Genomic DNA, 57,671 nt, shown 5'->3' on the forward strand with positions numbered 1-57,671 from the left:
GCCGCTTTCCCCTCGCAGCGGTGCTCGACGCCCTGCCGTGGAACAGCGACGGCCTGATCGCCGCCATCGCCCAGCAACACGGCAGCGGCGAAGTGTTGATGCTGGCCTGGATGAATCGCCAGGCCCTCAACGAAACGCTGGCCACCGGGCAGGTCTGCTACTGGTCACGCTCGCGCCGGCAGCTGTGGCGCAAGGGTGAAAACTCCGGCCATTGGCAACAGCTGGTGGAAGCACGCCTGGATTGTGACGGTGACGCGGTACTGCTGATCGTCGACCAGCAAGGCCCGGCCTGCCACACCGGCCGCCCCACCTGTTTCTATAACGCCATCGACGGCGCCTACGTTCACGTCATTACGGAGCCAGTTGCATGATCCGCAAGAACCCTTCCGGCGATCTGCCGGTGATTGCCGAATCGGCCTACATCGACAAGACCGCGATCATCTGCGGCAAGGTCAACATCGGCGAGAACGTGTTTGTCGGCCCCTACGCCGTGATCCGCGCCGACGAAGTCGACGCCAGCGGCGCCATGGACCCGATCACCATCGGCGCCAACTCCAATATCCAGGACGGCGTGGTCATTCACTCCAAATCCGGCGCGGCGGTGACGATAGGAGAATTTACATCCATCGCGCATCGCTCCATCGTCCACGGTCCCTGCACCGTCGGCGACCGCGTGTTTATCGGTTTCAACAGTGTGCTGTTCAATTGCGCCGTCGGCGATGGGTGCGTGGTGCGCCATAACTCGGTGGTCGACGGCCGGGATTTGCCCGTCGCCTTCTACGTGCCCTCCACCACACGTATCGGACCGAATACCGACTTGTCGCAATTCCCACCGGTGAGTGTCAGCGCCTCGGAGTTTTCCGAAGACGTGGCACGTACCAACGTCGACCTGGTGCGCGGTTACAAAGCCCTGCAAAACGAGTTCTAAGCCATGAGTCGCCTGCTGATCCGCAATGCCCGACTGGTGAACGAGGGCCAGGAATTCGACGCCGACGTGCTGGTCGCCAATGGCCGTATCGAAAAGATCGCCAGCAGTATCGAGGGGAACGCCGCGCCGGTGGCCATCGACGCCCAAGGCCAGTGGCTGCTGCCGGGCATGATTGACGATCAGGTGCATTTTCGTGATCCGGGCGCGCCGGACAAGGGCAGCTTCTACAGCGAGTCCCGCGCAGCCGTGGCCGGCGGCATCACCAGTGTCATGGATATGCCAAACACCAACCCGGCCACACTGAACCTGGAAGCCCTGGCCGAGAAAAAGCGCCGCGCGGCCCTGCACTCGGTGGCCAACTATGGCTTTCACTTCGGGGTCAGCAACGACAACCTCGACACCGTCGCCGCCCTCGACCCGCGTGAAGTGGCCGGGGTCAAAGTGTTCATGGGCGCCTCTACCGGCAACATGCTGGTGGACGATCCACGCATCCTGGAACGGCTGTTTGCCGAAGTGCCGACCATTCTGCTGGCCCACTGCGAACACACGCCGAGCATCCAAGCCAACGAACAACGCATGCGCGAGCGCTTTGGCGACAAGATCCCCGCCGTCGCCCACCCGCTGATCCGCGATGCCGAAGCCTGCTATCGCTCATCCTCCTTCGCCGTGGAATTGGCCAAGCGTCACGGTACACGCCTGCATGTGCTGCACCTGACCAGCGCTCGCGAGCTGGAATTGTTCGAAGACAAACCGCTGGCGCAAAAACGCATTACCGCTGAAGTCTGCGTGCATCACCTGCTGTTCGACGACCACGACTATCACCGCCTTGGCCACCAGATCAAATGCAACCCGGCGATCAAGACCCGCGCCGACCGCGACGCCCTGCGCGTGGCCTTGCTGAGTGATCGTCTGGATGTGATTGGCACTGACCATGCGCCGCATACCTGGGCGCAAAAACAATTGGAGTATCGTGAGGCGCCCTCGGGTTTGCCCTTGGTACAACACGCGCTGCCGGCGCTGTTGGAGTTGGTGGCCGATGGGCTGCTGCCCCTGACCACCCTGGTGGCCAAGACCAGCCACCGTGTCGCCGACCTGTTTGCCATCCCCGACCGGGGTTATCTACGCGAAGGGTATTGGGCCGACCTGGTGCTGATCAAAGCTGAGCCCGAGGGAAAGCCGGTCAGGGATGAACCGGTTCTTGCCCGCTGCGGCTGGACGCCGTTCGCCGAACGTCGCTTTCGCCACAGTGTGAGCACTACCCTGGTCTGCGGCCACCTGGCCTGGCACAACGGCCAGGTAGTCGACAGCTGCCAGGGTTTACCCCTGCATTTCCTAAGGTAGGAGCGAGCTTGCTCGCTCCTACACGTTAAGCGCGAGGCTTGACCGTACCGCAATCGGTGCCCAGCCATTGGGCGTGGGTGTTCAGGCTGCCCTTCTGCTGAACGCCGGTAGCATTGAAGGTGCCGTTGACGGCGGTGGTGAATTCCTTCTGGCTCTGGAAGGTAGCGACGCCGGTGCCCTGGGCTTTCGGACAGCTGAAACGGAATTTCCACTGGTTGCCGGTCTTGTCGGTCACTTCCTGTTTGCAGCCCGATTGCGGATCGGTCAGGGGGATCGAATCAGAGGCGACTTGTGCCGGGGTGAGGCACACCTGCACGCCTTTTCCGGCCATGGTGATGCCTTGTTTCTCCAGCATGGCGCGCTGTTCGGGGGTCATCTGTTGCTTGAGCTGACCGAGGATCAGCGACAGGTCCGGCAGGTCCTGGTTATCGACTTTCATGTTGCTGGTGGTCAATTCCCACAAGCCCGGCGCCAGCATCTGCGCCTGCGCTGCCACCGGCAACGACAAACCAACAACCATGGCCAAACCAAGCAGACGAGCATTCATCGGGTAACTCCTGGGCAATTGTGGGCGTTAGACGCCGCAAAAGTGCCAGTGTTGCACGGCAAATAAAATAGCGACATTCGCAGCCGTTCATGGTCTGTTAGGCATTGGATTGCCTGGAGTACTGTCGTCCATGGATTTCTTTGGCCCGCACCTGCTCGCCTACTTCATCGCCACGCTGCACTTTCTCGGGACTCTCGCCGCGATCCACGCGGTGCTGACCGTCAGGACCGCCCAAGGCTCTATCGCCTGGGCCCTGTCGCTGATGTTCATGCCCTATCTCACCCTGATCCCTTACCTGATTTTTGGCCGCAGCACCTTCGATGCGTATATCCAGGCGCGTCGCCAGGCCAACCAGGAAATGCACACCGCCATCACCGAGCTGAACTGGCGTCCCTGGGTCGAGGAAGCCCTCGCCGCACGCAACTCCAGCGCCTACGCCTCGTTGCGCGCCATGCCCAAACTGGGCCGCATGCCGTGCCTGGCGAACAATGAAGTGCACCTGCTGATCAATGGCGAGGCCACCTTCAGTGCGATCTTCGAGGCCATCCGCAACGCACAAACCGCCGTGCTGTTTCAGTTCTTCATCATTCATGACGATGAACTCGGCCGCCAGTTGCAGAGCCTGTTGAAGGAAAAGGTCGCTCAAGGCGTGGGCATCTACGTACTGTATGACCGCATCGGCAGCCATGCCCTGCCTTATCGCTACGTGCAATCGCTGCGCGACGCAGGGGTGCAGGTCAAGGCATTCGCCACCCGCAGCGGTTGGCTCAATCGTTTCCAGGTCAACTTCCGTAACCATCGCAAAATCGTGGTGGTGGACGGTATCACCGGGTTCGTCGGCGGGCACAACGTGGGCGATGAATACCTGGGCAAAAAACCACCGCTGGCGCCATGGCGCGATACCCATGTGCAGGTCACAGGCCCGGTGGTGGCATGTTTGCAGGAGTCGTTCGCCGAAGACTGGTTCTGGGCGGCACGGGAACTGCCGCCGCTGATCCTGCCGGACGCCTATCCCGAAGACGGCGTGCTCTGCCAACTGCTCGCCAGCGGCCCGGCCGATCCGTATGAAACCTGTTCGCTGTTTTTTGTCGAGGCCATCCACGCGGCAACCGAGCGCGTGTGGATCACCAGCCCGTATTTCATCCCCGACGAAGCGGTGTTCGCCGCCCTGCGCCTGGCGGTCCTGCGGGGAGTGGACGTGCGTCTGCTGCTGCCATCGCGGCCCGACCACCGCATCGTGTACGCCGCGTCCAGCCTGTATGCGATCGAGGCCGTGCGCGCCGGCGTACGGGTGTTCCGCTACACGCCGGGGTTTCTGCATCAAAAAGTGGTGTTGGTGGACAGCGAGATCAGCGCCATCGGCAGTGCAAACATGGACAACCGCTCGTTCCGGTTGAATTTCGAAGTGATGTTGCTGACGGTCGACGAAGCGTTCGCCAAGCAGGTGGAACTGATGCTGCTGGACGACTTCGCGCAGGCCCATGAAGTCAGCCAGGAAGAAAGCCGCGAGACCCGCCGCCTGCAACAAGTGGGGATGCGGGTGGCGCGCTTGATTTCACCAATCCTTTAACCAGATAACACAAAACAAAATGTGGGAGGGGGCTTGCCCCGATTGCAGAGTGTCAGTCGCAACATATATGACTGATACACCGCCATCGGGGGCAAGCCCCCTCCCACACTCGATCTCACGCGTATCCAGAAACGCATTCAGCGATAGATGTCTTCCCGCGTCCACGGCAGTTCATGGCTGCCATCCGCGTGAGGTTTGACCGCGAGGATCTGGTGCAGATTGATCCAGCCCCGGGCAAACGCATAGGCACACCCGGCCAGGTACAAACGCCAGATGCGCAACGCTTGCTCCGGCACCAGCTTCGCCGCCGCTTCCAGGTTGTCTTCCAGGCGTTCGCTCCAATGATCCAGGGTGCGCGCGTAATGCAGGCGCAGGCTTTCGACGTCGACCACTTCCAGCCCCACTTCACTGATTTCGGCGGTCATCATCGCCAGGTGCGGCAGCTCGCCGTTGGGGAATACATACCGCTCGATAAACTCCCCAGCGCCACGGCCCACAGGCCGGCCGTCGGTGTGCTTGGCGGTAATGCCATGGTTCATCACCAGGCCGCCTTCGCGCACGGCACCAAACAGGGTCTTGCAGTATTGCGCCAGGTTGGCGTGGCCGACGTGTTCGAACATGCCCACACTCACCACTTTGTCGAAACGACCATCCTGGGGCAGATCGCGGTAGTCGAGTAATTGCAGGTCGATCTGGTCTTCCAGTCCCTCGGCTTTCACCCGCTCCTTGGCCAACGCCAGCTGTTCCTTGCTCAGGGTGATACCAAACACTTTCACCCCGAATTCCCGCGCCGCGAAACGTGCCAGCCCGCCCCAGCCACAGCCTACGTCGAGCAAATACTCCCCAGGCTGCAAGCGCAACTTGCGGCACAGGTGGCGGAATTTGTCTTGCTGAGCCTGGTCGATGGATTCGCTGCCGGTTTCGAAATAACCGCAGGAGTACGCCATGTCCTGGTCCAGCCACAGCTGGTAGAACGCGTTGGACAGGTCGTAGTGGTAGGAAATGGCCGCCGCGTCGGTGGCCTTGTCGTGGATTGAGCGCACCGGCAGACTCCTGCCGTCGTCCTCGATCAGGGCATGACTCAGTTCGTCACACACCCGAATCACTTCGGAGATGGAGCCTTCCAGCTCCAGTTTGCCCTCGACAAAGGCTTCACCCAACGAGTCGAGCGTGGGATGGGTCAGTTGGGGCACGACCGTGGGGTCCTTCACCACGATGGTCACACTGGGCTCGGGGCCCAAGTTGAATTCATGGCCATCCCAGAGTCGAAGACGCAGCGGCAGCTGAAGATTCTGTAAGGCCGGTGGAAGTTGCGCGAGCATGAGTAGTCCCCCTTGTTTCAGACGTCTGGAATGAGGGTAGACCATCCCTAGAAAAGTAGGAGGCTATCGATTTGATAGCGCTTTTCTATGGGGCTCGGCGTTGGAGCAAACCGTCCTGGATCCACTGTTTCAGCCATGTAACCGCTTGCAGTGGTGCACCCTCTCCATAAGTGACTGCCAGTTGCGCACACAGTTCTGCGAAGGTCCAACCGGTCGTCACCATGCCTGCCAACCCAAAGGCCTCGGCGGGCTCCAGGCTGCGGTAATGGCACACATTCTGATGGCGCCATATGAGGCAGATCTGTGCGAGGTCCAAGGTGTGGCTGTCGGGAAAATCCGCGCCATCCTTGCTCGCACGCCAGATGGCCACGGTGTTGAAGTGGCACAGTCGCTGCTGTACGGACGGTGTCAGGAAGACCTGCAAACCTGGCCAATCCTCGGGTGGCAGCACCGCCATATCATCCTGGGTCAGCGGCTCACCCTGCGGCGCATCGAACGCCAGGGTGAAGGCCCACTCCAACTGGGCCAGTTCAGCCAGCGGCGCACTTTGCTCGGCCACCAGGTGCTCGTGGATAAACGCCGGCAACCGCTCGCCCAACCAACGCAGGCTGTAGTGGGCGGAGGGATAACGACGCACGTAAGCCTGCGTCAGCAGCGCAAACTCCTCATCTCCCAGCCAATACAGGATGGCGCTGAAATCGTGACGCAACGCCTCCTGCAGCCGTGCCAGATAAGCGTTGTGGTAGATCGCCAGGCCGGTGTCTACATCCAGCGTCGGCCCGCCCAATAAAGTGGCGGCAAAACCACTGTTGGCATCCGGCGTCTGCGCTAACACGTGTTGTTCAAAGGCCAATTGCCAGTCGGTCAGGCGCATAACGACCTCCGGGCCAAGGCTGCGGCGCCCAACTCCCGGGCCTTTTGCAGCTCGGTGAGCAGCTCTTCGAACGGCGGGAAATGGTCATCGCGCTCCAACAGCGTCGAGACCGGCCCCAAGTGCTCCAGGGTTTGTTGATACAGCGCCCACACCGGATCGCATACCGGGTGGTCGTGGGTATCGACCACGTAGTCGCCGTAATCCATATGCCCCGCCAGATGCAGCTGGCGGATGCTGTCGGGCGGCAGGTTGCGGATAAAGGTCCAGGCATCGAAGCCATGGTTGCGCGCACTGACGTACACATTGTTAACGTCCAGCAGCAACTGGCAGCCCGACAAGTGGGCCAGGGCATTGAGGAATTCCCATTCGGTGAATTCATCCGCCTTGGAGCGCACATAGCTGGAGACGTTTTCCAGCACCAGCGGGCGCTGCAACACATCCTGCACTTGGCGAACGCGAGCAGCCACGTGGTAGAGGCTTTCTTCGGTGTAAGGCAGGGGCAGCAGGTCATGCAACTGGTGCGCGCTGCCGCGGCTCCAACACAGGTGATCGGAAATCCACGCCGGCTGGATGCGTTCAGCGAGCTGCTTGATGTGTTTCAGGTAGTCCATATCGACGGGGTGGGGCCCGCCGATGGACAGGGACACACCGTGCATCACCAAGGGGTAACGCTCGGCTATCGCGTCCAGGTAGTACAAGGCTTTACCGCCCTGCACCAGATAGTTCTCGGAGATCACTTCGAACCAATCCACGGCCGGCGATTGTTCAAGGATCTGCTGGTAATACTCACTGCGTAAACCCAGGCCGTAACCCAGACTTGGAAGGGACGCGGACATGACTCACTCCTGGGCAAAGTGTCCGCAGCGGTGGGGGCTGCCGCTGCGGTTGCACTCGTTTGCCGGTTATTCGCCGACTTTGCCGCCCGCTGCGTCACAGGCGGCCTTGGTCATGGCCTTGAAGCCGTGGCCCTTGCAGACCGCCTGGCCTTTGCAGGCGTTTTCAGCGGTTTTGCAGTCGTTCATGCCTTTGCAGGAAGTCACACCGTAGCAATGCACTTGCGCATCTGCGGCCTGTACCTGGGTCGCAACACCAGCAAACAGAGTGGCAGCAGCCATCGCCAGGGCAGCACCAGCAGCAGCGGATTTAATCTTCATTCTCGTATTCCTCATGATCGGTAGTGGCATCGGTCTGAACGGATTGCTCAGTCTCGACACAGCACTAGAGTGAGGCCCCTTATCGGCGTTACAGCCGTGTGCAAATATTTCTGAAAATTAATCCTCAAGCTTCGACAGCGGCTCCTGAAACCGCAGCAAACGCCCGGCATTGCCCAATACCAGCAAGGTGCTCAGGTTATGCAGCACCGCCGCAATCATCGCCCCCGCAGCGCCCAACCAGCCAAAGGCGGCAAACACCACGATGGCCAAGGTCCAGCCCAGGCCGATGACTACGTTGACCTGCAACGTACGCCGGCACTGGCGACTCAAGCGCACACAGGTACCCAAGCGCCGCAGGTCGCTGCCGATCAACACCACATCCGCCGACGCCAGGGCGATGTCCGCCCCGCCCGCCCCCATGGCCACGCCGACCACCCCGGCCTTGAGCGCCAGGGAATCGTTGATCCCATCACCGACCACCATGGGCCGGAAGCCGCTGCCGATTTCCCCCAGCACGCGGTTGAGTTTGTCTTCCGGTAAAGCCTGGGCCTCAACATCACTGATGCCCACGTCCAGCGCCAGGCTGTCGGCCACGCTTTGACGGTCGCCGGTGAGCAGCAGTTGGCGACCCAGGCCCAGGTCACGCAGTTCTTGCAGGGCCTGGCGCGCCTCCGGCTTGACGCTGTCGGCCAACAGCAGCCAGGCGAGGAATTGCCCGTTCAGCGCAAGCCCGGCAATCGGGCCGTCATGGTTCGGCACGGCGGTGGTGACAATACCCAATTGCTCGAACAACTCGGGACGGCCCAGCGCCGCTTCGCCCTGCTCGGTCTGTGCCACGACGCCCAGGCCCTGGCGCTCGCGAATATCCGTGAGTGCCAGCATTTGCGCCTGAGTCGCCAACCCCGCCAACGCACGGCTGACCGGGTGGCTACTGGCCGAACCGAGGCTGGCCGCAAGGTTGAGCAGCGCCTGGCGGTCGGTCGACGAGGTCTCGATGGACTGCAAACGCAGGGTGCCGAAGGTCAGGGTGCCGGTCTTGTCGACCACCAGCGAGGTCAGGTCCGCCAACTCTTCGAGGAACGCCGAGCTGCGAATCAGGATCCCATGCCGTGCCGCCACGGCGATCCCGGCAATCGCCGTCGCCGGTGCTGACAGCACCAGGGCGCACGGGCACGCCGCCACCAGCACCGCGAGCATCGCCTGGGCGTCATGGGTCACAAACCAGGTCACTGCCGCCAGCAGCAACACCAGCACCATATAGCTGCCCGCGTAACGCTCCAGCAGCCGCGTGATCGGCGGCTTGGAACGTTCGGCGTTCTGCATCAGCGCGATGACTTTGCCCAGGGTCGACTCATTGCCGGTACGCGTCACTTGCAGGCGCAACAGGCCATCGAGGTTGATCGCCCCGCCAAACACCTGCACACCCACACTGGCTTCCAACGGCACCGACTCGCCGGTGATCGGCGCCGTGTCCAGGCTTGCCTGGCCCGACAGCACCACACCATCGGCGGGCACCCGATCACCGGCACGCACCTCGACGACATCGCCGGTGCTCAGCGTGCCGTTATCCACTTCGATGATGCTGCCGTCGGCCTGCACCCGCCGCGCATGGCTGCGGGTCAGTTTACCCAGGGCATGGATCGCCTCTTGGGAGCCGATCACGCTGCGCTCTTCCAATACGTGGCCGAAGATCATGATGATCGGCAGCAACGCGGCGGTCAGCAGATCGCCGGTAGCCCAGGCGCCGAGCATCGCCAGGGCAATCAGTTGATCGGTAATGCCATGCAGGCTGGGAAAACGCAGGCTGTACCAGGCCGAACGCATCACCGGCACTGCCACCAGCAACGAGGCCACACCGAGCAGCAACTGGCTCACGCCCGTCTGGTCCGGCGCCAGCCACCGCCATACCAGGCCCAGCATCAGCAAGCCCAGGGCGAGCATCGCCAAGGTCAGTTGCCGGGCAGCGCTGCGCTGTTCGGCGGAGGTCAGCATGGGTGCGCTCATTGTTCGGCTCCCTGGATGATCAAGCGGGAGTCGTCTTTAGGATCGACCGTGGTCACAGAACCGGCCTGGCCGAGAATCTTCGGCATACGCTCGCGGTATAGGCGCAACAGCAAGCCCGGGTCCTTGACCTGGGCCAGGCTGGCGACCGTGGCGGTTTGCGCCTGGGCACTGGCCAGGCGTTCGCTGGCCTGGGCGTGGGCGACTTGCACCAGGCGGTCGGCCTGCTGGTTGGCGGTCTGGGTGAGTTTTTCCGCTTCGGTCCGGGCGTTTGCCACGGCTTTGTCGGCTTGTTGACTGGCGGTGAGTACGGCGTTGAATGCGTTCACCGCCGGGCCCGGCAGGCTCGATTGCACATCGACCCGCGTCACCTCGATGCCCAACCCCAGACCGGTGGCGGCCAACTCGGCCAGGCGTTTGTTGATGCCTTGCACCAAGTCACCCCGCAGCCGTTCGCGACGCTCGGCGGCGCCGTTGTCGGTGCCGATCAATTCGGGGCGCGCCACCAGGATCGTGTCCAGATCGCGCGCCGCCGTCAGGGCCACGGCGCTGCGGGTCACCAGGCGATCCAGGGCAGGCAGCACATGCGCGCCCTGCAACACAAAGGCGTAGGGCTCGGTGACCTTGTAGAACACCCGCACATCCAGCTGCACCACTCCGGCATCGCCGGTCAGCAAATAGCCGGAGCCGGCCAGGGCATCGCTCAAGGGCGTGGCGAAACTGGCCACACGGTCCGCCTGCACCGCCGCGTCGGAACGCAACAGGTTCTCCACCCGACGCTCGATCACCCGGTCGGCCGCCGGCAACAACACCACCTGCTCGAACGGCTGCGGCCAGGCCAGCAGCAGCCCGGCATTCTGGATGCGGTCGAGGGCGCCGAAGTGCAGCACCACCGCGCGGTTCTGCGGGTCGATCTGCCGCACGTTGGAAAACGCCCACGCCAACGCCGCCAACACGGTCACCGCGTACAACGCCAGGAACGTCAGGCGCCCGGCCTGGATCCAGGGGCTGTCCGGGCTGTCACGCTCGGTCATGGCTGAACGTCCTTGGGTCCGTCCACCAACGCGCGAAAGGGCGCGGCGTCGGTGCGCAGGATGATTTTGGTGCCGGGGGTCACGACCGTGCCCAAGGTATCCAGGGAGCGCAGCAAGTTATACAGCTGCGGATTGCCGGCGTAGGCACGCCCATAAATCTGCGCGGCTTCGACCCGCGACTGGGCTTCGATGTCGGCGGCTTTCACCGTGGCATCGGCCTGCACGATGCGCGCATCACGCTCAGCCGCGGAGCGAATCTGCGCGGCCTCACGTTTGCCCACGGCCGTGCGTTCGGTGGCGATGGTTTCACGCTCGGCGCGCATGCGGTCGACGGTGGCGGTCAGCGTGACCGACGGCAACGTCAGGCGCTCGATCCCCACCTGCGCCACCCGCACGCCATAGGTGGTGAGCAATTGTTGATCAATCTGCTGGCGCAGCTGCGCCTCGAAATCGGCGATGCGCACCTGGCTGGCGTCGGTGTTGATCAAGCTGGACAAATCAAAGCTGGCCGCCGTGGTTTCCAGCGCCGAGCCGACGAAGGTGCGAATCTGCCGCGCCGCCTCATCCGGCTGGTTCTGCACGGCGCGCATAAAGCGCTGCACATTGTCGGCATCGCCCTGTACCTGCCACGCCACATAGGCCTGCACGATAATCCGCAGGCCATCGCGCGTGCCCACATCCTGCAAGCCGCTGGAGGTGGTGCGCAGGCGCAAGTCCACCGGGATTGCCGCTTCGAACGGCGCCGGCCAGCGCCAGCCCAGGCCCGGTTCCAACAACACCCGCGACGGGTTGCCGAAGCGCGTGATCACCGTGGCTTCGCCGGAGCGCACCTGCACCAGGCTCGCCGCCGCCACCGCAAACAGCACCAGCAACACCGCCCAGGCCATGCGCCGCCAAGGGAAAGGACCCGCCGCCTGTTCATCACCGTGATGATGGTGATGGTGGCCGTGGTGGTGACCATGATCGTGAGAATGAGCGCTCAACAGACAGACTCCTTATTGAACGGTTTTACGCGGCAGCGAAGGGTCGGCCGGCAAAGTAAAAGAACGCAGATCAATCGTCGGTGCACCCTCGGCGCCCAGGCGGTGATCCAGAATAAGCAGCTTGGCGTGGGCCAGGCCCAGGCTGAGTTGGCCCAGGTACTGTTCCAGCACAAAGGCCCGGCCGGCCGCAGCGTAGGCCTTTTGTTCGGCGCTGAATCGCAGGTTGGCCGCTTGGGCACCGGCATTCACTTCGCGGGCAGTGGCCAAGGCCTGGTCGCGGGCGGTACTGGCTTGCAGCAAGGCCTGGTTGGTGTGTTCGCTGGCGGCGCCGCGCTCGCGGGCGATCAGGGCCTGGGCGCCGATCTGCGCGGCTTGCACACCGTGGTAGGCGTTGGCGGCGCCGGCTGGTGGGTGGATGGCCTCCACGACGGTGGCGAGGATTTCCACGCCGCTGTCGAGTTTCTGCAAGTCCGCCTGTACGGCGCGGCCGATTTCGTCGGCCAGGCGAGTGCGTTGTTCGCCGAGCAATTCGTCGAGGGTACGCGAGGCAAAATCGTGCACCAGGATGCGGCTGGCGGTGCTGCGGATCAGGGTCGGCACATCCGCACTGTTATAGGTGGCGGCGAGTGCGGCCTGGTCGGTAAGGCCGATGCGGTAAACGAAGCGCACATCCATGTTGACGATCTGGAAGCTCTGTTTATCGCCGCTGCTGCTGGCGATCACCTGGGATTTGTCATTCACATGGCTGGCGTCCCACAACCGATTGGCAATCAGCGGGGCCGGGCCTTCGGCAGGCGCCAACTCCGGTGCGGCAACGTCGCTGACGCTGGTGGCCAACTCGTGCACTACGCCGTTCTCGATGTTTAACACACGGCCCAAGGGCCACGGCAAGCCGGCATGCAGGCCAGGGCCGAACACCTCGATGGGTTTGCCAAAGCGCTCATAAATCCCACGGCCTTGCAGGGGCACTTCATGCACGCCGGTCAGCGCCCAGCCGACCGCCAACACCACCAGCAACACCGGCAAAAACGCCCGGCGCATGTAGGTAAACGCCCAGATCTGGCGCAGGTCGATGCCGAAGCGGTTGTGTAATTCGTGCTGTAGCGCCAGCAGTGGTTGTGGCGGCCAGCGCAGCAACCCGGCGATGAAGCTCTGCGCCATCAGGCGTGGTTCCAGGCGCGGCTGGCGCGGGCTGAACAGCGACAGCACGCCTCTTAATAGAAACTCCAGCGCCACTAAGGCCGGCAACAGCCCGACCAGCACCGCCAAGCGCAACGGCCAGACCGACTCGGCCCCGGCAAACAGCAGGCAAATCGCACTGACCACCAGGCAGGTAATCGCCACCCGGCTCAACTGCGCCAGTTGCGCGGCTTCCGGCCACTGGGCCGTGGTTTCCTGAGCCAGGCGCCGTTCGAACACCAGCAAGCCAAACGCCAGCGCCAACGCCAATGCAGCCCCCACACTGGCCGCTTGGCCGGCAGGCGCCGAGGGCAGAGTCAGGTTCCAGAATTCGATGATGCTGACCAGCGCCAGCAGCGACCAGCCGCCCAGCCACAATACGGGGGCGCCGATCTGCCGGGCAAAGCGCCCCACAAGGCGTGCGTAGCGGCCCGTTTCCTCCACCGTTAATTCTGCCGCCGGCTCCTCCAGCGCCTGGGCGCGCCAATCGGCTACCCACCACGCCGACTGCAGCCCGGCCACCAGCACCAGCAGGGCCGATGCACAGTTGATCAACACCACCGGCCAGATCGACAAAGGTGCAAACAGCGCGACAAACAACGCCAACACCCAACCGACAACGGCCAGCACCGTCAGGCTGATACCGGCTTGCCGCAGTCGACGGGCATGGAACAGCCCCTGCTGAAAACGCGGCAGGCCTTCAACCGAAGCGCCGTCCGCTTCTAGATCCACTTGCATCCCAACACGCCCGCTCGTACACAATTCGTTACGATATAACACGTGGCGTGAAATTTTTGTTCGTTAAACAGCGTTTTGAACATGGCAAAAATCTCTTGTGGGAGGGGGCTTGCTCCCGATAGCAGTCTACCTGTTGATGCATATGCTGGCTGATCCACCGCCATCGGGGGCAAGCCCCCTCCCACATTTGCCCCTCAGTGCTTTCCAGATCGTGACTAACCCCCCATAAACACGAGCCATCACTGGTGCACGCCATGAATAATCGGCACACTCCAAACAGTTTTTCGCGGGCTCTCGGACAAGGAAGCGTCACCCCCCATGATTTCGATCTATCAGCTCAAACCGCGTTTTCAGAACCTGCTGCGCCCACTCGTGCAGCGCCTCTATGACAATGGCACCACGGCCAACCAGATCACCGTGCTGGCCGGGGTCATTTCCCTGCTGGTCGGCCTGTTGATCGCCAGCTTCGCCCAACACCTGTGGCTGTTTGCACTGATCCCGCTGTGGATGATCCTGCGCATGGCCCTCAACGCCATCGACGGCATGCTCGCCCGGGAATTCGGCCAGCAGTCGCGCCTGGGCGCCTATCTCAATGAACTGTGCGACGTGATTGCCGACAGTGCGCTGATCCTGCCCTTCGCGCTGATCCCCGGCGTGAGCCTGGTGCCGGTGCTGCTGGTGGCGCTGCTGGCGGTGTTCAGTGAGTACGCTGGCGTGCTGGGGCCGATGGTCGGCGCGTCACGGCGCTATGACGGGCCGATGGGCAAGAGTGACCGCGCGTTCGTGCTCGGCGTGCTGGCCACCGGTGTGGCGCTGGGTTGGCTCGGCGCCGGCTGGGTCGACAGGGTGATGTGGCTGGTCGCCGCCCTGCTCGCCTACACCCTGGTCAACCGGGTGCGCCAGGGCCTGAAAGAAGAACAACACATCCCCCCTTCTGCATAAGGATTTTGCAATGCGCGAACAGCAAGAGCACACCTTCAGTACCCATGACGGCGTCGAGCTTTTCTACCGTCATTGGCCGGCGAGCGCGCCTGCGGACGGCGAGCCGCGCAAGGCGATCCTGCTGTTCCACCGTGGACACGAGCATTCAGGGCGTATTGCCCATCTGGTCGATGAGCTGAACCTGCCGCAATTCGACTTCTTCGCCTGGGACGCCCGGGGCCATGGCCAATCGCCCGGCACACGCGGCGACAGCCCGAGCTTCGCCACCAGCGCCCGCGACGTGCAGACTTTCCGCGACCATATCGGTGCCACCTACGGCATCGAGGAAGAAGATTGCGCAGTGATCGCCCAAAGCGTCGGCGCAGTGATCGCAGCCACCTGGGTGCATGACTACGCGCCGAAAATCCGCGCCCTGGTGCTCGCGTCCCCAGCGTTCAAGGTCAAGCTCTACGTGCCCTTCGCCCGGCCAGGCCTGGCGCTCATGCGCAAATTTCGCGGCAACTTTTTCGTCAACAGTTACGTCAAGGCCAAGTTCCTCAGCCATGACCCGGAGCGCGTGGCGTCCTACGACAGCGACCCGCTGATCACCAAGGCCATCTCGGTGAACGTACTGCTGGGCCTGTACGAAGCCGCCGACCGGGTTGTCGCCGATGCCCAGGCAATCCAGGTGCCGACTCAATTGCTGATCTCGGGCTCCGACTTTGTGGTGCACCGCAAACCCCAGCAGCAATTTTTCGACCGCCTTGGCAGCCTGAAAAAAGAACTGCACATCCTCCCCGGTTTTTTCCACGACACCCTCGGTGAACGTGACCGCGCGGTGGCCGTGAGCAGCGCCAGGCGTTTTATCCTGCAGAACTTCGCGCACCCGCTGGACCGTGCGTCCCTGCTGGATGCCGACAAACTGGGCGCGACCTGCGCTGAATCCGAATCCCTCGCAGCGCCCTTGCCGCGCAATTCCCTGCGCGACCTGTACTGGCGCCTGACCCGCGCCAGCATGGGCCTGGGCAAGAATCTGTCGGACGGCGTAAAGCTGGGCTTCGACACCGGCTTCGACTCCGGCAGCACACTGGACTACGTGTACCGCAACACGCCCACCGGCAAGGGCGGGCTGGGACGCATGATCGACACCAACTACCTCAACTCCATCGGCTGGCGGGGTATTCGCCAGCGCAAGCTGAACGTCGAGGAACTGCTACGCCTGGCCATGGCCAAGCTGCGCGCGGAGGATCGCGAAGTGCGCATCGTCGACATCGCCGCCGGCCACGGCCGCTACATTCTTGAAGCCTTGCAGGGCGTGTCGCCGCTGCCGGAATCGATCCTGCTGCGCGACTACAGCGACATCAACGTGCGCGACGGTGGCGCGCTGATTCGTGAGAAGGGCCTGGGTGACATCGCGCAGTTCGTCAAAGGCGATGCGTTTGACCGCTTGGACCTGGCGGCACTGCAACCCAAACCGACGCTGGCAGTAGTGTCCGGGCTGTATGAATTGTTTGCCGATAATGCCATGGTCGGTGGTTCGTTGGCCGGCCTGGCCGAAGCGGTGGAGCCCGGTGGTTACCTGGTCTACACCGGCCAGCCATGGCACCCGCAGTTGGAGCTGATCGCCCGCGCACTGACCAGCCATCGCCAGGGCCAGGCCTGGGTGATGCGCCGTCGCAGCCAGGCGGAAATGGATCAACTGGTAGATGCGGCAGGCTTTCGCAAGATCACCCAGCGTGTGGATGAGTGGGGCATCTTTACCGTGTCCCTGGCCCAGAAGATCTGACCATGCGCGAACCCGGTTTATTGAAACCAGCAGTCCTGTGGCTGCTGCTGTTGGCGCCGCTGTTTTTTGGCACTTACGGCTTCGCCACGTGGGTCACCAGCCAGCGCAGCGATGTCGGCACCCTGGTGTTCGGCTGGGAAACCCACATGCCGTTCTGGGCCTGGACCATCGTGCCCTATTGGTCCATTGACCTGCTCTACGGTTTCTCCCTGCTGCTGCCCAACAGCCGCCAGGAGCTGAAACAACACGCGCTGCGTCTGCTCAGCGCGCAGGTCATCGCCGTCAGTTGCTTCCTGATCTGGCCGCTGCGCTTCACCTTCGAGCGGCCGGAACTGGATGGCGTATTCGGCTGGCTGTTTGCCGTGCTGGCGGGTTTCGACAAACCGTTCAACCAAGCGCCCTCGCTGCATATCGCGCTGCTGGTGATCCTGTGGGTCATGTATCAGCGCCACACCCAAGGAATGTGGCGCTGGCTGGTGCATGGCTGGTTCGCCTTGATCGGTATTTCGGTGCTCACCACTTATCAACATCACTTTATCGACTTACCCACAGGCGCCCTCGCCGGCTGGATATGCGTGTGGCTGTGGCCGGTGGAACATCCAAGCCCACTGCTGAATGCACGGCTTACCCGAGATTCGAAGCGCTGGCGCTTGGGTCTGCGCTATGGCCTGGGGGCGCTGGCATTGGTGATGCTCGCGGTTTCCCTGGGCGGCGCTTGGTTATGGCTGCTCTGGCCGGCGGTGTCCCTGGGCTTGATCAAGGCGAATTACCTGGTGCTCGGCGCGTCGGGCTTTCAGAAACGCAGCGATGGCCGGCTCACACCCGCGGCCCGTTGGCTGTATGCCCCCTATCTGGCCGGGGCGTGGATAAATTCGCGCCTGTGGACACGCAAACATCCACAGCCCGACCTGATTGTGGATAACGTTTGGCTTGGGCGGATTCCCAGCGCGAAAGAGCAGGATTCATTCAGCGCCATTGTCGACCTCTGTGCCGAATTGCCGATTCATCCACAGGGCCGCGCGTATCAAAGCATCCCTGTACTGGACCTGATCGCCCCGACACCCGCCGAATGCCAGCAAGCCGCTGAGGCCATCGAGCGCCTGCGTTCAAGCGGCCCGGTGCTGGTGTGCTGCGCTCTTGGCTACTCACGCAGCGCCACTGCGGTCGCCGCCTGGCTGTTGCACAGCGGGCGCGCCGCCACGGTGGAACAGGCGCTGACTATTATTCGTACAGCGCGGGCCCATGTGGTCCTGCATCCTGCTCATCGTCAAGCGTTGGAGGGTTTGCCCCATGCCCGCTGATATGGAACTCCAGGTGGTCGCCAGCCTGCTGCGCCGTGGCCGTTCACTGGATCAGTTATCCACAGGCCTGACCGTGGCCGGTGTGTTATTTGGCCTGGCACAGTTGCTGATGGCGAGTGTTTCAACCCTCTGCCTGCTGCTCAGCCTGTGGATGATTATCCTGGGGCTGCTGCAAAAGTACTGGGCGCTGCGCGTGGCCTTCGATGCCGACCTGTTCGCCCTGCTGGCCCGCGATACCGAACGCACCCCGGACCTCGACCAGGCCCTGCAAGCCCTCGGCCTGCAATCGCCCAAGCGTGCCGGCCGACCGTGGACCGAGCGCCGTCGCGGCGCCCTCAAATTACTGCGCAAACAAGCCTGGCTGCTGGGCGCGCAAGCGCTGCTGACCCTCGCCGTGATCCTCGCCAGCCCCTGGCTGCCTTTCGCCGGATAAGGAATCCCCATGTTCGAACCCGTGGTCGCCACGCTCATTACCTCCATGGCCCGCACCGTCACCGGCGCCCGCAGCCTGTGGCTGGGTTGCGCGCCGGTGCCGGTGCAACGTATCTATTTCGCCAACCACAGCAGCCACGGCGACTTCGTGCTGCTGTGGGCCTCGCTGCCGCAGAACCTGCGCAAATTCACGCGCCCGGTGGCCGGCAGCGATTACTGGAATAAAAGCGCCCTGCGTCGCTACATCATCAACCGCGTATTCAATGGCGTGCTGATCGACCGCGAGCGCAAAGACCCTGTGGATAACCCCTTGCAGCCTATGCTGGCCGCGCTGGAGGGTGGCGACTCGCTGATCATCTTTCCCGAAGGCACACGCAACCTGGAGGACGGCTTGCTGCCGTTCAAAAGCGGCATCTACCATCTGGCCAAAAGTTACCCACAGGCCGAATTGATCCCGGTGTGGATCGCCAACCTCAACCGGGTCATGCCCAAGGGCCGCGTGCTGCCGCTGCCTTTGCTGTGCACCACCAGCTTTGGCGCCCCATTGCAATTGGAAGAAGGCGAAGACAAAGCCGCGTTCCTTGCCCGAACCCGCGATGCCCTGCTCGCCCTCGCCCCGGAGCACTCCTGAGATGGATAGCCAAACCCTGATGTTGTTCGGCGGGATCGGCGCGATCCTGGTGCTCGCCTCGCTGATCGGCCTGATCCTCAAATTGCGCACCCGTGGCACCCCAAATGCCGTGATCGAGAACCTCAACGCCCGCATCAACGCCTGGTGGGTGATGGTGGTGGTCATCGGCATCGCCTTCTGGCTCGGTACCGGCGCGGTGATCCTGCTGTTCTACGCGGTGTCGTTCTACGCCCTGCGCGAATTCCTCACCCTCACGCCCACCCGGCGCAGCGACTACCCGGCCCTGGTGGCCGCGTTCTACCTGGCGTTGCCGCTGCAATACCTGCTGATCTACTCGGACTGGTACGGGTTGTTCTCGATCTTTATCCCGGTGTATGTGTTCCTGCTGCTGCCGATCCTCGCCTCCCTCGGCGGCGACAGCACGCACTTCCTGGAACGCGCCTCCAAAGTGCAATGGGGGCTGATGATCGCGGTGTTCTGCGTGTCCTTCGTGCCCGCCCTGCTGACCCTCGACATCCCCGGCTATGAAGGCCGCAACCTGCTGCTGATCGCCTACCTGGTGATCGTGGTGCAACTCTCGGACGTGCTGCAGTACGTGTGCGGCAAGCTGTTCGGCAAACGCAAGATCGCGCCCAACCTGTCGCCGTCGAAAACCGTGGAAGGTTTTGTCGGCGGGATTTTGCTGTCATCCCTGATCGGTGCGGCGCTGTGGTGGACCACGCCGTTCAACCCGTGGCAATCGTTCCTGATCGCCTTGCTGATCAACCTGCTCGGCTTCGCCGGCGGCATCGTCATGTCGGCAATCAAGCGCGACCGGGGGGTGAAGGATTGGGGGCATATGATCGAAGGCCACGGCGGGATGCTGGATCGCCTGGATTCGGTGTGCTTCGCCGCGCCCATCTTCTTCCACCTCGTACGTTACTGGTGGACCTGACCCAAACCGCTCTAAAGCCCATTGAAGATCAAACTGTGGGAGGGGGCTTGCCCCCGATGGCGGTGTGTCTGTCGCTGAAAGTTTCGACTGATCCACCGTCATCGGGGGCAAGCCCCCTCCCACATTGGTTTTCCGGTGTTTTCGAGGTTTAAGCAAAGCCTGAAAGCGCTGCTCTTACCTCTCGCTTCTCTTTATTTCGCAGGACATTTCCGAGAGAATCCCAGCCGCTTGTGCCCTGCCTTTTCGGTGGCATGTACATTGGTTAATTGGAGTTCTTGCAATGACCAAAGTAAAACCCAACGCGCCCCATCGCTTTTTCATCCCCCACCCCGAAATCAGCTTCGAAGACGCACTGGTCTACGCCTCAGACCTGCTCCACTGTGCCGAACAGTTGCGCGACTCGCCCAAAGCCGCCGGACACCTCATGGAAATGGCCAACGTGATGGTAGACCGCTCATTGGAATGCATGGGGCCCCGCTGACTCGGTAAACATCCCCGCCGTGCGGCGTATCGGCGTCATCTTTTGTATCAAAGACGCGTGTAAGATACGCCGCACTTAGCCAGGGATGCTCACCATGTTCGATTCGCTCAAAGCCATCAGCCGCCGTGTTGTCGGTGTGTTTCTGACTGTGGTGGCGGCCGTTTTCGGCCAATGGCATCCGCCGCTATGGCTGCGCGCTATTGGCCGTGGCCTGGCGAACCTGGGCGATAAAGCCCGCGCTTATCCGCGCCAGACGGGTGCCGGGGTGCTCGGGCTCGTATTGCTCGCGGCGGCTGGCTTCTACGGCTGGCACTGGTATTCCAATCTGCCGCAGCCGCATACCGCGAGCTACTCGCTGCACAAACCCAACCTGACCGACTACACCCAGCAAACCCCGGTTGTGGATAACTTGCAGGTGCGTTTCGGCGAATCCGTGGCTCCACTGGCGGCCATCGGCAAACCGGTGACCGAAGGCATTACCCTCAAGCCCGAGGTTGCAGGCACCTGGCGCTGGGCGGATGACCGTAGCCTGTTGTTCGTGCCGGAAAAAGACTGGCCCATCGACGCCCATTACACCCTGGACCTGGCAAAGAAAAACCTGCTGGCCGACGGCGTATTGCTCGACCAATACAGCGCGCAATTTTCCACCCAACCGTTCCGCGCCACCCTGGCGCAAAACGAGCTGTATCAGGACCCATCCAACCCAACGCTGAAACAGCTGGTGGCGACCTTCCATTTTTCCCACCCGGTCGATGAAGACAGCCTGCGCAAGCGCGTCTCGGTAAGCCTCGGCAAAGGCCTGGCCTACCGCGACGCGCAGATGCCCAACCGTCCGGAAATCAGCTTCGACGAGAAAAAACTCAACGTCTACGTACGCTCCGCCGCCCTGGCCACGCCGCTGGAAAGCACGCCGGTCAGCGCCAAGTTGGATGAAGGTATCAAGGCCCGCGACGGCGGCAACGCCAGCACCGCGCCGCTGGTGGCCGAAGTCACCGTGCCCGGTCGCTATCGCCTGACCTTTACCGGCGCCGAAGTGAGCTTTGTGGATAACGCACGCGGCGAGCCTGAGCCGGTGCTGATGTTCAGCAGTTCCAGCGCCGTGGCCGATGACACCATTGCCGGTAAGGTCCAGGCCTGGCTGCTGCCGGAAAAAGCCGAGGACGACACCCGCCCTTACAGCAGCAACGAGATCGACGACGCGCTGCTGGCCCGTAGCACCAAGGTCAACCTGACCCACGTGCCCAGCGTCGAACCGCTGAACACCCTGCACGCTTTCAAATTCAAGGCCCCGGCCGGCCGTGCGCTGTATGTGCGCGTGCCCGCCAACCTGGAAGCCATCGGCGGCTACCTGGCGAAAAACCCTACGGCTTCGCTGATCAGCATGCCGGCTTATCCGCGCACCCTGCAGTTCCTGTCCGACGGCGCGTTGCTCAGCCTCAATGGCGAAAAACGCCTGGGCTTCATGGCCCGGGGTGTGCCTGGTGCCCATGTGGAAATCGCACGCTTGCTGCCCAACCAATTGCAGCACCTGGTGGACCAGAGCAGCGGCAGCTTTGCCCGGCCCAATTTCGGCAACGAGTACTTCGACCGCATGGTTGAACGCCAGTCCCTGGATATTGCGCTGTCGTCCTCGGACCCGGCGAAAACTGTCTATGACAACGTCGACCTGAGCCACTACCTCACCGCCAACGGCGGCCGTCGCGGCATTTTCGTCCTCAAGCTCAGCCCTCAGGATGAGCCGGCCGAACGCACGTTCGACTATTCGCGCAGCACCACCTCTGACCTGCGCTTTATCGTGGTCACCGACCTCGGCATCATCGCCAAGCGCTCCAGCGATGGCAGCCATGACGTGTATGTGCAGTCCATCGGCAACGGTTCGCCGGTGTCCGACGCCCAGGTCGACATCATTGGCCGCAACGGTCTGCCGGTGAGCAGCGGCCACACCGACGGCGAAGGCCACGTGCATTTCGCCAAGCTGGATGAACTGCGCCGTGAGAAAACGCCGCTGATGTATGTGGTCACTCGCGGCAATGACCAATCGTTCCTGCCGATCGCCCGTCAGTCGCAGCAGCTGGATTTGTCGCGCTTCGACGTAGGCGGTTTGGAAGAAGACGGCGCGATTGATCGCCTCAGTGCCTACCTGTTCACCGACCGTGGCCTTTACCGCCCTGGCGAAACCGCGCACCTGGGCATGATCGTGCGCAGCGGCAATTGGAAAGGTGCCCTGCAAGGCCTGCCTGTGGAGTTGCAGATCACCGATCCACGCGGCCTTGAAGTGATTCGCCAGCCGCTGAAGCTGTCCGCCAGCGGTTTTGAAACCTTTGATTTCCCCAGCAGCGAAGTCGCCCCCGCCGGGGATTACACCGCGACCTTGCAGTTGATTGGCCAAAAACAGACCCGCACCGACCTGGGCAGTGTCAGCTTCAAGGTCCGCGATTTCGAACCGGACCGCATGAAGGTCAGCCTGAGCTTGCATGACACCCCGGTGCAGGGCTGGATTCCACCGGAGCAGGTGGTGGCCAAGGTCACCGCGATGCACCTGTTCGGCGCGCCGGCGGCCGGCCGTCGCGTCACCGCGAAGATGTCCCTGAGCCCGACGCTCGCAGCATTCGAGCGTTACCCCGACTACCGTTTCCGCCTCAACGACTCCCTGGAAGAGGCCAGCACCGAAGACCTGGCCGAAACCACCGTCGACGACAACGGCCAGGCTGTACTCGACCTCAACCTGCAACGCTTCGCCAACAGCACCTATCGCTTGCAAGTGATGACTCAGGTGTTCGAGGCCGAAGGGGGTCGTAACGTGGCGGCGCAAAGCGCGTTGCTGGTGTCGTCCGCACCCTACCTTGTGGGTGTGAAAAGTCAGGACTCGCTGTCGTACGTCGCCAAGGACGCCCCACGCCAGGTGCAATGGCTGGCCGTCGCGCCAGACCTCACTCCGCTGGCGGTGGATGGCCTGACCAGCGAAGTGGTCGAACACCGCTACGTGTCGGTACTGGTGAAACAGTCCAACGGCACCTACAAGTACGAGTCGCGCATCAAGAACATCAGCCAGCCGGCCTCACCGCTGGTGATGACCAAGGACGGCGCCAGGCAGACGCTGAACACCGCTACCCCAGGCGATTTCACCCTGCAAGTGAAAGACGCCAACGGCAACCTGCTCAACCAGATCGACTACAGCGTGGCCGGACGCGGGAATACCTCGCGCTCCCTGGAACGCAACGCCGAGCTGCAACTGCGCCTGGATAAACGCAGCTACGCCACCGGCGATGAGATCGCGATCAGCATCCGCGCGCCTTACACCGGTGCGGGTTTGATCACCATTGAGCGGGACAAGGTCTACACCCAGCAGTGGTTCAAGGCCGACAGTACCAACAGCGTGCAACATATCCGCGTGCCTGCGGGGCTTGAAGGCAATGCCTACGTCAACGTGCAGTTTGTGCGCGACATCGGCTCGTCCGAGGTTTATATGAGCCCGCTGTCCTACGGTGTGGTGCCGTTCAGCATCAACCTGGATGCACGGCGCATGGCGTTGAAGGTCGAGGGCCCGGCGAAAATAGAGCCGGGGCAAACCCTCGACATCAAGGTCAACGCCGACCGCCCAGGCCGCGCGGTGGTGTATGCAGTGGACGAAGGCATCTTGCAGGTAGCGCGCTACCAGACGCCCGACCCGCTGGGTTTCTTCTTCCAGAAGCGGGCGCTGGAAGTCGGCACCAGTCAGATCCTGGACCTGATCCTGCCGGAATTCAGCCGCCTGCTCAGTGGGGCGGCGCCCGGTGGCGATACGGAAGGCGCCCTGGCCAACCACCTCAACCCGTTCAAGCGTAAACATCAGCCGCCAGTGGCCTGGTGGTCCGGGCTGGTGGACTTGCCCGCCGGTGAAACCGTGCTGCATTACCAAGTGCCGGACAGCTTCAACGGCAAGCTGCACCTGTTCGCGGTGGCAGTGGACGCCGACAGCGTGGGCGTCAGCGAGGCCAACACCGAGGTCCGTGGCCCGATCGTCATCACGCCGAACGTGCCGGCCTTTGTGGCGCCAGGTGATGTGTTCAACGTGAGTGCCGGGGTGTTCAGCAACCTCGAGGCTGCGGCGGACGTGAAGTTTGAAGTGCAGACCAGCGACGGCCTGGTGGTGCAGGGCAACAAAGCCAGCACCTTGTCCCTGCAACCGCGCAAGGAGGGCACCGCCGAGTTCAAGATCAAGGTCGGCGAAACCCTCGGTTCGGCGGATTTGCGCTTTGTCGCAGTGTTGCCAGATGGCAAGCGGATCCAGGTGGCGGAAACCACTTCGATTCGCCCTCTGAGCGAGCATCGCGTGGTCCTGAGCCTGGGTCGTTTCGACAGCGCCAGCAAAGAGCTCAAGCCCACCCGTGAACTGTTCAGCCAACTGCGCGACGTGCAACTGGGTGTGGCGGCCTCGCCGCTGGTGTGGGCCAACGGCCTCAAGCATTACCTGGATGACTACGGCTATGCCTGCACCGAGCAACTGGTGTCCAAGGCCATGCCGGCGTTGATCTGGGGAGGCACTGCACCCGAAGCCGAACAAGCCTTCAGCGCAGCGGTACGCATGCTGCGTCAGCGCCAGAACCAGGCCGGTGGTTTCGGTTTGTGGGCCGCCAATCCGGATGTGGCGCCCTACGCCAGCCTGTATGCCACCGATTTCCTGATCGAAGCCAAGGAACTCGGGCTGCCGGTGCCGGAAGACCTGCTGGTGCGCGCCAATAGTTATCTGACGGACCTGGCCAACGGCCCGAGCGAAGGCCTGTCGGAATTGCGCAACCGCGCCTACGCCAGTTACCTGTTGAGTCGCCAGGGGATTCTGGTGAGCGGCGCCTTGAGCGATATACGCGAACGCTACGAAAGCTACTTCAAGGACAGCTGGCAGAACGACCTGGGCGCCGCCTACCTGGCGGCCAGCTACAAACTGCTCAAACAGGATCGCCAGGCCGACGCCTTGTTCCGCAAGATCCCTTGGCGTTCGCTTGTGGATAAGTGGGACAGCGATGGCCTGTATTACGACCCGCTGGTCCACGATGCCGAGCACCTGCATCTGCTCGCTCGTCATTTCCCCGAGTTGCTGGACGATGTGCCTACCGCCCTGCTGGATAAACTCGGCAAGCGCCTCAACGAACAGCGCTACAACTCACTGTCGGCGGCGCTGTTGCTGCGTGCCTTGGACAACTACGGCCTGCGCGCGCAAAGCGATATGACCCTCAAGGCCACCGCCTGGCTGGGCGACAAGCAGCAACAACTGCTGGAAATGGCCGGCCAGCCGCCGCGTGCGGCGGTACCGGGCGCCACGCAAAAACTGCTGATGGAAAAATCCGACGGCCCGGCGGCGTTCTACATGCTCAGCGAAGCCGGTTTCGATAAGGGTGCCAAGCTCAAGCCGATCAACAACGGGCTGGAGATCATCCACGAATACCTCGACCTCAAAGGCGAGCCGGTGAGCACAGTGGCGGTGGGCGATGAGTTCCTGGTGCGCTTGCGTCTGCGTGCCACCGACCGTGACCAGGTGCAGCAAGTGGCCGTGGTCGACCTGCTGCCCGGTGGCGTCGAGCCTGTGTATAACTTGCCACCGGAGCCGGAAACCGCCAGCACCGAGGAAAGTGAAGGCGAAGCGTCCGATTACGTAGAAGAAAGCGAACAAGAAGCCGATGCCTGGCAAGCGCCGATCGGCGAAACCGAGCTGAGCAACTGGCAGCCGGACTACGTGGATGTGCGTGATGATCGGGTGGTGTTGTACGGCACGGCACTGCGCGACGTAGGCACCTTCGTCTATCGTGTGCGCGCCACCAACGCCGGCACGTTCAACACGCCACCGGCCTACGCCGAAGGCATGTACGAAACCACCCTGCAAGGGCGCGGCAAAGTAGGCCAGCTTGAAATTACCAAGCCTTAAACGCCTGGCGCCGCTGCTGGCAGCGGCGCTATTGCTGGCGGGGTTGCGGCTGTGGCCCCATGCCCCGCTGGAACAGGCTGTGACATCGTCACGGGTGGTGTTGGCCGATGACGGTTCGCTGCTGCGCATGACCCTGGCGGATGACGGCCAATACCGTTTATGGCTGCCGCTGGAGCGCATCTCGCCGTCACTGGTCGAGGCCTTGCTGCTCAAGGAAGACCGCAATTTCTACTGGCACCCGGGGATCAATCCCCCGGCGTTGCTGCGCGCGGCCCTGGCCACCTACAGCGGCGGCCAGCGTCAGGGCGGCTCGACCTTGAGCATGCAATTGGCGCGGCGCCTGTGGGATCTCAACACCCGCCAGGTGCCCGGCAAGTTGCAACAGATGGCGTTGGCGCTGTGGCTGGAGACGCGCTACAGCAAGCACGAGATCCTTGAGGCGTACCTGAACCTGGCGCCCATGGGCGGCAATATCGAAGGCGCCGAAGCGGCCAGTCGCATCTACTTTGGCAAGGCGGCGGCGCAGTTGTCGTTGTCCGAAGCCTTGGCGCTGGCGGTGATCCCCCAGCAGCCGGGGCGGCGTGCACGCTTCGGACCGTCACTGCAAAACGCGCGGCTGCGCTTGATGAATGACTGGCGTGAAACTTATCCACAAGACCCGCGTAACGACAGTTTGCTCGACCTGCCCCTGGAAGCCCGCAACCGCCAGCAGATCCCGTTTCTGGCGCCGCATCTGAGCGAGCAGCTATTGGCATCCCAGCCAGGCAACGAACTCAACAGCACCCTCAACCTGCCCTTGCAGCAACTGCTCGAACGCCTGATCAGCGGCTTTATCGCCGAGCGGCGCAGCACCGGGGTGGAAAATGCCACGGCCATCCTGATCGACAGCCGCGACCAAAGCGTCAAGGCGCTGGTGGGCTCGGCGGACTACTTATCCACAGGCATCCACGGCCAGGTCAACGGCGTATTGTCACGCCGTTCGCCGGGGTCGACCCTCAAGCCGTTTCTCTACGGGCTGGCACTGGATCAAGGGGTGATCCACCCCATGAGCATCCTCAAGGACTTGCCCAGTAACTTCGGCTACTTCCAGCCGGAAAATTTCGACGGCAGTTTTGTCGGGCCTCTGACCGCACGGGATGCGTTGATCCGTAGCCGGAATATCCCGGCGGTGTGGCTGGCCAGCCAGGTGAAGTCGCCGTCGTTGTATGGGTTGTTGCAACGCGCGGGGGTCAAGGGCCTGCGCGGTGAAAGCCATTACGGCCTGGCCCTGGCCCTCGGTGGCGGCGAGATGACACCCGAGGAGCTGGCGCGACTGTATGTGATGCTGGCGGGCGACGGCCATCTGCGGCCGTTGCGCTATTTACAGGAGCAGCCCCAGGCCACCGGCCCGCAGCTCCTCACTCCGCAGGCCGCCTTCATGGTGCGCGATATGCTGCGCCGCAATCCGCGCCCGGATGGCCTGCCCGCGCGGCACTGGCGCACCGCCTGGAAAACCGGCACGTCCTGGGGTTTCCATGATGCGTGGAGCGCGGGCCTGGTCGGCCCCTACGTGCTAGTGGTGTGGGTGGGCAACTTCGATGGTCGCCCCAACCCGGCGTTTATCGGGGCCAAGACCGCTGCACCGCTGTTCTTCCGCATCGCCGACGCCCTGCCCCTGGCCTTGCCCAACGTCGTGATCAAGGCCGACAAACCACCCGCCGGCCTGGTGCGCATCGACGTCTGCGCCGCCTCGGGCGAATTGCCCAACCGCTGGTGCCCACAAACCCGCAAGACCTGGTACATCCCCGGTGTCTCACCGATTCGCGTGTCCAACCTGCACCGTCCGGTACTGATCGACACCCGCACCGGCAAGGCCGCGTGCCCGCCGTTCGAGGCGCAATACACCCGCGAGGAAGTCTTCGAATTCTGGCCCAGCGACATACAACGCCTGTACCGCGCCGCCGGCCTGCCCCGCCGCACGCCCCCCAACGTGATGAAAAACTGCCAGCCCAACCGCATCAGCGACCAGAGCGAAGCCCCGCAGATCCGCTCGCCGCTGACTCAAGTGAGTTATCAGTTGCGCCTGTCCCAACCCCAGGAAAGCATCCCGCTGAACGCGAATGCGGCCAGCGATGCGGCGACGCTGTACTGGTTTTCTGATCAAACCTTGATCGGCCAGGGCCCGCCGCAAGCCACATTGAACTGGCGGCCGGGCAAGTCGGGGGAGTATCGGTTGCGGGTCAGCGATGATCAGGGGCGTAGTGCGAGCCGGGGGTTGAGGGTGGAGTTTTTACCGTGATAAGCCGCCTCTGACCCCTGGCTCAGTAAAAGCGCCGATGAAGATCAGGGAATATCATCTGCGCGAACCATACGGGTAGGCCGGGAAAAATCGAGCGTGACTTGGCAGATGGCACTTCAACCACGCCCAAATCAATTAACTTTTTAAGCTGATCACTTGCTACGCGATCATGCAGCCCAGAAAAGATTTTGAAGTCCGCTCGGGCAATCTCACCTTGAGTTAGCAGGATATGGATGGCCTTGGCCATTTCCGGCTTCACTCCAGCCCCAATGAATCGCTCCTCAAGCCCAATCACTCTCTCAAGCCGCTGACGCAGACTTACCAGGCCCATCGCTTGTTCTACATACTCCATCTGATCAATGCAGACTTGCAGCATGAACTCTACAAATTCGAACAACCCACCTTGAGTCAGCTGACCACGACCGTCCAGATCCCCGCGACGCGGCTGATCCGCTGCACGCAAGCGTCCATAGTACTCATCCTGTTTTCGTGCCAGCCCCCGAGAAAGTGACCACAGTGGGGACGCTAGCCCAAGGCGCATCAACTGCAAGTGCGTAATCATGCGCACGACTCGGCCATTGCCATCTTCAAATGGGTGAATAAACGCAAGACGATGGTGATAAGCAAGAGCGCTGAGAATTCGCGACGTCAGATCAGGTTGCCCCCCATATACCTGTTGAAGGCGGGTGAGCATGGGGGCGACGGATTCCCAGGCAGGCGCTGCATGATCACCCACCAAGACATTGCGTTGTGCACTATCACGCAATTGACCCGGCACCATTAAGCGCCCATCACTCAGTCGCAAGTCGTCGTCGCTGGCACCTGTAAAAAGGCGGCGATGAATGACAGAAATGAATTCAGGGGCAAAGAACACGCTCCAAGGCGCGTCAAATGATTTCGGCCGACGTACTGTTCGCTCCAGTAACGTCTGAACGCCGATGTGACTTTCGGCCAGCTCACGCAGTTCTTTGGAGTCACGCCTGGGTACTCGTGTAGATAACGTAGCAGGCTCGGTGAATTGGCCTTCAATCAGGTTGCTGTAGTAACTATTGGTGATCCGCATCAGGCCGCCGATGCGAATAGCGGTGTTTTCGGGGAGCAAACCCGTGAGTTTTCCGGCACGAAACGATAGCGTCTCTGCCGTACGTAAAATCGACGCAGGAAAACCTGGCGATGGCCAGACAGGTTCCAACCAGTGATTCCCGGACATGAACTTCTGCGTCATTTTCCTCACCATTTTTCCGATTTTTTTTCGAATCTGTTTTCCTTTAAGGTCCAATAGTAACGGGATAAATCCAAGATTTTATACAACTATCTGCTGAACATTTTTCTGATTTTTTTTCTGATTCTTTTTGACCTATACAACCAGCTCCACGTAGTTCGACTCCCCGCCTTCCGTCGCCCCCGACAACCAACCCCACACGAAACTCAGCGTGGTACGCCCGGCAGCATCGACACCGATGATGCCCCGCGACCAGCCGGCCAGCAGCTCACCTTCCAGTGTCAGGCACTGATACAGCAGCTCGATAGAGTCTGGGCCTGTGACGCGGCCGACTTGCGTACCCAGGCGGATGCGACCGCCTTGGTAGGTACTGGAAATGGCATCTCCCTCAACAAGGTAATGAAACACAGTGCCCGCGCCGGAGAGCCCGTGGGTGTTGGTGGCGACGGTGAATCGGCGGTTGTGCAAACGCTCGTGGATTTGCGAGGGGGTGTTCATCGAAGGCGCGTCCTTTCGCGGGTACCTGGAGACCCGGGCGGTGGGTACCAACAACATAGTTTGACACACCCCCTCGCATAAATCGGGGTCTGTAGGATGATTCGGGCTAAAGACAACAGCAACATAGATTGACCCAGATGGGCTGCGCTTGAAATACAGGGACCGATTGCTCACAACATAGTTTGACACGAAGAGCTAGAAGTAAGCAGTCATGAAGGGAGAGCCCATAAGCTGCTGTCTTCAGCACAAGCTCAGTGCGATGTCTAAATCTGTGCGCACCCTACGGCTGTAGGGGGTGACTAAATCTTTTAAGATTGAGATAGTAGAAGGCCAAATAGTTTTGAGGCTAGTGCTATCTGGCTTTATTCATTGTACTGGTTAAAATCGCTAACTCCACACGATTGGTGGTATTGGTCTTTCTCATGATTGATGATATGTGGTCCCTTACAGTGTGATCGCTGATGCTTAATTCTCGACCAATTTCCTTGTTCGATAACCCCTGAACTAGAAAATCCAATACCGCGGACTCTCGATTGGTAATTTTCAATACGCTTCTCCCTGCGCTAAGTCATCGATGATACTAAATTATTTGCACAGCGCAGAAAGCAATCTTCGATAGCTGTCTAGGCGCTATGCGTCTACGGATAGCTTACGAATGAGGCGGCAGGAAATTTACCCCGGTAACTAATTTTTTCGGCGTGACGCCAATCACTGTTCAGTCGGGCCTACGGCCGTCTGAGAGGAAGTGTATTTCTCCGGGTTGAACCTGAAAAAACTACCAAGGATGAGTTGTGGCACCAGAAACTCCGTTGTTCCGGCTTGAAGCTTTGACTTCTAGGCAAAGTAACTGGCTGGGGGAAGTCGTGCTCGTCAGGCCGTTTTCATTCGCGGTGCTGACGCTAATTGCCGGGGGGTTCGCGGCCATGGTAGTGACTTTTTTTCTCTGGGGAAGTTACACAAAGCGGATTACCGTCCCAGGTCAATTGGTGCCCTTCTCAGGGCAACTGAAAATACACGCACCTCAGTACGGCTTAGTACTCGAAAGATTTGTCGATGAAGGCCAGCCGGTCAAGCTGGGAGCGCCATTGTTCCGAATTTCCAGCGAGCGCTACGCAGGAGATTCGCAACCCGTTCAAGCAGACGTAAACGATCAACTGACCATACGGCAACGCTCCTTAGGCGACGAGTTGGCGAAGACACGGCAACTTCAAACTGAAGAGCGGCAAAGCTTACAAAGCAAGCTGGAAAGCTTAAGACGGCAGTTGCGGACCCTGGCACAGCAGACGGAGAGTCAGGAGAAGCTTGTAAAGCTGGCGACCAATGCTGCTGATCGTTATCAAGGATTGATGGATAAGGGCTACATCTCAATGGATCAGCTTCAACAGCGACAGTCCGAATTGTTAGGCCAGCATCAGACCCTTCAGGGGCTGGTTCGCGAAACTACAGCGCTTAACCAGCAGTTGGTGGAAACTCAACATGAGTTTGCAGGGCTTTCGGCACTGCATCAAAACCAGCTCGCCAGCATTGAGCGCTCACTGTCTGGCATACAGCAGGAATTGATTGAAAGCGAAGCCAAGCGTGCTTTGGTCATAACGGCTCCCCAGGACGGCGTGGCCACTGCGATTCTCGTTGAGCCGGGCCAGACGGTTGATAGCTCGCGCGTCTTGATGAGTATCGTACCCGCAAACTCTCACCTGCAAGCCGAGTTGTATGCGCCGAGTAAATCCATCGGCTTCATTCATGCCGGCGACCCGGTAAAAGTGCGTTACCAGGCGTATCCGTACCAAAAGTTCGGCCAACACGGTGGCAGTGTTATCTCTATCTCCAAGGCAACATTGTCGGCTAATGAGCTGGCAACGATGACGGGCAGTGTGCCAGGGCTGGGATTGGAGGGTGAGCAGATCTACCGCATTCGCGTTGATGTCGAATCGCAATCCGTCATGGCTTACGGCAAAGCGCGGCCGCTGCAAACCGGCATGTTGGTTGAGGCAGACATTCTGCAGGAAACCCGCCATCTCTATGAGTGGGTGCTTGAACCGCTTTACAGCCTGACCGGCAAATTTTAGGAGAGACTGCATGAACTATCTCGATGCAATCTCCCTACGAGTGGGCCGACGTCTACCCCTAATCCTGCAAACCGAAGCGACGGAGTGTGGCCTGGCCTGCCTGGCGATGATAACGGGGTTCCATGGCCGTCATGCATCGCTGATGGACCTGCGCCGTCAATTCAATGTCTCGCTCAAAGGAAGCACGCTCAAGCAACTGATCCAGACCGCCGATCAACTGAATCTCGGTACTAGGGCTGTCAGGTTGGAACTTGAGGATCTGAGCAAGCTCAAGTTGCCTTGTGTTTTGCATTGGAACTTTAACCACTTTGTTGTCCTCAAGGCCTTAGAGAACCATCGTCTTGTTGTGCATGACCCTGCTTGTGGCATCCGTCATCTGAGCATGACCGAGGCCAGTAAATCTTTTACGGGTGTAGCACTCGAGGTCTGGCCGAGCGGCGAATTTGAAAAACAGGAGCCCAAGCCTCAGGTCAAATTGATGAGTATGTTGGGAAAAGTGAGCGGTCTCTACCGCTCCCTTGGGCAGGTGCTGATCTTGGCACTGGCGCTGGAGGTGTTCTCGCTGGTCAGTCCATTTTTACTGCAGTGGACGCTCGACAACGTGCTGGTCACCCAAGATCGCGACTTGCTGACAACCTTAATTATTGGTTTTGGTTTGCTGTTGCTGATGCAGCAAGTAGTGAGTGCAATACGGGCCTGGGTCATGATGCATATGAGCACGCTCTTGAGCGTGCAGTGGCGAGCCAATGTCTTTAGTCATTTGCTACGCCTACCGGTCCACTATTTTGAAAAGCGACATCTGGGGGATGTTGTCTCACGATTCGGTGCTGTCGACGTGATACAGGGGACACTGACTGCCGCGTTCTTTTCTGCTGTCCTGGATGGTTTGACTACCGTCGCTACCTTCATACTCATGTTTATCTACAGCCCGTTGCTGGCAGCTATTGCCGCGACGGCGATGGTCTTCTACGTGGTGGTTCGATGGGCGTGGTACTACCCCTTACGTCGGGCCAGTGAAGAACAGATTGTTCATGCCGCGCGGCAGGAAAGTCACTTCCTGGAAACTGTTCGCGGCATGCGGCCAATCAAGCTATTCCAACGCCAGAATGAACGGCGGCTTGCCTGGCTTGGCTTGTTGGTAGAACAGATCAACGCTGGTTTGAGAACACAGAAGTTGCAGCTGCTCTATACGCAACTGAACGGTTTGATATTCGGGTTGGAAAACCTACTTGCCATCTGGCTGGGTGCATCGATGGTAATGAATAACCAGTTTACTATCGGCGTTTTAATTGCGTTTATGGCGTACAAAGGTCAGTTTGTAAGTCGTGTTGCAAACCTAATTGATCATTTGTTTGAGCTATACATGTTACGCCTTCAAGGTGAGCGACTAGCTGACATTGTTATGCACCCACCGGAAGATAGCCGTGGCACACCAACGGGCACGGCTTGGCCTTCATGCTCGATGGACATTGAGCTCAAGGGCGTGAAGTATCGATATTCAGATCAAGAACCGTTTGTGCTTGATGGACTCGATCTTTATATCGCGCAAGGTGAGTCGGTTGCTATCACGGGCGTCTCTGGCAGTGGTAAGAGCACCCTTGTCAGTTTGCTTTTGGGTATAACTCAACCCACTGAAGGCCGGATCTACATGGCCGGAAGTGATCTACAGCAACTGGGGGCCGAGACGTACCGCAGCAAGATCGGGACAGTCTTGCAGGATGACTGCCTGTTCGCCGGTTCACTGTCAGACAACATCGTATTTTTTGAATCAAACCCTGACTTGAATTGGGCGATGGAGTGCGCACGCATGGCCTCCATTCATACCGACATTCTGGCTATGCCGATGGGTTACAACACGCTGGTGGGTGATATGGGGACGGTGTTGTCGGGTGGCCAGAAACAGCGAGTGCTGTTAGCTAGGGCGCTTTACAAAAAACCCGACATACTGATTCTGGACGAAGCTACCAGTCATCTGGATATGGCCTGCGAGCAACAGGTCAATGAGTCGGTACGAGCACTTGATGTGACCCGGATTATCATCGCTCATCGTGCTGAGACAATTGCGTCAGCAGATCGTGTGGTGATGCTGGAGCATGGGAGGATTGTGCCGGCTCCGTTTGCTCAGGCTCCATGCATTTATGGCATTGGCACGGTCAGTTCGTGACGAGGGCCGCGTGCGTCGCAACGCTAATCGCTTGTCTTTGTGCTCATCCTCAGTGCGCGCTGGCAGCAGGTCTGGATATCTTCGCGACCGAACGCTTGGCCTCGAGCACAGCAACCCAACATATCGACAGCGTTCCCGGCGCATGTAAGGCCAGCCCGATATCCGCGCGCTTAACGCTTGAGGACATGATAGAGCGGGTGCTCTGTCACGATCCTCAAGCACGCTTGAACTGGGCAAATGCCAAGGCCTTGGCAGCTAATGTCGGATTACGACAGTCGGCGTACCTTCCGAAACTCAATGCCAGTTCGGGTATCAACACGGGGCGCAATGATACGAATTATGATCAGCGAGAGGAATACTCCAGCCACGGTCATAAAAGCCAAGTCGATCATCGATTGGCGTTGAGCTGGGTGTTGTTTGATTTTGGACGGCGCGACGCAGCGTTGAGCAATGCTCGCCAGTTGTTGATTGCGACAAACGCTAATCAAGATGAGCAACTACAGCAAACCTTTCTACTGGCCGCACAGCTGTACTACGACACACTGGCCGCACAAAACAGTCAGGTTGCCGCCGCTCAAGTGGCAGTGTTGGCGGCCGAAAATCTCAAGGCTGCCAGTGCCAAATATGACGCTGGCGCAGCCGCGCTGTCGGACCGCCTTCAAGCTCAAGCGGCGTATTCGCAAGCAGCGCTCAATGAAGTCCGCAGCAATGGGACCTTAGTCAATGCAAAGGGCCTTATTGCCCTGCGGATGGGGCTGGCGCCGCAAACACCGTTGGAGTTAGTAGGAAGCTTGACTCGGCGTCCCGATACTAGGTTTGTCACAAGCATTGATGAGTTGCTTGAGCAAGCCAAACAGGATCACCCCTCACTCGTCGCAGCCAAGGCTAGGCTGGATGCAGCGAAAGCTGCAATCGAAGAGAGTAAGGCAGAAGGCCGCCCTACGCTGTCATTTATCGCCAGCGCCTCAGATATGCAGCTGAACCAATCAATGGCGTTCAATGGCGATAGCCGGGCACGTGAGAACAGTATCGGGCTGCAGTTGAATATTCCGTTGTTTGAAGGATTCGAACGCACGTATCAGGTTCGAGGCGCTCAGGCGCAACTTGAAGCGCGGGAAGCCGAGGTTACAGATGTTGAGCAGCGTATCTCAATAGACTTGTGGGGTAATTATCAAGCATTAATAACTGAAACTCGGTCACTGGAAAGAACGGCTGAGTGGGTTGATCAATCCAACCAGGCTCTGGACGTGGTGCAAGGCCGTTACCGATCCGGTGTTGGCAGCATGATTGAATTACTTAACGCATTGAACGCGTACGCTACTGCAGAGCAGCAACACATCAATGCACTAAATAGCTGGCAAATGGCGCGTTTAAAATTAGCGGTAAGTTTGGGCCGCTTAGGGTTCTGGGCCTTATAGGCAATCATGTTTGATAGTCGGCCCGTAAACTTAAAATATATGTTTAAAACAAACCGAGAAGCCATGATGGATGTCGACGAAGCGCGTACAGGCACGGAAAAGTTTAACGAAAATAGCTTTGCGCATAATACATATTTATTGATTTCATTATATTGGAAGTCGAGCGAGAAGAGTTTTGCATGGTGCGCACTGATTGCGCTGGTGATGCTCTCTCTTCTTGGGGTAGTAACTGCATTAGCGCTTAACGAGTGGTACAAGCACTTTTACAATTCCATTCAAGAGCTCAATGCGCATAAGTTTTATACGCTCGCATTCATATTCTTTGGAATTGTATGTTTTTCCGTAGGGCGTTCGGTGCTCACTACCTATTTAGTGGATATTTTAGCGCTAAAGTGGCGCCGATGGTTAACTGAACATTATCTTTCAGTTTGGATAATTCGATCCCCTCGGCCTGAACAAGTCGGACGTCGCGTCGACAATCCTGATCAACGCATCGCTGAAGATATCAATAAATTTACTTTTTCTACGCTTTATTTGGCCTGCGGGCTCATTTATACATTAGCGAGTGTGGTCTCGTTCAGTGTGGTCCTGATCGCTATCTCAGGCAATGCATCGTTGTGGGGGATAACAGTTCCCGCTTATATGTTTTGGAGCGCGATTTTATATACGTTTCTGGGTATGTATATTAGTCAAAAAATCGGATTTAAGCTTGTATCATTGAATAATAACCAGCAAAAGTCAGAGGCTGACCTCAGGTATTCACTGGTAAAATTTCGCGATCAAAAAAAGTTGGGACCTTCTAAAATTACGCGAAGTTGTGACAGGAGCCATATCGGCGATAAGCTTGAGTTAAGCCTCGCCAATATGCGACGAACTATTCGCGTAAAGATGCGGCTATCACTGTTTACGGAAAGTTATGGCCAATTTTCCTTGATGCTTAGCAGCTTGTTGGCAGTTCCGCGATTTTTTTCTGGTTCCATTATGTTTGGTGAAGTCATGCAGATAAACTCAGCATTTGGGAATTTGTGCGAAAATTTGAGTTGGTTTATTAACGCGTATCATAATATCGCTGAATGGAAAGCAACAGCTGACCGATTGATATCATTTGATAGTGCGCTGTCACAGTATTCTGACGAGATAGGCATATATAAAATACTCAGTGATTTCTCAAAATGAGGGAGTCGGGCGTGGCACAACTAACACTGAATGATTTACCAGAAGTCTTCGTACCATTTGAAACAGCAAAGGCTAACAAAGGAAAAATTGTATATTGTAATTCACTTCTCGATAGAGGCTTGGGGGAGGCAGAGTTACTATCCAGATACAGCTATACTATCGTATATCAAGAAATTTGTGCGAAACGTCCCTATGATAAAAAAAAATTCTTTGCTGAACGCTATGGCGGGGATGGAATCTTAACCAATGGAGGCGGCGCTCGATGTGGTTTTGACGGTTCTTTTCAACTAAAAGGGATAGGTGCCAATAAGCTAGTCAGCGTTAGACCCCCAAATCCCCAGGGATATACTCATGCAAATGGATTCCTATCTCTAAGTATTGCTATCCATGAGTCAATTTGGGCGGAGGTTGTTCAGCGTGCACTACCGTATGGTGCGGTAAGAACAGTTGCGATTATAGATTTGGATGTCGAATTTGAGGAATCAAATACGCATCATGCACGAGCTCTTTTAATTAGGCTACCCGCTGTGCGACCAGCCCACTTTATAAGAGCATTATATTTTAAAGAAAAAAAACATGGCGCTTTAAGTGAAGATGCCAAGCGTGTGGCTTTAGCAATACAAAGACTCGTTTCGTTTCTTCCACAAAATAGTACTAATCAAGATGCAAATGCACTACCCGAATCTTTAAGCTTGGGTATGGTTGAATTAGCAACTCGTTATGCTAAGCAATTTTCTGCGGCTAGATCTAAACGAATTTACCATGCAAATGTCAGCGCTTCGAATATAACAACTGATGGCGCCTGGATGGACTTGGCAGGCTCAGCAGTATTTTCAGAGCGACTATGGTGGAATGGATTCAACATCGATAAGTTTAAAGCGGAATATGCACCTGCAATCAATAGCATAAACGATATGTGCTTTTATTTAAACAAGTACGGCGTTATCTCGCTAGAGGCCTCTAGGGAGATATTTGAAAAATCTCTTCACGCATTCAATATTGAGTTTGAAAAAAACTCATCCGAATGTAATGCGGTACAGGCTGGGTTTCCTTTGTTCATGGTAAGGCACTTTTCCGACAACGCTTTTTTCTTGGACTTTTCAGAAAAATTAAAGAAAATTTTAACTAAAGATAAATATATAATCACTCCCGTTAGCGCTGGTTCCTGGATAGGGTACGAGCACTGGATCTCTCGACTATATTTGCAACTTTTCAAAGGAAAGAATGATAACGAAGTTATAGATTTGTCGTGGTTCTCTGGCGATGACACCCTCTTAAGTCAGATGATCACGAGCTATGGAAATTTCTTCGACTTGGTCGTTTCAGAGGCGAGCGCTATAGGCGTCAGTCGTAAAAATATCGCTACTTGCATTGCAATAAATTTAACTAGACTAAACAGATGCAATTCAGTACTAGTTGATCTATATGATGAGATCACTGATGTTATTCGAAAGAATCGAGGGTGGGAGGAGGATAAAGCAAGCTATGACCTATTATTTAAAAGATCAAATCTCGCTACTACTCTGGCCTTTGAATATAATGAAGGATTTATCCAGCATGTTTGGGATGATGAGTCGACCGTCATACAGTTTGATGCATTAACTGGCCTGTTTATGGCTGAAGACAAAAAACGCAATGTAAATATCTCAGGCAAGTTCTCTGAAGTGAGAGATAAAATTTTAGGTGTAGAAACCGTGTGCTGTTTTTATCAAAAAATTATTGGAGTTTTCCATGAGTAACAAAAAGCTCAACTTTATTACTCATTGTCGAAATGATAGCTTCCTAAAAAGAGCTGGCATGATAGGAACTGCATGTTCAATAGCAATGGAGTGTCAGCTTTATTTTTCACTTAGGCTAATAGATATTAGGGCATGGCTCCTGCCCGCAATTAACCACAAACAAATATTATTCTTTTATGATGGTTGTGGCGATCCCGTTGGTTATATAACGTGGGCAAATCTAGCTCCTGACAGCGAGCAGCGCTTACTCAACGATACTAATTTCCTTTTGCATGAGTCTGAATGGGATGAGGGGGCGGCAACCTGGATTATAGATTGCTGCTTTCCGTTCAGAGGTGCAGCATACGCGTTAGACGCGCTCAAACAATATTTTAGAGAACATGACACCACTAGAATTTCCTGGGTACGTAGAAACTCAGATTACTCTGTTCGGAAAGTCGTTAGATGTTCAATATGATCTAGATATGTCATTGGCTCATTTCGACTCTCTGTGGATGAGTATGTGGTCATCTAATGAAACATGCGTGCTTCTCATCCATCAGATTAAAAAATAAACATATGCCTCGTTAAACGGCATCCCTAGCCCAGAAGGATCTCTATGCAAGGCCTCACATTTTCAGCTTTACGCCTGTTCGGTGTGCTGACAATCATGAACTGCGTGCTGTTTGCGGCGCAAGCCCGTGCCGATTACACCGACCTTTCTCTGACTCACGAAAGAGATATCCAATCCTACGTGGTGAATGCCGATGGCAGCTTCGTACTGGATGTCGAACGAGTTATGCGGATCAATGAGGAGCGTGCGCTCAAGCCTAATGCCCAGCGCTCGGTAAGCTATAACCGCACCCTGGAAACCCTGGATATTGTCGAGGCCTATACCTTGAAACCCGATGGCCGCAAAGTCGTCGTATCGGCAGACCAGATCAAGGAACAGCAGGAGCAGGTTTCGGCAGAAGCACCAATGTTCCAGGACTCGCGGGTCAAAGTGGTGATATTCCCGGAACTGCAAGTGGGTGACCGGATGGTCATGCGCTATCAACGCCATCGCAACACGCCCCTGCTCCCTGGGCAATTCGAAGACCTTTCCTCACCGGATTTCTACCAGAACGAGCAGGTGCGCCTCATCTACGATATGCCCGCCAATATGCAGTTGCACGCCGACTCTCGGGGTTTCAACGCGTCCACGCCGACCACCGCCAATGGGCGAACGGTATACCGTTGGGACTTGGAAAAAACTGAGAAAAATCGTGTGGAAGATGGCTCCGTCGCCTACACCGATTACGGGCAGTTCCTAGCGGTATCGACGTTCAGCGACTATAAACAATTTGCCCAGGCATACGCCGCCAGGGCTCAGGTAGAAGTTACCCCGGCCATGACCAAGCTGGCCAAGGAACTCACCGCCAACCTCGACACCCCACGTAGCAAGGCCCTGGTGCTGAGTGATTGGGTACGTAAGAACATTCGCTATGTGGCCGTGTATATCGGTGCTGGCGGCGTGGTGCCGCATTCGGCACAGACCGTGCTGGATAACCGCTATGGCGACTGCAAGGATCATGTCGCCCTGCTGGAAGCGCTCCTCAAGGCCGTCGCCATTGAAAGCTCGCCCGCGCTGATCAATTCCGGCAATGCCTACGTACTGCCCAAAGTGCCGACCCTAGGTCTGCTCAATCATGTGATCACTTATGTACCAAGCCTCGATCTGTACCTGGACTCCACTGCCACCCCCATCGCTGCAGGCTACCTGCCCATCCCCGAACTAGGCAAACCGGTACTGCTGACCCAGGCAGGGGAGCGGGCACACACTCCGTTCAGCCAACAGGGCAAGATTGGCACAACGCTGACGTTCAAGGTCAACGCCAAAGGCGCTGCCGACTTTACCCATGACTCCATCGCCCAAGGCTGGGGCGCGGAAATCAATCGCTTCATATTCAAGGCCATGCCGCCGGCCGACCGTAACCAATTGGTACAGAAAATTCTGAGTATGTACGGGCAATCGGGCAGCGGCGTGATCGAAACCGACTCACTCGAAGGCACTAGCGATACCTTCAAGTCCACCATCAATGGTCGCACTAACAATTTGGTGAATCTGCCCGGCCCGACCGGTACACCCACTCTCTCCAGCCTAGCCGGCGGCATCGCCCAGAGTGTATTTTCCTTGATCGCTGAAAAGGAACGCACCCAGACCTTCACTTGTCTCTCGGGTGAAATCTCCGAGGTGGCGCACCTGGAGTTTCCCGGCAAGGTGAAGATCCTCGCGATACCCAAGTCGGTATCGTTGAAACAAGCGGGCTTCGACTACCAGTCGACCTATGTGAAGAAGGGCAACACGGTGCTGATCACCCGTCACTACATGTTTACCAAGCCAGACATCCTCTGCACCCCTGAGGATTTCGTGGCCATGCAGCCGGCGATTGATGGCATGGTCAATGACCTGAAAAGTCAAGTCATTGTGCAGACGCTGTAACGCCTCCGTTCTCGCGTGACAGCTTGACGCGCTGGCGCGCGAGAATTGTATTGATTACGTGCATCGGATCTGTGATCAATATTTGTTTGGCGGGAGGCAGTCACGCACGGCTCTGTGTCAAGAGGCCTAAGAGCCGCTCGCTTAGACAATTGTATTCAAGGCGCATATCACCGCGGTCATTGGTATGCTCAAGTTGGCGCTGACATGAAAGAAAAACAGAAAGTACAATACACAATCTACTTATGTAGCTTATAAGCCTGCGAATCATCTTCTCTCGTAGATAATTAATATTCTGGATATTTTACATATTAAACATCGGAAACACACATGGATGTCGAATTTATCAGGAGCCAAGCTTAAATCGGGATTGGAAAGTTAGCGGCGCATGAAAATGCGATAGACAACGCGACAGGAATCAGAATGGCCGCCTTTAATGCATCGGGAATCTTACTTTGTTTAATTTTCTCAAACCCAATTATCAGCACCCATGATGCTCCTACAACAATAAGGCCCCAACAAAGAATATTTAAAAACTCTCCAACCGAGAAACTTCCCATCGTAGATCCTAAAGTAGAGTTGAAAATCCCAACCAATGAATGTCTCGCTAGTATGGGGCTTATCGCGAACGGGCAGCCCCAATCCCAATGTCAGGCTGCGCTGCTTGGGCTTGTGCCTCTAGTGACAAGCCCACCGGCTATTCCTGCGTACAAACTGCCTATAGCAATTCCTACCGACTGGGCAGTTGTAGTCGGCGTATAAAACCCTGCAACTGCACCTGTGGTCATTGCAGCAGCAGCACCGCTCAATGTCGCAGACTGCCCAGCGCCAGCTTGGGTCCCTACGTATGCCATCCCTCCTGCAACTGCACCTGCGGCAGCCCCCCATGGCCCAACAGCTCCTGCAACTTTTTCAATTTCATCAGGCGTCAATTTACGCATCTTCATTTCCCTATTGGCGGTGTCTTAATATAATTTTAAATTTTACAATAACATTGCGCAAGTATTGAGATAACCCTACATCTGTAGGGGGGGGGGCAGTCTCATACAAAATCCCTTTAAACCCTATCCATATGCGGCGAACGCACCTTACAAGAACATATAGTGAAGTGAGGCTGTAGAACGATCAAGACCTCTCTGCTATTGGTCCAGAGTGTGTAAAACCGCTTCGCCAAAACTGAAGTGGGCGCGTCTACGTTAAATCTGAAATTCATCGGCACGTCAACAGATGTAGATTTCGCTCAGATGCGCGATTTCCAATCAGATCATGAGTACCTGTCGCGCTCGAAAAAGTTTTCGACACAACCTGGGCCAATAGCAACCGTTCAAAGATGCCTAAAAAACCAGGGACTATTCAAGTTTAGCTTCAGAAACAGCCAGTTCCCTATTTAAAATCTTTATTACTATTGAGCCGTATCTCCAATTTTTTGTGCCGGAGGGCCATGAAAATTACGAATCACGCGATGAATCAATTTATCTCAGATGTGCATAAGCCCCGAAAAATACCGAAGGAATTAGAGGCACGTTCAGATCGGCTCGTTCTGTCTAAGTTCTTTTGCTGCCGTGTCGATGGTTGACTGGGCTTGGATAGAATCAGTGGAAGTCACAGTCCAAGTGGCTATGAAATGAGTGTCCAAGTATTCATGGAATGAGCATCCAAATGCTCATGGAGTCCTGATTCCACCCTCATTAATGGCTTCCAGCCACTAAATCACCCTTCCGACCCGCTTTACAAAGGAAGTAAGTGACTCATCAGGTCGTATTTGCAAGAGCATCAGAAACGCCGGTGCATTGGTGCCAATTTAGGAACCGGGCGGGAGAAGCCTGTCGCGACCTCAAGGGAGCCAGCGAGCGCTCCCCTGTGCTGCGACAGTTTTAATTAGCTAGCGACAGTTTTAATTCTCTAAATCCAGCGGGCCTCCAGGGTGAAGCGGATTACTCCACCGTCACCGACTTCGCCAGGTTACGCGGCTGGTCAACGTCGGTGCCTTTGAGCACGGCGACGTAGTACGACAGCAGCTGCAGCGGGATGGTGTAGAGGATCGGCGACAGGGTGTCGTGGATGTGCGGCATGTTGATGACGTGGGTGCCTTCGCCGTTGGTCATGCCGGCTTTTTCGTCGGCGAACACGATCAATTGGCCGCCACGGGCGCGGACTTCCTGCAGGTTGGACTTGAGCTTCTCCAGCAGTTCGTTGTTCGGCGCTACGGTGACCACCGGCATGTCGTCGTCCACCAAGGCCAACGGGCCGTGTTTGAGCTCACCGGCCGGGTAGGCTTCGGCGTGGATGTACGAAATTTCCTTGAGCTTCAGCGAGCCTTCCATCGCCACCGGGTACTGCGCGCCACGGCCGAGGAACAGGGTGTGGTTCTTATCGGCGAACAGTTCGGCGACTTTTTCCACGGTGCTGTCCATGGCCAAGGCTTCGCCCAGGCGGGTCGGCAGGCGGCGCAGTTCTTCCACCAGGGTGGCTTCGACGCCGGCAGCCAACGTGCCGCGAACCTGGCCCAGGGACAGGGTCAGCAGCAGCAGGCCAACCAACTGGGTGGTGAACGCTTTGGTGGACGCTACGCCGATTTCGCGACCGGCCTGGGTCAGCAGGGTCAGGTCGGACTCACGCACCAGGGAGCTGATGCTGACGTTGCAGATCGCCAGGCTGGCAAGGAAGCCCAGCTCTTTGGCATTGCGCAGCGCGGCCAGGGTGTCGGCGGTTTCGCCGGACTGGGAAATGGTCACGAACAGGGTGTCGGGCTGCACCACCACCTTGCGGTAGCGGAACTCACTGGCGACTTCGACCTGGCACGGGATGCCGGCCAGTTCTTCCAGCCAGTAACGAGCAACCATACCGGCGTGGTAGCTGGTGCCACAGGCCACGATCTGCACATTGCGCACTTTGGCGAACAGCTCGGCGGCCTGGGGGCCGAAGGCGTTGACCAGCACTTGCTTGTCGCCAAGGCGGCCTTCCAGGGTGCGCTGCACCACGGCCGGTTGCTCGTGGATTTCCTTGAGCATGAAGTGGCGGAACTCGCCTTTGTCGGCGGCCTCAGCACCGTCGCGGTATTGCACGGCTTCGCGTTCGACGGAATTGCCGTTCACATCCCAGATCGCCACGCTTTCACGGCGAATGTCGGCAATATCGCCTTCTTCCAGGTACATGAAGCGATCGGTGACCTGGCGCAGGGCCAGTTGGTCGGAGGCGAGGAAGTTCTCGCCCAGGCCCAGGCCGATTACCAGCGGGCTGCCACTGCGGGCGGCAACTACGCGGTCCGGTTGGCTGGCGCTGACCACGGCCAGACCGTAGGCGCCGTGCAGTTCCTTGACCGTGGCCTTGAGGGCGTTGGTCAGGTCGCCGTGGTCCTTGAGCTTGTGGTTGAGCAGGTGGGCGATGACTTCGGTGTCGGTGTCCGAAGTGAATACGTAGCCCATGCTCTTGAGCTGTTCGCGCAGCACTTCGTGGTTTTCGATGATGCCGTTGTGCACCACCGCCAAGTCACCGGAGAAGTGCGGGTGGGCGTTACGCTCGCACGGTGCGCCGTGGGTAGCCCAGCGGGTGTGAGCAATACCCAGGCGACCTACCAGCGGCTCGCCGGCCAACGCCTGCTCCAACTCGCTGACCTTACCTGGGCGACGCATGCGCTCAAGCTTGCCGACGTTGGTGAAGACGGCCACACCCGCGCTGTCGTAGCCGCGGTATTCCAGGCGCTTGAGGCCTTCGAGCAGGATGGCAGTAACGTTACGTTCGGCGACTGCGCCAACAATTCCACACATGGTGCTTCTCCTAGATGATTGCCGCGCATATCAGCGTAATGCCGCGGGCTTGGATCTGGTCGCGGGCCTCAAGCGGCAGGCGATCATCGGTAATCAGGGTATGGACGCTGCTCCAGGGCAGTTCCAGGTTGGGAATCTTGCGGCCGATCTTGTCGGATTCGACCATCACCACCACTTCACGGGCGACCTCGGCCATCACACGGCTCAGGCCCAGCAATTCGTTGAACGTGGTGGTGCCACGTTGCAGATCGATGCCGTCGGCGCCGATGAACAGTTGATCAAAGTCGTAGGAACGCAACACCTGCTCGGCGACCTGGCCCTGGAACGAGTCCGAATGCGGGTCCCAGGTACCGCCGGTCATCAACAGCACCGGCTCGTGTTCCAGTTCGCTCAAGGCGCTGGCCACGTGCAGGGAATTGGTCATGACGACCAGGCCGGGCTGGTGGCCCAGTTCCGGGATCATGGCAGCGGTGGTGCTGCCACTGTCGATGATGATGCGGGCGTGTTCACGCAAACGTGTCACGGCAGCACGGGCGATCGCACGCTTGTAGGCAGAGACCGGTTGGGCGGGGTCGCCCACCAGTTCCTGAGGCATGGTGATCGCCCCCCCGTAGCGGCGCAGCAACAGGCCGTTACTTTCGAGGGCGGCCAAGTCCTTGCGGATAGTGACTTCCGAGGTTTCGAAACGCTTGGCCAATTCGTCCACGCTCACTTCGCCCTGTTCGTTGAGCAAGGTGAGGATGTTGTGGCGTCGTTGGGGTGTATTTCGTTTCGACATGGTGATGATAAGTTTCGTTTCGAAAGATAACGAAGGCAATCAAAACCTATTGGTGAAAGATCGTCAAGCGGCGGGCTGCATTTTTTTGATAACGACGCAGAGCAAATGTGGGAGGGGGCTTGCCCCCGATAGCAGTGTGTCAGTCGGTACATAAGCTGACTGATCTACCGCCATCGGGGGCAAGCCCCCTCCCACATTGGAGTTATGTCGCCTGAGAGATTGTGGATAACTCAGGTCTTTTTGATTTTGACCGGGCGTTTCCAGCCGTCGATGTTGCGTTGGCGGGCACGGGCTACGGCCAGTTGGGACTTATCCACATCCTGGTTGATGGTTGAGCCCGCGGCAGTATTCGAACCATCACCGATAGTCACTGGTGCAATCAGCGAGTTATTCGAGCCGATGAATACGTCCTCACCAATAGTGGTCTGGTACTTGTTGGCGCCATCGTAGTTGCAGGTGATTGCGCCGGCACCAATGTTGCTGCGAGCACCGATTACCGCATCACCGAGGTAGGCCAGGTGGCCGGCCTTTGCGTCGTCGCCCATTCGTGCGTTTTTCAGTTCGACGAAATTGCCGACATGCGCCCTGGCGCCCATCACTGTGCCCGGACGCAACCGCGCAAACGGGCCGGCATCGCTGCCCTCGCCCATCACCGCGCCGTCGATATGGCTGTTAGCCTTGATCACCACGCCCTTGCGCAGGGTGCTGTCCTTGATCACGCAGTTCGGGCCGATGACTACGTCGTCTTCGATGATTACACGACCTTCAAGGATCACGTTGATGTCGATCAGCACGTCGCGGCCCACGGTGACCTCACCGCGTACGTCAAAACGCGCAGGGTCGCGCAGGGTCACACCTTGGGCCATCAGGCGGCGGCCTTCACGCAGTTGGTAGTGACGCTCGAGCTCTGCAAGCTGCTTACGATCATTGGCGCCTTGCACTTCCATTGGGTCGTGAGGCTGTTCGGTGGCGACCAGCAGGCCATCACTCACGGCCATCTCGATCACATCGGTGAGGTAATACTCACCTTGGGCGTTGTTGTTGGACAGACGGCTCATCCAGTCGGCGAGCTTGTCGGCAGGGACGGCGAGGATACCGGTGTTGCCTTCGGTGATCGCGCGCTGGGCTTCGCTGGCGTCCTTGTGCTCAACGATGGCCGCGACCTTGCCGTCGGCATTGCGCACGATACGTCCGTAGCCGGTAGGGTCGTCAAGTTCAACGGTGAGCAGGCCCATTTGGCCAGGTACCACATGCTTGAGCAGGCGTTGCAGGGTTTCCACTTCGATCAGCGGCACGTCACCGTAGAGGATCAGCACGGTGTCAGCGGTAATGAACGGCACAGCTTGCGCGGTGGCGTGGCCGGTCCCCAGTTGTTTGTCCTGTAATACGAAATTCAGGTCATCCGCGGCCAGGCGCTCGCGCACCACATCAGCACCGTGGCCGATTACTACGTGGATGCGTTGCGGGTCCAACTGACGAGCACTGTGGATAACATGCCCAAGCATGGAGTTGCCAGCAACCGGGTGCAGCACCTTGGGCAGGGCCGAACGCATGCGGGTGCCCTGGCCTGCGGCGAGAATGACGATTTCAAGAGACATGAATGGCTACCAATCCTGGACGGTCCGGCTTCAGACCAAAGATGTGTTTTGCTAAATAAAGAAAAAGGGTAGCCGAGGCTACCCTTTTTAATCAATCGCGCATAAGCATCACGGCGTGGCCGCTTACTTCTTGCGGATCTGCTGGAGCGTGCGCAGCTGGGCTGCAGCCTCGGCCAGACGTACAGCAGCAGCGCTGTAGTCGAAGTCCGCACCCTTTTCGTTCAGGGCCTTCTCGGCAGCCTTGACGGCTTCCTGAGCGGAGGCTTCATCCAGATCGCCAGCACGTTGCACGGTGTCGGCAAGTACCTTGACCATGTTCGGCTGAACCTCAAGGAAACCACCGGAGATGTAAAACACCTCCTTTTCCCCGCCTTGCTTGGTCAGAGTGATCGGACCTGGCTTCAAGCTGGTGATCAATGGCGCGTGGCCCATGGCAATACCCAGGTCACCGAGTTCGCCGTGTGCAATCACCATTTCTACCAGACCGGAGAAAATTTCCCCTTCCGCGCTGACGATATCGCAATGGACTGTCATAGCCATCTGATTGCCTCAACCTGATGAGCGCCCGTTTCCGGGCGCTTGGATTACAGTTTCTTGGCTTTCTCGATCGCTTCTTCGATGCCGCCGACCATGTAGAACGCTTGTTCTGGCAGGTGGTCGTAGTCACCGTTGAGGATGCCTTTGAAGCCAGCAATGGTGTCTTTCAGGGAAACGTATTTACCCGAAGCACCGGTGAAGACTTCAGCCACGAAGAACGGCTGCGACAAGAAGCGCTGGATCTTACGAGCACGGTTTACCAACTGCTTGTCGGCTTCCGACAGCTCGTCCATACCCAGGATCGCAATGATGTCCTTCAGTTCTTTGTAACGCTGCAGCACGTACTGAACGCCGCGAGCGGTGTCGTAGTGCTCCTGGCCGATCACGTTCGGGTCCAGCTGGCGCGAAGTCGAGTCGAGTGGATCGACCGCTGGGTAGATACCCAGGGAAGCGATGTCACGGGACAGAACGACGGTGGCGTCCAAGTGGGCGAAGGTGGTCGCAGGCGATGGGTCGGTCAAGTCATCCGCAGGTACGTATACCGCTTGGATCGAAGTGATCGAACCTTCCTTGGTCGAAGTGATACGTTCTTGCAGAACGCCCATCTCTTCAGCCAGGGTCGGCTGGTAACCTACTGCGGAAGGCATACGGCCCAGCAGTGCGGATACTTCAGTACCGGCCAGGGTGTAACGGTAGATGTTGTCGACGAACAACAGAACGTCGTTACCTTCGTCACGGAACTTCTCGGCCATGGTCAGGCCAGTCAGTGCTACGCGCAGACGGTTTCCCGGCGGCTCGTTCATCTGACCGTAAACCAGTGCCACTTTGTCCAGAACGTTGGAGTCCTTCATCTCGTGGTAGAAGTCGTTACCCTCACGAGTACGCTCACCCACACCGGCGAACACGGAATAACCGCTGTGCTCGATGGCGATGTTACGGATCAGTTCCATCATGTTTACGGTCTTGCCTACACCGGCACCACCGAACAGACCGACTTTACCGCCTTTGGCGAACGGGCAAACCAGGTCGATAACCTTGATGCCGGTTTCCAGCAGGTCGTTGCCGCCAGCTTGTTCCGCAAACGAAGGTGCTGGACGGTGAATGCCCCAGCGCTCTTCGGTGTCGATCGGACCAGCTTCGTCAATCGGGTTGCCCAGTACGTCCATGATCCGGCCCAGGGTCGCTTTACCGACCGGTACGGAGATGGCAGCGCCAGAGTCGATAACGTCCAGACCGCGCTTCAAGCCTTCGGTGGAACCCATCGCAATGGTACGAACTACGCCGTCGCCCAGCTGCTGCTGAACTTCCAGAGTAGTTTCCGCGCCTTGTACTTTCAGCGCGTTGTAGATGCTCGGTACGCTGTCGCGTGGAAATTCCACGTCGATAACGGCGCCGATGATTTGAACGATACGTCCGCTACTCATAGCTGGATCCTCTGAATATTTGAACCGTTAAACCGCGGCAGCGCCGCCGACGATTTCCGAGATCTCTTGGGTGATCGCAGCCTGACGCGCCTTGTTGTAGATCAGCTGCAAATCGCTGATCAGATCACCGGCGTTATCGGTAGCGTTTTTCATCGCGATCATCCGCGCCGCTTGTTCAGCTGCGTTGTTCTCGACCACCGCCTGGTACACCTGCGACTCCACGTAGCGCACCATCAAGCCGTCAAGCAGCTCTTTGGCGTCTGGTTCGTAGAGGTAGTCCCAGTGGTGCTTGAGTTCCTGATCCGGAGTCGCCACCAGTGGAATCAATTGCTCCACGGTTGGCTGCTGGGTCATGGTGTTGATGAACTTGTTGGATACCACGGAAAGGCGGTCAATCCGGCCTTCCAGGTACGCATCCAGCATCACCTTCACACTGCCGATCAAATCATTGATCGACGGTTCTTCACCCAGGTGGCTGATAGCTGCAACGACGTTACCGCCGAAGTTGCGGAAAAAGGCCGCACCCTTGCTACCAACAACACACAGATCGATCTCGACGCCGTTTTCGCGGTTTACCGCCATGTCCTTGACCAGGGCCTTGAACAGGTTGGTATTCAAACCACCGCACAAACCACGGTCACTGCTCACTACCACATAACCCACACGCTTGACGGCGCGTTCGATCATGAATGGGTGGCGGTATTCCGGGTTGGCGTTGGCCAGATGCCCAATTACCTGGCGGATACGCTCCGCATAAGGACGGCTAGCAGCCATGCGCATTTGTGCCTTGCGCATTTTGCTGACCGCCACTTTTTCCATGGCGCTGGTAATTTTTTGCGTGCTTTTGATGCTCGCAATCTTACTGCGAATCTCTTTTGCGCCTGCCATGTAACACCTATCAGGTTAGCAAGCGGGAGCCTTGCGGCTCCCGCTGCGGCTTACCAGGTTTGGGTGGCCTTGAACTTCTCGATACCGGCTTTCATGCCAGCGTCGATATCGTCATTGAAGTCACCCTTCACGTTGATCTTCGCCATCAATTCGGCGTGATCGCGGTTGAAGTAAGCAATCAGCGCTTGTTCAAAGCTGCCGACCTTGGCGATTTCAACGTCGGTCAGGAACCCACGCTCAGCGGCATACAGCGACAACGCCATGTCAGCGATCGACATTGGGGCGTATTGCTTCTGCTTCATCAGCTCGGTAACGCGCTGACCATGCTCAAGTTGCTTACGGGTCGCTTCGTCCAGGTCAGAAGCGAACTGGGCGAATGCCGCCAGTTCACGGTACTGAGCCAGAGCGGTACGGATACCACCGGAGAGCTTCTTGATGATCTTGGTCTGAGCGGCACCACCCACACGGGATACCGAAACACCGGCGTTCACTGCAGGACGGATGCCCGAGTTGAACATGGCCGATTCCAGGAAGATCTGACCGTCGGTGATGGAAATCACGTTGGTCGGAACGAACGCGGAAACGTCGCCAGCCTGGGTTTCGATGATCGGCAGTGCGGTCAGGGAACCGGTTTTGCCGGTCACTGCGCCGTTGGTGAACTTCTCTACGTACTCTTCCGAAACGCGGGATGCGCGCTCCAGCAGACGGGAGTGGAGATAGAACACGTCGCCTGGGTAAGCTTCACGGCCTGGTGGACGGCGCAGCAGCAGGGAAATCTGGCGGTAAGCCACTGCTTGCTTGGACAGATCGTCATAAACGATCAGCGCGTCTTCACCGCGGTCGCGGAAGAATTCACCCATGGTGCAACCGGAGTACGGTGCCAGGAATTGCAGCGCAGGAGATTCCGAAGCACTGGCAGCCACGATGATCGTGTTGGCCAGGGCGCCGTTCTCTTCCAGCTTGCGAACCACGTTGGCGATGGTCGACTGCTTCTGACCGATCGCTACGTAGACGCAGAAAATGCCGCTGTTCTTCTGGTTGATGATCGCGTCGATCGCCAGAGCGGTTTTACCGATCTGACGGTCACCGATGATCAGCTCACGCTGGCCACGGCCGACTGGGATCATGGCATCGACAGCCTTGTAGCCAGTCTGTACAGGCTGGTCTACCGACTTACGCCAGATCACGCCTGGAGCAACTTTCTCGACCGCATCGGTCTCGGTGTTGCCCAGTGGACCTTTACCGTCAACAGGGTTACCCAGTGCGTCGACTACGCGACCCAGCAGTTCCTTACCAACCGGAACTTCCAGGATGCGGCCTGTGCACTTGGCGCTCATGCCTTCAGCCAGACTGGTGTACGCGCCCAATACAACGGCACCTACGGAGTCTTGCTCCAGGTTGAGGGCCATACCGTAGACGCCGCCCGGAAACTCGATCATCTCGCCGTACATAACGTCGGCCAGACCGTGAATCCGCACGATGCCGTCAGATACGCTGACGACAGTGCCTTCGTTACGGGCTTGGGAGGTCACATCGAGCTTGTCGATGCGGCCCTTGATAATTTCACTTATTTCGGAAGGATTGAGTTGCTGCATTGCTCTGCTGCCCCTTCAAACTCAAGATTTCAATGCTTCGGCAAGATTCGCGAGTTTGCCGCGAATCGAGCCATCGATAACCAGGTCGCCGGCGCGAATGACAACACCCCCAATAAGGGATGGGTCTTCCGCAACTTGCAGGCGCACTTCCCGGTCGAGTCGTGCACTGAGAACCTTGGCGAGTTTGTCTTGCTGTTCTTGGTTCAATGCAAAAGCACTGGTCACTTCAACGTCTACCGATTTCTCTTGCTCGGCCTTGTACAGGTCGAACAGAGCGGCAATCTCCGGCAAAAGCAGGAGACGGTCGTTTTCGGCGATGACATTGATGAAGTTCTGCACTTTCACATCAAACTTGTCGCCGCACACTTCAATAAAAGTGGCGGCCTTGTCTGCGCTCGTCAGTCGCGGGGCCTTGAGCACGCGCTGCATGGTGTCGTCTTGCGACACTGCTGCAGCCAGGCCGAGCATGGCTGACCAAGAGGCCAGCTGCTGGTGGGCCTGGGCGTGCTCGAAGGCTGCCTTAGCGTAAGGTCGGGCCAACGTGGTCAATTCTGCCATGATCGCCCTCGCTTAAATTTCAGCAGCCAGTTTGTTAACCAGCTCCGCGTGCGCGTTTTGATCGATTGTGGCACCCAGGATCTTCTCAGCACCGCCGACGGCCAGAGCACCCAGTTGGGCACGCAGCGCATCTTTGACACCGTTCAGTTCCTGCTCGATCTCGGCTTGAGCCTGAACCTTCACACGGTCAGCGTCGATACGGGCTTTTTCAACAGCCTCTTCAACAATCTGGTTACCGCGTTTCTTGGCTTGCTCAATGATTTCGGCTGCTTGAGCTTTCGCTTCGCGCAGTTGCTGACCCGCTTTATCTTGGGCCAACTCCAGGTCGCGAGCTGCTCGTGCGGCAGCGTCCAGTCCATCCGCGATCTTCTTTTGACGTTCGTGCAAAGCCGCGATGACCGGAGGCCATACGAACTTCATGCAGAAAACGACAAAAATCAAGAACGCTAAGGACTGACCAATAATGGTTGCATTAATGTTCACGCCAATACCTCGCTCATTCGTTGCACAACACACCAATCACTCGAAAAACGAGTGATTAACCGGCGAGTTGACCAACGAAGGGGTTCGCGAAGGTGAAGAACAGAGCGATACCAACGCCGATCATGGTCACGGCGTCGAGCAGGCCGGCAACGATGAACATTTTAACTTGCAGCATTGGAACCATTTCTGGCTGACGCGCTGCGCCTTCCAGGAACTTGCCGCCCAGCAGGCCGAAACCAATGGCAGTACCCAGGGCGCCCAGGCCGATCAACAGTGCAACAGCGATAGCGGTTAGACCAACTACAGTTTCCATCTTTCCTCCCGACTTTTACGTCGTATGGTTTAGGTTTTTTAGATTTTAAAGCGGTAAAACAAATCGTTTCATAGCCCTGGTGGGCCACCTTCCCGTTTCACCGGGAAGGACATCAGACTAGTCGAGACTGGTCTTAATGGTTCTCTTCGTGCGCCATCGACAGGTAGACGATGGTCAGCATCATGAAGATGAAGGCCTGCAGGGTGATGATCAGGATGTGGAACACAGCCCACGCCCACTGCAGAACAATGCCCAGGCCGCTAAGCCAGAGCAGGCCGCTGCCGAACATCACAGCGATCAGAATGAACACCAGCTCGCCGGCATACATGTTGCCGAACAGTCGCAGGGCCAGGGAGATCGGCTTGGCGATCAGGGTGACGAATTCCAGCAGGAAGTTCACCGGGATCAGCAGGGCTTGAACGAAGATGTTCTTGCTGCCGAACGGGTGCAGGGTCAGTTCGCCGATGAAGCCGCCGATGCCCTTGATCTTGATGCTGTAGAAAATGATCAACGCAAATACCGACAGGGCCATGCCCAGGGTAGCGTTCGGGTCAGTGGTCGATACGGCACGGAATGGAATGTGCGGGTCGCCGGAAATCGCCATGGCCAACTGAGGAATCCAGTCAACCGGGATCAGGTCGACGGCGTTCATCAGGAACACCCAGACGAAGATGGTCAGTGCCAGCGGTGCAATCACCGGGCTACGGCCATGGAAGCTGTCTTTCACGCTGCCATCGACGAATTCGACCAATACTTCAACGAAGTTCTGCAAAGCACCTGGCTGACCGGAAGTCGCCTTCTTTGCCGCCATGCGGAAAATCAGGACGAAGATCAGACCCAAAGCGACCGACCAGCCCAGAGTATCCAGGTGGAAAGCCCAGAAGCCCATTTCTTTGGCCTCTGCTGCGGAGTGGGCAAAGCCCCAGCCGCCGTTGGGAAGCTGACCGAAGGTCAGGTTCTGCAAGTGGTGCTGGATATAGCCCGAAGCGGTTGTTTCTGCCATGGTTGCCTCAAACGCCCTAAGGTTTCGAAAGTCTTGTTTTCATTAGCAGGGGAGCGAACCAGCTGACCAGTTGGGTCAACACGAAGACGCCGAATACAGCCAGCGGCGCCAATGGCTTCACACCTGCAAAGGTCAGTGCAAACAGCACTGCCGTCAAAATCAGTTTCCCCGCCTCGCCGGCATAAAAAGACCGGACGATAGCCTGGGCTGCTCGGGCGCCGGAAAACCGAAAGGCCCTGTGAGCAAAATACATATTGGGCAGCAAGGCTATCAGGCCTCCGCAAAGTCCTGAATATCCGGCTACGACTCCATGCCAATACCAGAGCGCCAATGCGGCGATCAGCAAAATGACAAATTGAGCCAATAAAACCGGAAAAACAGCCAAGCGATGGAAGGGCAACGTGTTTGGCGTGCGGGTTTCCATCACTCTTGCTCCTCAATAGTCGGCTGCCGGAAATCAATAACTTGGCATAATTTGTGCCGACAAAATGCGCGCAGAGTATAGGGGCGGTTCTGCCCCTATTCAACTGCCGGGTAGTGATTTCCGATCACGCGCTACATAAGCAAATGTTTCAGCGGATGTGGGCAAGGACACCCTGAAGCTCATCAAGGGAGTTATATCCGATAACCAATTGTCCTTTGCCTTTCTTGCCGTGGCGAATTTGTACCGCAGAGCCCAGGCGCTCGGCCAGGCGCTGCTCGAGACGCGCAATATCCGGATCAGGTTTGGCCGTTTCGACCGGTGCAGGTTTGCCGCTTAGCCACTGGCGAACCAAGGCCTCGGTCTGACGAACGGTGAGCCCTCGTGCGACAACGTGTCGCGCCCCTTCAACCTGTTGATTTTCCGGCAACCCGAGCAAAGCACGAGCGTGCCCCATCTCCAGGTCGCCATGGGACAACATGGTCTTGATGACTTCCGGCAGCGCGATCAGGCGCAGCAAGTTGGACACGGTGACACGGGATTTACCCACGGCCTCGGCGACTTGTTGCTGGGTCAGTTGGAACTCCTGCTGCAAACGCTGCAAGGCGATCGCTTCTTCGATCGGATTGAGGTCTTCACGCTGGATGTTCTCGATCAGCGCCATGGCGATGGCGGTTTCATCCGGTACATCGCGCACCATCGCCGGGATGGTGTCCTTGCCGGCCTGCTGGCTGGCACGCCAGCGGCGTTCACCGGCGATGATTTCAAAGCGGCCGCCGCCGATCGGGCGAACCACAATCGGCTGCATCACGCCCTGGGCCTTGATCGAATTGGCCAGTTCTTCCAGCGCCTGGGGGTCCATGTCCCGGCGTGGCTGGTATTTGCCCCGCTGGATCAGGTCCAGGGGCAGGTGCTGCAGCTCGCGTTCCTCGGCCTGCACCGCTTGTTCTTCAAGCGATGTGACGGTTGGACCACTCAACAGTGCATCCAGTCCACGTCCGAGACCTCGTTTCTTGACGGCCATGGGGATTCCTTAAGTTGGCTGGGCTGCAGCGGTGCGTGAGTTGCGGCGTTGACGGCGAACCATCTCGCCGGCCAGAGCCAAGTAGGCAATGGCGCCACGCGAAGTTTTATCGTACGCCAGCGCAGGCATTCCATAGCTTGGCGCTTCGGCCAGGCGGATGTTGCGTGGAATCACAGTGTCGTACAACTGGTCACCGAAGTGTTCCTTGAGCTGCGCCGACACATCGTTCATCAGGCTCAGGCGCGGATCGAACATGGTCCGCAGCAGGCCTTCGATCTGCAGGTTCGGATTGAGCAGTTCGGCGATACGCTTGATGTTATCCACAAGGTCGCTCAAGCCTTCCAACGCGTAGTACTCGCACTGCATGGGGATAATCACCCCATCGGCGGCCACCAATGCGTTAAGCGTGAGCATCGACAGCGACGGTGGGCAGTCGATCAAAATGTAGTCGTAGTTCTCGCGGATCGGTGCCAAAGCGCTGCGCAGACGGCTTTCCTTCATCTGCATTTCCAGCAACACCACTTCCGCCGCGGTCAAATCGCGGTTGGCCGGCAGCAGTTGATAACCGCCATGCTCGGAGTAGTGCATGGCCTGGGCCAGGTCGCACTCGCCAATCAGCAAGTCGTAGACCGAGTTTTCCAAGCCGTGTTTATCCACACCGCTACCCATGGTGGCGTTGCCCTGTGGATCGAGATCGATCAGCAGCACCCGGCGCTTGGTGGCGACCAGGGATGCTGCGAGGTTGATGCAGGTGGTGGTTTTGCCCACGCCACCTTTCTGGTTCGCTATCGCGAATACCTTAGCCATTCTTGCTTGTGTTCCCAATCATGCCGTGCGGCGCAGTATCAGCAGATGGCGTTGGCCTTGGCAACCGGGTACGGCCAAGGCGTGTTCGCTATCGAGGTGGAAGTCTGCCGGCAATGCTAACAGCTCATCGCTTGGATGGACGCCCTTCATTGCCAGCCAGCGGGTGTCGCGATCGCCCAGGTGACGGGTCCAGTTGCTGAAGTTCTCCATGCTGCTGAACGCCCGGGAAACAATTCCGTTGAAGGGCTGTTCAGGCGTAAAGGCTTCGACGCGACTGTGGATAACTTGCAGGTTATCCAGCTTGAGCTCAAGTTTGACCTGGGTGAGGAAACGAGTTTTCTTGCCGTTGCTGTCCAGGCAGGTCACTTGCGACTCGGGAAACAGGATAGCCAGTGGAATGCCAGGCATACCGCCACCACTGCCCACATCGAGCCAGCGGCCGTTTTCGATAAATGGCATCACGCTCAGACTGTCGAGCAAGTGACGGGAAACCATTTCGTCAGGATCACGCACGGCCGTCAGGTTGTAAGCCTTGTTCCATTTGATTAACAGGGCCAGGTAACCCAACAGCAACTCGTGCTGGGCTGCGGTCAAGTCCACACCCAATTGGCGCGCACCTGTGGATAACTCTTCGGCGTGTTGCGAGGTGACCAACGAACTCAAGCGCTTTGCTCCAACTGACGGCCCGCGCCGCGTTTTTTCAAGTGAATCATCAACAGCGAAATGGCTGCCGGGGTGACGCCGGGGATACGTGAGGCCTGGCCGAGTGTTTCGGGGCGAGTTATCCCCAGCTTGCTTTGGATTTCTTTCGACAACCCGGAAATGCCGGTGTAGTCGATATCAACAGGCAGCTTGGTGTCTTCACTGGCGCGCAGGCGAGCGATCTCGTCCTGCTGGCGGTCAATGTAACCAGCGTACTTGGTCTTGATTTCGACCTGCTCGGCAACCTGTGGATCATCTGCGCCGCCGCCGGTCACTTCGACCAGACCAGCGTAGTCGATTTCCGGACGGGACAGCAGGTTCAGCAAGTTGTACTCATGAGTCAGCGGCGTGCCGAATTTTTCGGCAATCGCGTCGCCCTGCTCGGTCCCCGGGCGAACCCAGGTACTTTTCAGGCGTTGCTCTTCGAGCTCGATGCTTTCGCGTTTTTTGCAGAAGGCGGCCCAACGGGCATCGTCGACCAGGCCCAGTTCACGACCTTTTTCGGTCAGGCGCAGGTCGGCGTTGTCTTCGCGCAGGATCAGGCGATATTCCGCTCGAGAAGTGAACATCCGATACGGTTCCTGGGTTCCCAGGGTAATCAGGTCATCGACCAACACGCCGATATACGCTTCATCGCGACGCGGGCACCAGCTGTCTTTGCCCTGTGCACGCAATGCGGCGTTGGTCCCGGCCAGCAA

Annotated in this window: 48 protein-coding genes (2 of these 48 running past the window's edge); 20 read left to right on the forward strand and 28 right to left on the reverse strand. The window is 58.2% G+C overall.

The features are described 5' to 3' along the window. The 3 genes in view from hisI to AB1462_RS09195 are tightly spaced (at most 3 nt apart) and all read left to right on the forward strand, a layout consistent with a single transcriptional unit that may run on beyond the window. Positions 1 to 371: the 3' portion of a phosphoribosyl-AMP cyclohydrolase gene (gene hisI / locus AB1462_RS09185; protein WP_090401353.1), read on the forward strand. 43 nt of this gene lie to the left of the window's left edge; 371 of the gene's 414 nt are visible here — the last part of the coding sequence; its start codon lies off the left edge, out of view; its stop codon occupies positions 369 to 371. Continuing rightward, the gene (locus tag AB1462_RS09190) at positions 368 to 928 is read left to right on the forward strand and encodes a DapH/DapD/GlmU-related protein (protein WP_259191537.1); all 561 of its coding nucleotides are present in this window, start codon (positions 368 to 370) and stop codon (positions 926 to 928) included. The genes hisI and AB1462_RS09190 overlap by 4 nt, the downstream gene beginning before the upstream one ends. Positions 929 to 931: 3 nt before the next feature. Then, the gene (locus AB1462_RS09195) at positions 932 to 2,269 is read left to right on the forward strand and encodes a dihydroorotase (protein WP_367246605.1); all 1,338 of its coding nucleotides are present in this window, start codon (positions 932 to 934) and stop codon (positions 2,267 to 2,269) included. 25 nt (positions 2,270 to 2,294) lie between these two features. Here the strand turns inward: AB1462_RS09195 and AB1462_RS09200 are convergent, their stop codons facing one another. Continuing rightward, positions 2,295 to 2,816, reverse strand: a complete 522-nt coding sequence (locus AB1462_RS09200) for a DUF3617 domain-containing protein (protein WP_090401350.1) — start codon at positions 2,814 to 2,816, stop codon at positions 2,295 to 2,297. A gap of 130 nt (positions 2,817 to 2,946) precedes the next feature. Here AB1462_RS09200 and cls point away from each other — a divergent pair, with 130 nt between their 5' ends. Next, complete coding sequence (cls, locus tag AB1462_RS09205) at positions 2,947 to 4,386, forward strand: cardiolipin synthase (RefSeq protein WP_090401349.1); 1,440 nt, start codon at positions 2,947 to 2,949, stop codon at positions 4,384 to 4,386. Between the two features lie 137 nt (positions 4,387 to 4,523). On the opposite strand, the gene cfaB is transcribed toward cls, so the two are convergent. The 8 genes from cfaB to hflK (AB1462_RS09245) all read right to left on the reverse strand — a co-directional run bounded on the left by cfaB (position 4,524) and on the right by hflK (AB1462_RS09245) (position 13,671). Beyond that, positions 4,524 to 5,708, reverse strand: a complete 1,185-nt coding sequence (gene cfaB, locus AB1462_RS09210) for a C17 cyclopropane fatty acid synthase CfaB (protein ID WP_090401348.1) — start codon at positions 5,706 to 5,708, stop codon at positions 4,524 to 4,526. A gap of 85 nt (positions 5,709 to 5,793) precedes the next feature. Beyond that, positions 5,794 to 6,582 carry a putative DNA-binding domain-containing protein gene (locus tag AB1462_RS09215; protein ID WP_367246606.1) on the reverse strand — a complete coding sequence of 263 codons (789 nt, stop codon included), beginning with the start codon at positions 6,580 to 6,582 and terminating at the stop codon, positions 5,794 to 5,796. Beyond that, positions 6,573 to 7,418, reverse strand: a complete 846-nt coding sequence (locus AB1462_RS09220) for a DUF692 domain-containing protein (RefSeq protein WP_090401346.1) — start codon at positions 7,416 to 7,418, stop codon at positions 6,573 to 6,575. Before AB1462_RS09220 ends, AB1462_RS09215 begins: the two co-directional genes overlap by 10 nt. A 66-nt stretch (positions 7,419 to 7,484) precedes the next feature. Further along, positions 7,485 to 7,736 (reverse strand): hypothetical protein, encoded by a 252-nt coding sequence (locus tag AB1462_RS09225; RefSeq protein ID WP_090401345.1) that lies wholly within the window; start codon positions 7,734 to 7,736, stop codon positions 7,485 to 7,487. Between the two features lie 117 nt (positions 7,737 to 7,853). Next, positions 7,854 to 9,740: a cation-translocating P-type ATPase gene (locus tag AB1462_RS09230; protein ID WP_367246607.1), complete on the reverse strand. Its 1,887-nt coding sequence runs from the start codon at positions 9,738 to 9,740 to the stop codon at positions 7,854 to 7,856. After that, positions 9,737 to 10,771, reverse strand: a complete 1,035-nt coding sequence (gene hflK / locus AB1462_RS09235) for a protease modulator HflK (RefSeq protein ID WP_367246608.1) — start codon at positions 10,769 to 10,771, stop codon at positions 9,737 to 9,739. The genes AB1462_RS09230 and hflK (AB1462_RS09235) overlap by 4 nt, the downstream gene beginning before the upstream one ends. After that, on the reverse strand, positions 10,768 to 11,757 hold the full coding sequence (gene hflC / locus AB1462_RS09240) for a protease modulator HflC (RefSeq protein WP_167361144.1): 990 nt from the start codon (positions 11,755 to 11,757) through the stop codon (positions 10,768 to 10,770). Before hflC ends, hflK (AB1462_RS09235) begins: the two co-directional genes overlap by 4 nt. A gap of 9 nt (positions 11,758 to 11,766) precedes the next feature. Beyond that, the gene (hflK, locus tag AB1462_RS09245) at positions 11,767 to 13,671 is read right to left on the reverse strand and encodes a protease modulator HflK (RefSeq protein WP_367246609.1); all 1,905 of its coding nucleotides are present in this window, start codon (positions 13,669 to 13,671) and stop codon (positions 11,767 to 11,769) included. 318 nt (positions 13,672 to 13,989) lie between these two features. Here hflK (AB1462_RS09245) and AB1462_RS09250 point away from each other — a divergent pair, with 318 nt between their 5' ends. From AB1462_RS09250 to pbpC, 9 genes are all read left to right on the forward strand, one after another. Further along, entirely contained in the window at positions 13,990 to 14,613 is a 624-nt protein-coding gene (locus AB1462_RS09250; protein ID WP_367246610.1) for a CDP-alcohol phosphatidyltransferase family protein, read from the forward strand. A gap of 10 nt (positions 14,614 to 14,623) precedes the next feature. Further along, positions 14,624 to 16,378: a bifunctional alpha/beta hydrolase/class I SAM-dependent methyltransferase gene (locus AB1462_RS09255; protein ID WP_367246611.1), complete on the forward strand. Its 1,755-nt coding sequence runs from the start codon at positions 14,624 to 14,626 to the stop codon at positions 16,376 to 16,378. A gap of 2 nt (positions 16,379 to 16,380) precedes the next feature. Continuing rightward, the gene (locus AB1462_RS09260; protein ID WP_367246612.1) at positions 16,381 to 17,679 is read left to right on the forward strand and encodes a phosphatase PAP2/dual specificity phosphatase family protein; all 1,299 of its coding nucleotides are present in this window, start codon (positions 16,381 to 16,383) and stop codon (positions 17,677 to 17,679) included. Next, complete coding sequence (locus AB1462_RS09265) at positions 17,669 to 18,112, forward strand: hypothetical protein (RefSeq protein WP_259191527.1); 444 nt, start codon at positions 17,669 to 17,671, stop codon at positions 18,110 to 18,112. The genes AB1462_RS09260 and AB1462_RS09265 overlap by 11 nt, the downstream gene beginning before the upstream one ends. Positions 18,113 to 18,121: 9 nt before the next feature. Beyond that, a complete protein-coding gene (locus tag AB1462_RS09270) occupies positions 18,122 to 18,742 on the forward strand; it encodes a 1-acyl-sn-glycerol-3-phosphate acyltransferase (RefSeq protein WP_027608186.1) in 621 nt (206 codons plus the stop codon). Position 18,743: 1 nt separating this feature from the next. Then, a complete protein-coding gene (locus AB1462_RS09275) occupies positions 18,744 to 19,676 on the forward strand; it encodes a phosphatidate cytidylyltransferase (protein ID WP_090401335.1) in 933 nt (310 codons plus the stop codon). A 280-nt stretch (positions 19,677 to 19,956) separates the two neighbouring features. Then, positions 19,957 to 20,157, forward strand: coding sequence for a DUF3077 domain-containing protein (locus AB1462_RS09280; protein WP_315335408.1), 201 nt, complete (start codon positions 19,957 to 19,959; stop codon positions 20,155 to 20,157). A 94-nt stretch (positions 20,158 to 20,251) separates the two neighbouring features. Continuing rightward, the gene (locus AB1462_RS09285; RefSeq protein ID WP_367246613.1) at positions 20,252 to 26,056 is read left to right on the forward strand and encodes an alpha-2-macroglobulin; all 5,805 of its coding nucleotides are present in this window, start codon (positions 20,252 to 20,254) and stop codon (positions 26,054 to 26,056) included. Continuing rightward, positions 26,037 to 28,334, forward strand: coding sequence for a penicillin-binding protein 1C (pbpC, locus tag AB1462_RS09290; protein ID WP_367246614.1), 2,298 nt, complete (start codon positions 26,037 to 26,039; stop codon positions 28,332 to 28,334). The genes AB1462_RS09285 and pbpC overlap by 20 nt, the downstream gene beginning before the upstream one ends. Positions 28,335 to 28,356: 22 nt before the next feature. On the opposite strand, the gene AB1462_RS09295 is transcribed toward pbpC, so the two are convergent. The 3 genes from AB1462_RS09295 to AB1462_RS09305 form a co-directional block, all read right to left on the reverse strand. Next, the gene (locus AB1462_RS09295) at positions 28,357 to 29,559 is read right to left on the reverse strand and encodes a Fic family protein (RefSeq protein ID WP_367246615.1); all 1,203 of its coding nucleotides are present in this window, start codon (positions 29,557 to 29,559) and stop codon (positions 28,357 to 28,359) included. A gap of 132 nt (positions 29,560 to 29,691) precedes the next feature. Next, the gene (locus AB1462_RS09300) at positions 29,692 to 30,054 is read right to left on the reverse strand and encodes a hypothetical protein (RefSeq protein ID WP_367246616.1); all 363 of its coding nucleotides are present in this window, start codon (positions 30,052 to 30,054) and stop codon (positions 29,692 to 29,694) included. A gap of 352 nt (positions 30,055 to 30,406) precedes the next feature. Further along, entirely contained in the window at positions 30,407 to 30,601 is a 195-nt protein-coding gene (locus tag AB1462_RS09305; protein ID WP_367246617.1) for a response regulator transcription factor, read from the reverse strand. A gap of 262 nt (positions 30,602 to 30,863) precedes the next feature. Here AB1462_RS09305 and AB1462_RS09310 point away from each other — a divergent pair, with 262 nt between their 5' ends. The 7 genes from AB1462_RS09310 to AB1462_RS09340 all read left to right on the forward strand — a co-directional run bounded on the left by AB1462_RS09310 (position 30,864) and on the right by AB1462_RS09340 (position 41,078). Further along, the gene (locus AB1462_RS09310) at positions 30,864 to 32,120 is read left to right on the forward strand and encodes an HlyD family secretion protein (protein WP_367246639.1); all 1,257 of its coding nucleotides are present in this window, start codon (positions 30,864 to 30,866) and stop codon (positions 32,118 to 32,120) included. A 10-nt stretch (positions 32,121 to 32,130) separates the two neighbouring features. Further along, a complete protein-coding gene (locus tag AB1462_RS09315) occupies positions 32,131 to 34,284 on the forward strand; it encodes a peptidase domain-containing ABC transporter (RefSeq protein ID WP_367246618.1) in 2,154 nt (717 codons plus the stop codon). Between the two features lie 122 nt (positions 34,285 to 34,406). Then, the gene (locus tag AB1462_RS09320) at positions 34,407 to 35,702 is read left to right on the forward strand and encodes a TolC family protein (RefSeq protein WP_367246640.1); all 1,296 of its coding nucleotides are present in this window, start codon (positions 34,407 to 34,409) and stop codon (positions 35,700 to 35,702) included. 63 nt (positions 35,703 to 35,765) lie between these two features. After that, positions 35,766 to 36,878, forward strand: a complete 1,113-nt coding sequence (locus AB1462_RS09325) for an SbmA/BacA-like family transporter (RefSeq protein ID WP_367246619.1) — start codon at positions 35,766 to 35,768, stop codon at positions 36,876 to 36,878. Positions 36,879 to 36,889: 11 nt separating this feature from the next. Beyond that, positions 36,890 to 38,617: a hypothetical protein gene (locus AB1462_RS09330; RefSeq protein WP_367246620.1), complete on the forward strand. Its 1,728-nt coding sequence runs from the start codon at positions 36,890 to 36,892 to the stop codon at positions 38,615 to 38,617. Then, on the forward strand, positions 38,610 to 39,074 hold the full coding sequence (locus AB1462_RS09335; protein ID WP_367246621.1) for a toxin-activating lysine-acyltransferase: 465 nt from the start codon (positions 38,610 to 38,612) through the stop codon (positions 39,072 to 39,074). The genes AB1462_RS09330 and AB1462_RS09335 overlap by 8 nt, the downstream gene beginning before the upstream one ends. Before the next feature lie 141 nt (positions 39,075 to 39,215). Further along, positions 39,216 to 41,078 carry a DUF3857 domain-containing transglutaminase family protein gene (locus tag AB1462_RS09340; protein ID WP_367246622.1) on the forward strand — a complete coding sequence of 621 codons (1,863 nt, stop codon included), beginning with the start codon at positions 39,216 to 39,218 and terminating at the stop codon, positions 41,076 to 41,078. Between the two features lie 1,931 nt (positions 41,079 to 43,009). On the opposite strand, the gene glmS is transcribed toward AB1462_RS09340, so the two are convergent. From glmS to mnmG, 16 genes are all read right to left on the reverse strand, one after another. Further along, positions 43,010 to 44,842 (reverse strand): glutamine--fructose-6-phosphate transaminase (isomerizing), encoded by a 1,833-nt coding sequence (gene glmS / locus AB1462_RS09345; protein ID WP_367246623.1) that lies wholly within the window; start codon positions 44,840 to 44,842, stop codon positions 43,010 to 43,012. A 10-nt stretch (positions 44,843 to 44,852) separates the two neighbouring features. Then, the gene (locus AB1462_RS09350) at positions 44,853 to 45,620 is read right to left on the reverse strand and encodes a DeoR/GlpR family DNA-binding transcription regulator (protein WP_090401328.1); all 768 of its coding nucleotides are present in this window, start codon (positions 45,618 to 45,620) and stop codon (positions 44,853 to 44,855) included. Between the two features lie 230 nt (positions 45,621 to 45,850). Beyond that, positions 45,851 to 47,218 (reverse strand): bifunctional UDP-N-acetylglucosamine diphosphorylase/glucosamine-1-phosphate N-acetyltransferase GlmU, encoded by a 1,368-nt coding sequence (gene glmU, locus AB1462_RS09355; RefSeq protein WP_090401327.1) that lies wholly within the window; start codon positions 47,216 to 47,218, stop codon positions 45,851 to 45,853. A gap of 123 nt (positions 47,219 to 47,341) precedes the next feature. Beyond that, on the reverse strand, positions 47,342 to 47,758 hold the full coding sequence (locus tag AB1462_RS09360; protein ID WP_003177061.1) for a F0F1 ATP synthase subunit epsilon: 417 nt from the start codon (positions 47,756 to 47,758) through the stop codon (positions 47,342 to 47,344). A gap of 44 nt (positions 47,759 to 47,802) precedes the next feature. Next, complete coding sequence (gene atpD, locus AB1462_RS09365) at positions 47,803 to 49,179, reverse strand: F0F1 ATP synthase subunit beta (RefSeq protein WP_003177062.1); 1,377 nt, start codon at positions 49,177 to 49,179, stop codon at positions 47,803 to 47,805. 27 nt (positions 49,180 to 49,206) lie between these two features. Next, a complete protein-coding gene (gene atpG, locus AB1462_RS09370; RefSeq protein ID WP_003195829.1) occupies positions 49,207 to 50,067 on the reverse strand; it encodes a F0F1 ATP synthase subunit gamma in 861 nt (286 codons plus the stop codon). Positions 50,068 to 50,117: 50 nt separating this feature from the next. After that, the gene (gene atpA / locus AB1462_RS09375; protein ID WP_003177064.1) at positions 50,118 to 51,662 is read right to left on the reverse strand and encodes a F0F1 ATP synthase subunit alpha; all 1,545 of its coding nucleotides are present in this window, start codon (positions 51,660 to 51,662) and stop codon (positions 50,118 to 50,120) included. Positions 51,663 to 51,683: 21 nt separating this feature from the next. Continuing rightward, the gene (locus AB1462_RS09380) at positions 51,684 to 52,220 is read right to left on the reverse strand and encodes a F0F1 ATP synthase subunit delta (protein WP_053127454.1); all 537 of its coding nucleotides are present in this window, start codon (positions 52,218 to 52,220) and stop codon (positions 51,684 to 51,686) included. 12 nt (positions 52,221 to 52,232) lie between these two features. Next, the gene (locus tag AB1462_RS09385; protein ID WP_008439543.1) at positions 52,233 to 52,703 is read right to left on the reverse strand and encodes a F0F1 ATP synthase subunit B; all 471 of its coding nucleotides are present in this window, start codon (positions 52,701 to 52,703) and stop codon (positions 52,233 to 52,235) included. Between the two features lie 55 nt (positions 52,704 to 52,758). After that, positions 52,759 to 53,016, reverse strand: coding sequence for a F0F1 ATP synthase subunit C (atpE, locus tag AB1462_RS09390; protein WP_002555987.1), 258 nt, complete (start codon positions 53,014 to 53,016; stop codon positions 52,759 to 52,761). Between the two features lie 133 nt (positions 53,017 to 53,149). Then, positions 53,150 to 54,019: a F0F1 ATP synthase subunit A gene (gene atpB, locus AB1462_RS09395; protein ID WP_017736231.1), complete on the reverse strand. Its 870-nt coding sequence runs from the start codon at positions 54,017 to 54,019 to the stop codon at positions 53,150 to 53,152. Between the two features lie 16 nt (positions 54,020 to 54,035). Further along, positions 54,036 to 54,443: a F0F1 ATP synthase subunit I gene (locus tag AB1462_RS09400; RefSeq protein ID WP_010565865.1), complete on the reverse strand. Its 408-nt coding sequence runs from the start codon at positions 54,441 to 54,443 to the stop codon at positions 54,036 to 54,038. Positions 54,444 to 54,591: 148 nt separating this feature from the next. Further along, positions 54,592 to 55,464 (reverse strand): ParB/RepB/Spo0J family partition protein, encoded by an 873-nt coding sequence (locus AB1462_RS09405; protein WP_053127452.1) that lies wholly within the window; start codon positions 55,462 to 55,464, stop codon positions 54,592 to 54,594. A gap of 9 nt (positions 55,465 to 55,473) precedes the next feature. Then, the gene (locus AB1462_RS09410) at positions 55,474 to 56,271 is read right to left on the reverse strand and encodes a ParA family protein (RefSeq protein WP_090401326.1); all 798 of its coding nucleotides are present in this window, start codon (positions 56,269 to 56,271) and stop codon (positions 55,474 to 55,476) included. Between the two features lie 18 nt (positions 56,272 to 56,289). Further along, a complete protein-coding gene (rsmG, locus tag AB1462_RS09415) occupies positions 56,290 to 56,934 on the reverse strand; it encodes a 16S rRNA (guanine(527)-N(7))-methyltransferase RsmG (RefSeq protein ID WP_090401325.1) in 645 nt (214 codons plus the stop codon). After that, positions 56,931 to 57,671, reverse strand: partial view of a tRNA uridine-5-carboxymethylaminomethyl(34) synthesis enzyme MnmG gene (mnmG, locus tag AB1462_RS09420; RefSeq protein ID WP_090401324.1) — the 3' end only. The gene runs 1,152 nt beyond the window's last position; the window shows 741 of its 1,893 coding nt (coding positions 1,153-1,893); its start codon lies off the right edge, out of view; it ends in the stop codon at positions 56,931 to 56,933. The genes rsmG and mnmG overlap by 4 nt, the downstream gene beginning before the upstream one ends.

The organism is Pseudomonas sp. SB113 (genome assembly GCF_040754745.1).
GTDB classification, from domain to species: domain Bacteria; phylum Pseudomonadota; class Gammaproteobacteria; order Pseudomonadales; family Pseudomonadaceae; genus Aquipseudomonas; species Aquipseudomonas grimontii.

Coding starts and splice junctions, on each gene's coding strand:
- AB1462_RS09340 (WP_367246622.1), top strand. CDS start 39,216: ATGCAAGGCCTCACATTTTCAGCTTTACGCCTGTTCGGTGTGCTGACA.
- hflK (WP_367246609.1), bottom strand. CDS start 13,671: ATGCAAGTGGATCTAGAAGCGGACGGCGCTTCGGTTGAAGGCCTGCCG.
- AB1462_RS09215 (WP_367246606.1), bottom strand. CDS start 6,582: ATGCGCCTGACCGACTGGCAATTGGCCTTTGAACAACACGTGTTAGCG.
- AB1462_RS09250 (WP_367246610.1), top strand. CDS start 13,990: ATGATTTCGATCTATCAGCTCAAACCGCGTTTTCAGAACCTGCTGCGC.
- AB1462_RS09220 (WP_090401346.1), bottom strand. CDS start 7,418: ATGTCCGCGTCCCTTCCAAGTCTGGGTTACGGCCTGGGTTTACGCAGT.
- AB1462_RS09230 (WP_367246607.1), bottom strand. CDS start 9,740: ATGAGCGCACCCATGCTGACCTCCGCCGAACAGCGCAGCGCTGCCCGG.
- atpD (WP_003177062.1), bottom strand. CDS start 49,179: ATGAGTAGCGGACGTATCGTTCAAATCATCGGCGCCGTTATCGACGTG.
- AB1462_RS09280 (WP_315335408.1), top strand. CDS start 19,957: ATGACCAAAGTAAAACCCAACGCGCCCCATCGCTTTTTCATCCCCCAC.
- cfaB (WP_090401348.1), bottom strand. CDS start 5,708: ATGCTCGCGCAACTTCCACCGGCCTTACAGAATCTTCAGCTGCCGCTG.
- AB1462_RS09190 (WP_259191537.1), top strand. CDS start 368: ATGATCCGCAAGAACCCTTCCGGCGATCTGCCGGTGATTGCCGAATCG.
- AB1462_RS09325 (WP_367246619.1), top strand. CDS start 35,766: ATGATGGATGTCGACGAAGCGCGTACAGGCACGGAAAAGTTTAACGAA.
- AB1462_RS09260 (WP_367246612.1), top strand. CDS start 16,381: ATGCGCGAACCCGGTTTATTGAAACCAGCAGTCCTGTGGCTGCTGCTG.
- AB1462_RS09360 (WP_003177061.1), bottom strand. CDS start 47,758: ATGGCTATGACAGTCCATTGCGATATCGTCAGCGCGGAAGGGGAAATT.
- AB1462_RS09200 (WP_090401350.1), bottom strand. CDS start 2,816: ATGAATGCTCGTCTGCTTGGTTTGGCCATGGTTGTTGGTTTGTCGTTG.
- atpA (WP_003177064.1), bottom strand. CDS start 51,662: ATGCAGCAACTCAATCCTTCCGAAATAAGTGAAATTATCAAGGGCCGC.
- AB1462_RS09400 (WP_010565865.1), bottom strand. CDS start 54,443: ATGGAAACCCGCACGCCAAACACGTTGCCCTTCCATCGCTTGGCTGTT.
- atpE (WP_002555987.1), bottom strand. CDS start 53,016: ATGGAAACTGTAGTTGGTCTAACCGCTATCGCTGTTGCACTGTTGATC.
- cls (WP_090401349.1), top strand. CDS start 2,947: ATGGATTTCTTTGGCCCGCACCTGCTCGCCTACTTCATCGCCACGCTG.
- AB1462_RS09315 (WP_367246618.1), top strand. CDS start 32,131: ATGAACTATCTCGATGCAATCTCCCTACGAGTGGGCCGACGTCTACCC.
- AB1462_RS09265 (WP_259191527.1), top strand. CDS start 17,669: ATGCCCGCTGATATGGAACTCCAGGTGGTCGCCAGCCTGCTGCGCCGT.
- AB1462_RS09285 (WP_367246613.1), top strand. CDS start 20,252: ATGTTCGATTCGCTCAAAGCCATCAGCCGCCGTGTTGTCGGTGTGTTT.
- AB1462_RS09195 (WP_367246605.1), top strand. CDS start 932: ATGAGTCGCCTGCTGATCCGCAATGCCCGACTGGTGAACGAGGGCCAG.
- AB1462_RS09350 (WP_090401328.1), bottom strand. CDS start 45,620: ATGTCGAAACGAAATACACCCCAACGACGCCACAACATCCTCACCTTG.
- atpB (WP_017736231.1), bottom strand. CDS start 54,019: ATGGCAGAAACAACCGCTTCGGGCTATATCCAGCACCACTTGCAGAAC.
- AB1462_RS09405 (WP_053127452.1), bottom strand. CDS start 55,464: ATGGCCGTCAAGAAACGAGGTCTCGGACGTGGACTGGATGCACTGTTG.
- AB1462_RS09335 (WP_367246621.1), top strand. CDS start 38,610: ATGAGTAACAAAAAGCTCAACTTTATTACTCATTGTCGAAATGATAGC.
- AB1462_RS09410 (WP_090401326.1), bottom strand. CDS start 56,271: ATGGCTAAGGTATTCGCGATAGCGAACCAGAAAGGTGGCGTGGGCAAA.
- AB1462_RS09380 (WP_053127454.1), bottom strand. CDS start 52,220: ATGGCAGAATTGACCACGTTGGCCCGACCTTACGCTAAGGCAGCCTTC.
- AB1462_RS09300 (WP_367246616.1), bottom strand. CDS start 30,054: ATGAACACCCCCTCGCAAATCCACGAGCGTTTGCACAACCGCCGATTC.
- glmS (WP_367246623.1), bottom strand. CDS start 44,842: ATGTGTGGAATTGTTGGCGCAGTCGCCGAACGTAACGTTACTGCCATC.
- AB1462_RS09270 (WP_027608186.1), top strand. CDS start 18,122: ATGTTCGAACCCGTGGTCGCCACGCTCATTACCTCCATGGCCCGCACC.
- hflK (WP_367246608.1), bottom strand. CDS start 10,771: ATGACCGAGCGTGACAGCCCGGACAGCCCCTGGATCCAGGCCGGGCGC.
- AB1462_RS09225 (WP_090401345.1), bottom strand. CDS start 7,736: ATGAAGATTAAATCCGCTGCTGCTGGTGCTGCCCTGGCGATGGCTGCT.
- AB1462_RS09295 (WP_367246615.1), bottom strand. CDS start 29,559: ATGACGCAGAAGTTCATGTCCGGGAATCACTGGTTGGAACCTGTCTGG.
- AB1462_RS09255 (WP_367246611.1), top strand. CDS start 14,624: ATGCGCGAACAGCAAGAGCACACCTTCAGTACCCATGACGGCGTCGAG.
- glmU (WP_090401327.1), bottom strand. CDS start 47,218: ATGTCTCTTGAAATCGTCATTCTCGCCGCAGGCCAGGGCACCCGCATG.
- AB1462_RS09275 (WP_090401335.1), top strand. CDS start 18,744: ATGGATAGCCAAACCCTGATGTTGTTCGGCGGGATCGGCGCGATCCTG.
- atpG (WP_003195829.1), bottom strand. CDS start 50,067: ATGGCAGGCGCAAAAGAGATTCGCAGTAAGATTGCGAGCATCAAAAGC.